Below are 57,148 nucleotides of genomic sequence, written 5' to 3' on the forward strand. Positions count from 1 at the left end.
CATCGGCGATGCCGGTGACCACATAGGTCTTGACGGGCAGACGGTCACGCAACGGAGCCACGCGGGGCCAGAGCATGTCCAGCAGGACAAGGCATTCGGCACCGGCGTCATTGAGGTTCTGGAGCAGCTCCCGTTCCATGTAGAGGGGGTTGACCATCACGGCCACGGCCCCGCATTTGACCACGCCCCAGAAGGCGATCATGGTCTGGGGCAGGTTGGGCAGCATGACGGCCACGCGCTGGCCCGGCCGGATGCCCGCGCGGCGCAGGGCCCCGGCGAAGCGTTCCGCGGCCTCATGCAGGGCCTTGTAGCTCAGGCGGGTGTTCTGGAAGATCAGGGCCGGGCGCTTGGGATAGCGTGCGGCGGCCTCATCCAGCAGGCTGTACAGGGGCTGGTCGAAAACAGTGACGGTACGGGGAACGGACGGTTCGTAATGGGAGAACCAGGGACGGTGCAGCTCGGGGGTCATGCCATTTCCTTGGTGTTGCGCGGGTGAGGGGGAAGCTGGAACGCCGTGGCCACGGCATAGGCCTTGATGCCTTCACAGGCACCGGTAAAGCCCAGCTTTTCTTCCGTGGTGGCCTTGATGTTGACCGAGTCCGTACCCAGGCCCAGCAGGCGGGCCACGTTCTTGCGGATCTCTTCACGATGGGGAGCCAGTTTGGGGGTCTGGGCCACGACGGTCAGATCCACGTGGCAGAGGGTCAGACCGGCATCCCGGAAGCGTTCCAGCACGTCGTCCAGAAGGACAGCAGAGGAAATATTGTCGAAACGGGCGTCGGCATCAGGGAAAAGACGGCCGATGTCGCCCAGGGCCGCGCAGCCCAGCAGGGCATCCATCAGGGCATGGAGCAGGACGTCGCCGTCGGAATGGGCGATGACCTCGGGAGCATTGGGGATGATGATGCCGCCCAGCTTCATGGGGCGGCCGCTGCCGTAGCGGTGGACGTCATAGCCCATGCCCACGCGCGGCACCGGCATGACGGGGGAGCGTTCTTCCAGCAAGGCAAGATCCTCGGGATGGGTGATCTTGATATTGGCGGCTTCGCCCGGCACCACCAGTACGGGGTGCCCGTGGGCTTCCATCAGGGCTGCATCGTCCGTGGCCGCGCGTCCGGCGGCGCTTTCCTGCCGGGCGGCATCGTGGGCGGCCAGGAGGGGAGGCAGGGCAAAGCCCTGGGGGGTCTGCACGGCACGCAGCCGGGCACGGGGCGGCGTGTCCGTCACAAGATCGTCGCAGACGGCCTTTATGGTATCCGTGACGGCAAGGCCCGGGATGACGGCCACGGCACCTGCGGCGAGCGCATCGCACATACGGTGGACGAGGGCCGCGCTCATGAAGGGGCGCGCACTGTCGTGCACCAGCACATGCGTGGCTTCCTTGGGCAGGGCGGCCAGCCCGTGGCGCACGGAGTCCTGCCGTTCCGCCCCGCCGGCCACGGCCAGCCAGGGGATGCCGGGATCCTCGTCGCGGACCAGCTGGGCCAGGCGCTGTTTTTCTTCTTCCAGGCAATCCTGGGGGAAGACAAAAACAAGGCCCGCCACGGCCCCGGAACGGGCCAGAGTGCGGGCTGAATGCCAGTAAAGGGGAACCCCTTTCCAGAGCAGGAACTGTTTGGAGTGGCCGCCTGTAGCGGCGGACAGGCGCTTGCCCTGTCCTGCGGCCAGAACGAGGGCCCAGGGACGGACGGGAATTCGTGTCATGCTGTACTCGCAAAAAAAACAGGCAGGAGTCGAACGATAAGCCGGGTTCTGTTCGCGCCGGGGCGCGCGATCGCCATTCCTCTAGAAGAGCAGTTGCCTGCCCTCTCAAGCAGCCTACCCGGAAGGTATGGCCGGGCCAGCCTCCTTCCCTATTTGGCCTTGCTCCAGACGGGGTATGCCGAGCATGCCGTGTCACCACGGCATCTGGTGGTCTCTTACTCCACCGTTTCACCCTTACCCGGCCGGTACGGGACCGGCCGGGCGGTTTGCTTTCTGTGGCGCTGTCCGAAGGTCGCCCTTCCTGGACGTTATCCAGCGTCCTGCCCTGTGGAGCCCGGACTTTCCTCTCCGGGCCAATGCCCGCAGCGGCGATCTGTCCGGCTCCTGCCTGTTGATTTTTAGTCCACCAGAGTCTTGGGTTTGGCCGGAGCGGCCTGCAGTTCCATATCCGGGAAGTGCTCGTTCCAGAAGATCAGGCGCTGGCAGTTGGGGCAGCTCAGGATCTGCTGGCCGCGCTGCAGTTCGATGAAGGACTGCGGCGGGATGGCGATGTGGCAGCCGGAGCAGATGCCTTCGCGCACACCGACGATGACGGGATGCTCAAGACGCTTGCGGATGAATTCGTACCGCACGAAGACGGGCTGGGGGATGACGCCGGCGGCATGCTGGCGCTTTTCTTCCAGTTCGGCCAGCTTGGCCTGGGCCAGCTGGATCTTTTCTTCCAGGCCGTCGCGGCGCACTTCCAGTTCGGCCTGGAGGGCGCCATGGGTCAGGTCCAGCTCGGCCAGGGCTTCGTTCTGGCGCTGCACCTCTTCCATGAGGGTCATCTTTTCTTCCTCACGGGAGCGGTTGATCTTTTCCATGCTGTCCATTTCGCGCATCATGGCATGGTATTCGCGCGTGTTTTCCACCTGCATGAGCTTGTTCTTGCTCTTCTTGATGCGGGCGGAGTCGTCGTCGATCTCCATGGCGAGGCGCTTCTGCTGTTCCTGCAGGTGGGTCAGCTTTTCCACGATGCGTTCGCGCTGGGCGTTGCTGGCATCGAATTTGGCCTGCAGCTCGTCCAGCTGGCGGGGAGCGGATTCCAGTTCCTGACGCACGGCAAAGATGGCGTCGTCCACTTTCTGCAGCTCGACAAGCTGGCGGATCTGGTCAAGGTAGACAGCGGTGCTCATGAGGTTCCTCCTAAAGAACGCGGGGATGGACAGGCTGGAAAGGGGAGGCCGAAGGCACGAAGATGACTTCGAGCATCGGGCAGGCGTGCTGCAGGTGGATGGCGGCACGCCGCATCATTTCTTCTTCCAGGCTGTGATGGCCCACGTCGAAAAGACAAAGTTGCGTATCCAGCGCCGTATGGTATTTGACGTCGCCGGTGATGAAAATGTCGGCACCCGCGGCGCGGGCCTCCTCCAGCAGGGAGGATCCCGAACCGGTGCAGTAGGCCACCCGCCGGATGCTTTCCGGGCAGGGGCCGCTGACGGTGGCGGTGCTCAGGTCGATGTGCGCGGCCAGCATGCCGGCCAGCTGCTGCAGGTCCACGGGCTCGGCCAGATCGCCGGCCAGGCCGAAGCCGTGCGGCAGATCCCCCGTGCCGGGGCCGGTGGGTTCCAGCACGGCCAGATTGTCCAGATGCAGCTCGCGGGCCAGCCAGGACACCGGGCCGTCGCTGTTGACGTCCAGCGAGGTATGCGCGGCGTAAAGCGGCACATCGTTGGTCAGCAGCAGGCGCAGGACTTCGTGGTAATGGTCGATGCGGTTGGGCAGCGAAGGCTTGAGCGCCAGCGGATGATGGCTGAGGATGCACTGCGCACCGAGCTCGAGCGCGGCCGAGACGGAAGCCGGGCTCGGATCGAGGCAGACAGCCAGACGCGTGGCGTCGGTCCTGTGCGCGGCCACCTGCAGGCCCGAAGCGTCCCAGGACGCGGCACCCTGCAGGGGGGCCATCTGTTCTATGATGCTAATGATCTCTGCTATATGCATATCGATCCCTTACAGTAAAAAAGCACTTCCCTGAAACCAGAAAAGTGCTTTCAAAAGCAAAGGGCGGCAGGCTCGCTGCAAATGATCGACACCTGTGTCTGCGACCACTGGGGCCGTAACCAGCAAAATGGTTCAAAGAATTTAGCTGGCCCTGAGCCCGCTGTCAAGCGGGAAGTCCCCTCCCTTCCTTATATTAAAGGGCGCGCAGGTAGCGCACGGCGTTGGAGAACAGCTGGGTGGCCGGGGGCACGTCGATGGAGCCGCGGGTCCAGGTGGGATAGTTGGTCACATGGTGGAACGCTTCGGGGTGGGGCATGAGGCCCAGCACGCGCCCGCTGGGATCCGTCAGGCCGGCGATGGCCAGGCTGGAACCGTTGGGGTTGAGCGGATATTCCATGGTCGCCTTGCCGGTCTCGGGATCGGCATACTGCAGGGCGATGAGGTTTTCATCGGCCAGGCGCTGCAGAGTGGCGTCGTCACGGGCGATGAGCTTGCCCTCGCCGTGGCGCACGGGCATGGCCATCATGGGCAGATCCTTGGTGAAGACGCAGGGGCTCTTGGGGTTGGGCAGCAGGTGCACCCAGCGGTCTTCGTAACGGGCGGAGTCGTTGTGGCTCAGAGAGACCTGGCGCTCGAAACGGTTGTTGTCCAGGGCGGGCAGCACGCCCAGCTTGACCAGAAGCTGGAAGCCGTTACAGATGCCCAGGATCAGTTTGCCGTCGTTGATGAATTCGGTCAGGGACTGGAGCAGGGGAGTGCCCGTGCTGTCCTTCAGATAGCGCCAGCGCATGCTAGCAGCCTGGGCGGCACCCAGGTCGTCACCATCCAGGAACCCGCCGGGGAACACGAGAAAATGGTAATCGCTCAGGCGGACTTTGGCGGCCACGATGTCGGAAAAGTGCACGACGTCAGCGCGGTCGGCACCCGCGAGACGGGCGGCGTGGGCGGTTTCGAGATGGGAATTGGTGCCATAGCCGGTGATGACGAGAGTATTGACTGTGCCCATGCGGCAGAAGCCTCCTTGCAAGCGGTAGCCACAAAGGGCCACTATAGAAATGGAAAAAGAGACTACCTGCAAAGTTTATAATAGTCAATGCTGGTAAAATGATTCGGATTGGTGTAAAACCTCCCGATTGCGCGAGGGCGGTTCGCCCGGGCGCAGCACATGCGGTCCGGACCACGGTCCGCTGTATGTCATCAAAAGGTAGGAGTTCATGAAAACCAAGTTCATTTTTGTTACGGGCGGTGTGTTGTCTTCCCTGGGCAAGGGCCTTGCCGCGGCTTCGCTGGGCGCCCTGTTGCAGACCCGGGGACTTTCCGTCACCATCCAAAAGCTGGATCCGTATATCAATGTTGACCCCGGCACCATGAATCCCTTCCAGCACGGCGAAGTGTTCGTGACCGATGACGGGGCCGAGACCGACCTGGACCTGGGCCACTACGAGCGTTACCTCAACGTGCCCATGTCGCGCAAGAACAACACCACTTCCGGTGCCATCTACAACCACGTGATCGCCAAGGAACGCCGGGGCGATTACCTGGGCGGCACCGTGCAGGTGATCCCCCACATCACCGACGAGATCAAGCGCACCGTGCTTTCCCTGGCCGAAGGCGACAACGCCCCTGACGTGGCCATCATCGAGATCGGCGGCACCGTGGGCGACATCGAAGGCCTGCCCTTCCTGGAAGCCATCCGCCAGCTCAAGTCCGAGCTGGGCCGCGACAACTGCCTGAACATCCATCTGACGCTGGTGCCCTACCTCAAGGCCGCCGGTGAGCACAAGACCAAGCCCACCCAGCACAGCGTCAAGGAACTGCTTTCCATCGGCATCCAGCCCGACATCATCCTCTGCCGCTGCGAGCACAGCATCCCCGAAGAGATGCGCCGCAAGATCGCCCTGTTCTGCAACGTGGATCAGGATGCCGTGTTCTCCTCCGTGGACGTGGGCAACATCTATGAAGTGCCCCTGCGTTTCTACGAGGAAGGCTTCGATCAGAAAGTGGCCATCATGCTGCGCCTGCCCGCGCGCAACGCCCACCTGGAAGACTGGAAAAAGCTGGTCTACGACTGTGCCAATCCCCAGGGCAGCGTGACCATCGCCATCGTGGGCAAGTATGTGGACCTGAAGGAAGCCTACAAGAGCCTGCATGAAGCCCTGATCCACGGCGGCGTGGCCAACCGCGTTTCCGTGAACCTGCGCTACGTGAATTCCGAGAACGTGGACGACAGCAACGTGGCCGCCACCTTTGCCGGCTGCGACGGCATTCTGGTGCCCGGCGGCTTCGGTTACCGCGGCGTGGAAGGCAAGATCGCCGCCATCCGTTATGCCCGTGAGAACCGCATCCCCTTCTTCGGCATCTGTCTGGGCATGCAGTGCGCGGTCATCGAGTTCGCCCGTCACGTGGCCGGTCTGGAAGACGCCAACTCCGAAGAATTCGATCCCCTGAGCGCCCACAAGGTCATCTACCTGATGACCGAATGGTTCGACTTCCGCACCAAGAACCTGGAAAAGCGCGACGCCGAGAGCGACAAGGGCGGCACCATGCGCCTGGGCGCCTACCCCTGCAAGATCATCCCCGATACCCGTGCCTTTGAAGCGTACGGCAAGGAACTGGTGGAAGAACGCCACCGTCACCGCTACGAGTTCAACAACGCCTTCAAGGATCTGCTGGAAGAAAAGGGCATGGTCTTCAGCGGCACCGCCCCCGACGGCTCCCTGATGGAAATCGTGGAACTGCCCGACCATCCCTGGTTCCTGGGCTGCCAGTTCCATCCCGAGTTCAAGTCCCGTCCCATGGCGGCGCATCCCCTGTTCCGCGAATTCATCAAGGCCGCCAAGAACAATCACAAGAAATAGGGCTTTTGTGCAAGAAAAGCCGTTCAGGACGCTCCGCTGGCGCGGGGCGTCCTTTTTTTATGCAATGACTTGAAATATTCCCTTTTTTGTGCTCCCGGGCCAGCCTCCCTTGCCTATTGGTGCAGCATGTGGCATGGTATTTGAAACGTAGAAAATTTTTACTGACAGGATAGCACCCCATGGCATTGGAACTTCGTCAACAACTCAAATTGTCGCAGCAGCTGGTCATGACCCCCCAGCTGCAGCAGGCCATCAAGCTGTTGCAGCTTTCTCGTGTCGAACTTCTGGAGACCGTCCAGCAGGAATTGCTGGAGAACCCCTTTCTGGAAGAGGCCCCGGCCAATGAGCCCGTGGCTCCGCAGGATCAGGAGGAGCCGCGGCACGAGAAGCCCCAGGACGAAGTCTATGACGAAGACCTTTCCCGCAATGCCGACTGGGAGGAATATCTCGGCGAATTCGCCAGCACGCCGCGCACCTCGCAGGGGCGGGAACTGGAGATCGCGGAAGAGATCTCTCCCCTGGAGGCCCGTTACTCGGCCAAGCCCACGCTGGAAGGCCATCTGCTCTGGCAGCTGCATCTTTCTACCCTGACGGACGAGCAGAAGGAGATCGGCGAGATCATCATCGGCAATCTGGGCTCGTCGGGCTATCTGCGGGCCAGCGTGGAAGAGATCGCCGAGATGGCGTCCACCACGCCGGAGGCCGTGCAGACCGTGCTGGAGCGCGTACAGCTTTTCGACCCGGTGGGCGTGGCGGCCCGGGATGCCCGCGAATGTCTGCTGGTGCAGCTGAAGAGCCTGCGCTACGACCGTGACCCCATCCTGCTGGAACTGGTGCAGTCGCATCTGGAAGATCTGGAAGCCCACCGCTACAAGCCCCTGCTGCGCAAGTTCAAGCTGGATATGGAAGGCCTGCGCGAGTACCTGGACATCATCCAGTCCCTGGAGCCCCTGCCCGGTGCCAGCTTCGACGGCAGCGAGCCCACCTATGTAAGCCCTGACGTCTTCGTGTACAGCGTCGGTGACGAGTTCGTCATCCTGCTCAATGAAGATGGTTTGCCGCATCTGCAGCTCTCCAGCATGTTGCGTGATGGCGTTCCCTCCTGTAATGAAAAAGAGAAGGACTACGTTTCGGAAAAGGTGCGTTCCGCATCCTGGCTCATCCGCAGTCTGTACCAGCGGCAGCGCACGCTGTATAAAGTGGTGGAGAGCATCGTCAAACATCAGCAGCCCTTTTTCCGTGACGGCGTCACCAAGCTCGCGCCGCTCATCCTCAAGGATATCGCCGACGATATCGGGATGCATGAATCCACGGTCAGCCGCATCACCACCAACAAGTATGTGGCGACGCCGCACGGCATCTTCGAACTGAAATTTTTCTTCAACAGCGGGCTTGAACTGGACGATGGAAGTCAGGTAGGCTCAGAGAGCGTCAAGGCTCTGATCAAAAAGTTCATCGCTGGCGAAGATCCCAAATCGCCCCTGAGCGACGAGCGGCTCGGCGAGCTGCTCAAGGAACAGTTGAAGGTCAATATCGCACGGCGCACGGTGGCCAAGTACCGCACGGCGCTGAACATCCCCTCATCCTCAAAGCGCAAGGAACATTTCTGATTCCTGCACCACGGGAGGTTCTATGAACATTGCTTTCACTTTCAAGAACTTCGAGGCCTCCGATCATCTGAAGAAGTATGCCCGTCGCCGCATGGAGAAGATGGGACGCTTTTTTGGCAAGGCTTCCGGACTGGAAGTCGGTGTTGTGCTTACTGTGGACAAGTTCCGGCATCGCTGTGAAGTGACCATCGCCGGCGAGGGGCTGCACCTGAGTGCTTCCGAGCAGTCTTCCGACATGTACGCCGCCATCGACCTTGTGGTGGACAAGGTCGAGGCCCAGATCAAGAAGCACGTCTCGCGCGTCAAGGAACAGCGCCGTCAGGCCCGCAACGCCAGCGTGGATGTCTTCACCTACAACCTGGAAGCCGATCCCGATGAAGAACCCGCCGTGGTGGGCACCGAGCGCTTTGCGCCCAAGCCCCTGCATCTGGACGAAGCCCTGATGCAGCTGGAATCCATCGGCAGTGAGTTCCTGGTCTTCATCAATGCCGAGACCGACCGCGTCAATGTGGTGTACCGCCGTCGCATCGGCGGCTATGCCGTCATCGACCCCGTCCTGTAAAGACTTCGGGGCCCCCGCAAGGGGGCCCCTTCGAGATTGCCATGAGCCAGACACCATCCGAGGGCGCGGCAGCGCCTGTCCAGGTCTGTATAGTCACCGGCCTTTCGGGGGCCGGTAAAAGTACGGCGCTGCGGGTCTTTGAAGACCTGCGCTATTTCACTGTGGACGGGTTGCCTGCCGGGCTGGCCGTCGAGATGGTGGAGATGATGCGGCGCGGATCCATGGAACGCTTCCGGGGCATGGCCCTGGGCATGGACATGCGCCAGCAGGACTTTCTGGAAGAGCTCAATGTGGCCCTTGCCCAGCTTTCCGAGCACGGGGTCCGGCCCATACTGCTTTTTCTGGAAGCCGGAGCGCAGGAGCTCATGCGCCGTTATGCCACCACCCGCCGGCCCCATCCGCTGGAGCGTGAGGGCATGGGCCTTGAGGATGCCCTGCACGAGGAACGCACACGCCTGGCCCCCGTGCGCGAGATGGCGGATCTGGTCATAGATACCAGCCGTTTTTCCATCCATGACCTGCGCCGCGCCATCCAGAAGCGCTGGAGCAGGATGTCGGGCAAGCTGCGGGCCATCCAGGTCAACGTCATCTCGTTCGGCTTCAAGTACGGCGTCCCGCGCGAGGCGGATTTCGTCTTTGACCTGCGCTTTTTGCCCAATCCCTATTTTGTAGAAAAATTGCGTCCCCTCAGCGGCAAGGACAAGGCTGTCCGTGACTATGTCTTTGCCTCCGAGGCCGCGCAGGAATTCGAGAAGAAGCTTTTTGACCTGGTGCGCTTCATGCTGCCGCAGATGGAAGCGGAAGGCCGCTACCGGGTCGCCATCGCCGTGGGCTGTACCGGTGGCCGCCACCGTTCCGTCGCCACGGCCGAGGCCCTGTTCCAGATGCTGCGCCAGGCGGATTATCCGGCCAGTATCGAGCACAGGCACCTTGAACTTGGCTAGGAAAGCTGGCACTCTTGGCCTTACGTGCTGCATTTTGCAGAAATTTCAGTTCCAGCGCGAGGTATGTCATGTCGGAACAGCAATCTTCCACCCAGGTCGGCATCATCGTTGTCGCCCATGCCGACTATGGCTCTGCCATGCTGCGCACGGCGGAGTTCATCCTTGGTACCCTGAGCGACTGCACCTCCATCAGCGTGGACATCGCCCAGGAAGTGCCTGAGACCGTGCGCCGTCTGGATGATGCCGCCCAGCGGCTGGACAAGGGCGCCGGGGTCATCATCCTCACCGACATGTTCGGCGGCACCCCCACCAATCTGGCCCTCTCCCTGCTGGGGAGCCATAATGTGGAAGTCGTCACCGGCGTCAACCTGCCCATGCTGCTCAAGGTCTTCACCTGTCGCGAAAAGCCCCTGGCCGAGCTGGCCAAGCTGGCCGGAGAGGCCGGAACCAAGGGCATCGTCGTGGCCGGCAGCATGCTGCGTTCCCGGAACAAAGAAAAAACAGGCGATTGATCCGTATGCTCTGGTTCAGAGTGGACAACCGTCTGGTGCACGGGCAGGTCATCGAAGGCTGGCTGCCCTATGTGGCCGCCCGGCACCTGATAGTTGCCAATGACGCCATGTCGGCGGACCTTCTGCAGCAGCAGATCGTCTCCTTGGCCGTGCCGGAGCAGGTGGCCATCCACTTCGTACCGGTGGACGCCCTGCTTGAGACCCTGGCCTGCTGTGGCGAGAGCAGCCTCGTCCTCTTTGCCGACTGTCAGGATGCCCGCAGGGCCCTGGAGAGCGGCGTCGACATCCGGGCCCTCAATATCGGCAATCTGCACTACGCACCGGGCAAGATCCAGGTCTTTCCGCATGTGGCCCTTTCCGAACAGGACAGGGAGGACTTGCGGGCCATGCTGCAACAGCAGGTAGAGCTGGATTTCCGCTGTGTGCCTTCCGACAAAATCCGGGATGCTTATGAGCAGCTTCTCTGATGCCCTCTGGCTGGGCGTGCAATACGCTTTTTTTTTGTCCTCGCGGGGGTAGCCCGTTCCTCTTTTGTCTTCAGGCTGGCTGACAGGCCCCTGTTCTGGGCCCTGTTGCTGGGCGGCCTTTCCGGCCAGTGGCAGCCCGCGCTCTCGCTGGGGATCGTGGTGGAGCTGCTCTGGCTCGATGTCATCGCCCTGGGTAGTGTGGTCCCGCCTTTCGGGACCCTGGCCTTCCTGCTGCTTTTCCCCCTGTCCATCATCCCGGGCTGGTCTGAGGCCCATCAGTTCCTGGCTCCCCTGATGTTCGCGGTATTCGCGGCTTACGGCGCCAGCTATGCGGAGCGCTACCAGCGGGTGGCCCTCAATCCGTTGGTGGACCTGGTCACGGCGTGGTTCTCTTCCGGTCGCGGCTGTACGCCGGGGCAGGCCGTGGCGCTGGGGGCCGTGGTGCGCGCTGCCTGGCAGTTCTCGCTCTACATGCTGTGCTATGTGGCCTTGTGGCTGGCCTGTGATCTGCTGGGAGAGGCGATATTCCTTTTTGAAGGGCAGATGGGCTGGCCCGTACTGTTTGCTGCCAGCATGGTGGGCGGCATCCTTTCTTTGCGCACCCGCCGGGCGTATGCCTGCCTTACGGGGATGTTCGTGGCTGTCTGCGGCTTTTTGGCCGTGACCAGACTGGACATGTTCTAGGAGCTGCCGGGCGCTTCCGGGGAACAGATCCTTCATCACCTTGCCATAAAAAAGCTGCGTCCTGCACGGCATTGCCATGCGGACGCAGCTTTTTTCGGTCGCCATCCGTGGTGGCGGACAGTGCAGGAGGGAGACGGTTTTGCCGTCATCCCTGTTGAAAAGCCTGTATCCAGGCCAGCACGGGCAAGAGCAGGGCCAGCAGGGCGGACAGCCATTGAGGCAGGCCCGGCCAGCGCCGTCTGGTACGCAGGGCCTCCCAGAAACCGAGGGTCATGCCGGCCACCAGGCCGCAGATGTGGGCCAGATAGTCCACGTTCCCTTCGCCCATGCCCCACATGGCCAGAATGCCTACGCCGGCCGCCAGCGGCAGGTAGCGCTTGCTTTCATGATGCAGGACCATATACCCGGCCAGGGCCCCGATGGCCGCGAAGACAGCCGTGGAAAAGCCCAGGCTGAGGACGAATTCCCGTCGCAGCGCCACGGTGAGCAGATTGCCGAGCCCGCCGCCCAGCACGGTCAGCAGCAGGGCCCGTCCCGGACCTGTCAGCCGGGCCAGCAGGGGCAGCATGATGCCGCCCAGCAGGACATTGCCGCCCAGGTGGGCGGCGTCGGCATGCAGGGTCAGGGCCGTGAACAGGCGTTGCCATTCTCCGTAGATGCGCAGGCGGACGTTGTCCAGCGCTCCGGCCTGTTCCCAGCCCATTGGGAGGGGCAGCCCGTCGGGCAGCGGCCACCAGCCGCTGCGCAGGCCGTGCCAGAGGACGAGCAGGAGCAGGGGCAGGGCAGCCAGCCAGCAGCGGGCATGGAGCGCGGGCGGCAGGCCGCGGGGCGCCGGAGGGCGCTGCTTTTCCGCATGGAAGTGCTGCAACTCCTGCCGGGCCAGACCTTCCAGCAGGGCAGGTACATAGATGTATTCTTTTTGGCGGAAGCGCCAGAGCTGATGGGGCAGACCGCAGGCGCTGAGCACGAGGATCATTTCCTGGCGCTGGCTGTAGGAGGTGATGCCCTCGGGGCCGGTGAGGGAACGCCAGTGGAACGGCAGGGGGCGCGGGCGGCGCTGGGCGTGCCAGTATCCCGCAAAAGGGGCAGGCAGACGCAGAAGGCGGGGCTTCATAGCAAAAAAGCCCCGATTGCAGTGGCAACCGGGGCTTTGCGGACAAAAAACAAGTTAGTCCTGCTTGGCGCGGGCGGCGGGCTTGGTCACCACACCGGAGCGCAGGCAACGGGTGCACACGGTCAGGGTGCGCACGGTGCCGTCAGCGAACTGATGACGCACGCGCTGCAGGTTGGGGTTGAAGCGGCGCTTGGTCTTGATGTTGGAATGGCTGACAAGATTGCCGACCTGGGGCTTTTTGCCGCAGAAATCGCATTCTTTGCTCATGATGTCCTCCGTATATGCAGAAAACTGTGTGTATCGTTTATGCGGCAAAGCCGGGTAACAGCGGCCGCGCATTGCGCAGGCAATGAGCCATGCATCCAGCATGGCCGCGCAAGCAGTTCCTTTACCCAAGCTTTGCCAAAAAGGCAAGCCTTTTTCCGGGAAAAGCCCAAATTTCTTTGCTGCGGGCTATTTTTCGGGCGTCAGGCATGGGCAGAGCATCTGGCGCCGGGGCAGGGCGGCCCCTTCCGGAGGGCGACATCCTGCCTGTCCGGCTTCCTTATGCGACAGCAGGCGGGCATGGACGCGGCAGCCGATGGCGTAGGGGGGCAGCCACTGCCGCCACTGTGGTGTCGCGGCGTCGATGGCAAGCCGTGCCAGATCCAGGCAGGCGGTGCAGGAAGCACAGGGGGCATCCGGCAGTTCCAGAACGCAGCAGGCATCCGGGGATTGCTCCAGCGTGGCCATGAGGCTGACGGTGCGGTGGCGCAGATCCAGCTCGGCATCCATGACCGTGGCGCAGGCCTCGGCATCATAGCCCAGTTCTTCATAAGCCATCCAGATCACTTCGCCGTTCATGCGCCCGTACAGGGGATGGCTGTTCCGCAGGCGTTTTTTTTCAGCATCGGGCAGCGTGGCGCTGTCCACCAGGGGAAGGGTGTCGTCCATGGTCCTCCAGAGGCAAAAAAAGGGGCCGGCAGGGCCGGCCCCAGGATGATGGCTGAGGCGGGTGTTACTTCAGCAGGCCCTGCAGGGTCTGCTTGCCCTTGCTGATGGTCTGGTCGAATTCCTGCTGCAGGGATTCCATCAGTTCCTTGACGGAAACGATGCTGTTGACACGGGCCACGTTGGCGCCGCAGAAGGCGAAGCCGCGTTCCAGGTTGCCCTTCATGGCGCTGATGAGGGCCTGGGCGATGCAGTAGGGCGTCTTTTCCTGGTCGCAGGTATGCACGCAGTGGAAGACGCACTTGAAGGGTTTTTTGTTGCCCTGGCGGGCGGCCTCGATGAAGTCGTTCTGCAGGGCGCGGCCGGGCATGCCCACCGGGCTCTTGATGATGGTGATGTCTTCCTCGCGGGCAGCAATGTAGCTCTGCTTGAAGCGGTCATCGGCATCACATTCCTTGGTGGCCACGAAGCGGGTCCCCATCTGGACGCCGGAAGCGCCGAGGTCGAGGAATTTTTTGATGTCTTCGCCGGTGTAGATGCCGCCGGCGGCGATGACGGGCACGGCGCGGCCTTTCTGGTCTTCAAGGCGCTTGGCGGCTTCGACCACCTGGGGGACCAGGACTTCCAGGGCGAAGTTCGGGTCGTTGATCTCTTCACGCTTGAAGCCGAGGTGGCCGCCGGCCTTGGGGCCTTCCACCACGAAGGCGTCGGGCAGGTAGTCGAAGCGGGAGAGCCACTTGCGGGCGATCAGGGTCGCCGCGCGGGCGGAAGAGACGATGGGGACCAGCTTGGTCTTGAACTCTTCCTTTTTTTCTTCGCAGGCCTGCAGGAGATGCTTGGGCATCTCCAGGGGCAGACCGGCACCGGAAAAGATGATGTCGGCACGGTTTTCGATGGCCGTGCGCACCATCTGGCTGAACGTGGTCAGCGCCACCATGATGTTGACGCCGATGATGCCCTGGGTCTTTTCCCGGGCCTTGGTCAGCTCCTGGCGCAGGGCGCGCAGGTTGGCTTCGATGGGGTTCTTGGCCACGTCGGGCTCTTTCATCCCGATCATGGCTCCGGCGATGACGCCGATGCCGCCCTGATTGGCAACAGCAGAGGCGAGGCCGGAAAGGGAAATGCCAACACCCATGCCGCCTTGGACGATGGGCATTTTAGCGGTCAGGTCTCCAATGGACAAAGAAGGAAAAGCCATGATGCAACCTCCAACATGGCGCTATAAGGTAAAGCCCTCGAGGGGCGGTATTGAAATCAATTTTCGGAAAGCATTACCAGAAAAACCTTATTTTCACAAGGCCGCTGTCTCTGTCAGGCATGGCAAAGTGCCTGATAGTCGCACCAGCGGCAACCTTCGCCCGGACGGCCGGTGAAATCAGGGCCGTGCTCCATATGCCAGAGCAGCAGGGAGAGGACGTCAAAGCATTGACGGATGCGTTCGCCATTGTCCAGATCCAGCCTGGGCCCGAACAGCCAGTATTCCCGCCCCTTGTCGCGCAGTTCCACCAGGGCGGCGTCGTGCAGATCCTTGAAACCGGCGGCGTGCAGCATGCACAGGTAGGCGGGCAGCTGGATCATGCGCAGCTTCTCGGCCAGCTGGTCGAAAGCCCCGGCGGCCAGCCGGCGGCGTTCCTCAAGAGGGATCCCTGCGTCCCGGACCTGCGCCATGTGGACGAACAGGGCTTCGTCATCCCATAAGGCACCGGCAGGACTGTTGATGGTACCGGTCTTGTAATCCACGATGCAGAGGCCGTCCTCACGCCTGTCCAGTCTGTCCAGGCGTCCCTTGAAGGTATATTCCCGGCCGTTGCAGCTGATGACCTGGGTCAGGGGATATTCCAGTTCCAGGATGGTGGCTTCCGGCTGATTGCAAAGATATTCCTCCAGACGGCGCGGGGCCGCCATGGAGAACATCATCAGGCTGTCGGGCGGCAGCTGGGTCCGCAGGTCGTGTCTTTCCATCTGGCGCTGCAGTTCGGCACGCATGACGGCCATGTCGAAGGTCCCGGCATCCACCAGCTTGCCGCGATACGGACGGTAGAGCTGCTGCAGCACGTCGTGCAGCACGGAGCCCACTTCTGCCGGATCGTCTCTTTCGTTGACCTCCTGGACGGGCCGGAAGCGGCACAGATGTTTCCAGACGAAGGACAGCGGGCAATGCAGATAGGTATCCAGGGCCGTGGGAGAGATGGGCGCGGCCAGAAAGGCTCGCATGGCATCCTGCAAGGCCTGGTTGCGCTTCAGGGACAGCTCGCGGGGCGGCATGGGGGCCACGGCACAGGTGGCCACAGCCAGCGGCGGCGTGCCCGGCTTGAGGATGGCCCCGGTGCGCTGCTCGTGCGCCCAGATGAGCTGCTCCACAAAACGGCTGCGGGCCTTCTTGCTGTCCATGAGTCCGGAACGGCCCTGGCTCTCCTGCCAGTAAAAATGCACCTCGCGGGCGCAGGCACACAGGCGGTAGAGGGTGTGGGAGGCCGCCCGTTCCCGGCGGCGGGCATCAGGCAGGCCGAGGATGCGGCGCAGGCTGTCCGGCAGCAGGGGATCCTGGCCTGGGGTACCGGGCAGGACGTCGTCGGTGGCATCGATGATGAAGATGCGGTCGAACTGGAGCAGACGGCTTTCCAGCATGCCCAGCACCTGCACACCACCCAGCGGATCGGCCTCGAAGGGGATGCGCTGCTGTTGCAGCAGCTGGCGAGCCAGACCGTGCAGAAGGCGGGAGTCCATCTCCTCGCCGGACAGGGCATTGTGCTGCAGTTCCGGCACGCAGTGGCGTACGAGCCGGTACAGGGCCTCGGCATCCAGGGGGAAGCGTTCCCAGACGGCCTGTCCGTGGCGGGTCAGGAAGTCGCTCAGGCGCAGCAGGGCGCCGGCCAGGCCGGACAGCGTGGAAACGGCGCCGAAATCCTCCAGCAGCAGGTGCAGCAGTTCTTCCAGCAGCGCGCGCTCGGGACCGGGGGCAGGGAGGGCACCGTCCGTGGCGTCCTCTCCGGCGGGAGCACCCATGCTTTCTTCGCCTTCGGCCAGGGTGGCCAGCAGATCCTCATGGGCCACCAGGCGCCTGCCGCTGCGGATGCGGCGCTCCAGACGGCGGAGCAGGGGGCGCAGGGACTGCCCCGTGCCGGGCTCTTCCCCGGGCGCGGCGGCCTGGAGCATGCCCAGATAGGGGTGGCGCAGGCAGGCCAGCAGATAGCGCCAGTAGAAAAGCCCGTCCTTGTCCCGTCCTTCATGCAGGCGGAACAGGCTGTCCAGCAGATGGAAGAGGGGCGAACGATCCAGCGGATAGCCCATGGAGATGTTGACTTCCTTGTCCGGCAGATGGTGCAGCACGGGCAGCAGAAGGTCGCCGTGGGTCAGGAGGATGGCCGTGGATGCCTCCGAAGGGGCATCCAGATCCTGTTGCAGGGCCTTGAGTTGGGAGTGGAGGTCATAACCCGCGAAATAGTGCCATTTTTGCGCGTCTTCCACCGGAGAGGGCGCGTCCGCCTCCCAGGGCCGGGCCGTGGCCTGCCAGCGCTGCAGCCACTGGACGTGTTCCTGACAGGCCCAGTGCACAGGCGGCCGCTCTTCCTCATCATGCCGGGCCAGGGCCGGATCCGTGTGCAGGCAGACACGGGCACCGGCCTGCCAGAGACTGCGGAGCAGGATGTCCTCGGTCTCGGTGAGCAGGGAAAAACCGGCCAGCAGCACGGGATGCCCGTCAGCCGGGCGCAGCAGATCGGGGATGTCCTCCGCATGGCGGGCGGCCAGCCAGAAGTCATGGCCCGGCGTGGTCCAGCCCTTTTGGGCCAGCGCCGCCACATAGGCATCGCGGATGCGCCCCAGAGCCCCCAGCAGGGCCGCGGCCGGGGGGCTCACCTCGTCGATGAAGGGCAGGTCGTCCGTGACCATGTTCTGGCCCAGCAGTTCTTCCAGCAGATTGGCCAGACGTATGCCCCAGGGCAGGAAGGCGTCCGGGGACAGTTTGCCGAAGCGTTTTTCCAGCTCGTGGTCTTCGTCGGCCAGATCGAGGACGCAGTCCCGCAACAGGGCCACCCTGTCCAGCAGGCAGGCCGTACGCAGCGGCACGGGGCTGGCATGCATGCGCCACAGGCGCACCATGTCCGGCAGGGAAAGGACCTTGGGCAGCAGGCCGGTGGTCCCGGCAGCGGCATAGATGTCCACAAGATAGCGCCACGGACGATTGTGGGGGACGATGGTGACGGCATCACCCGGCCGTCCGTCGCTCCAGAGGTCGGTGGCCTGTTTCAGGGCAGGTAGGAAGGGCTGCTGCCAGGAAAAGATATGGAAGGGGCTGCTCATGCCTCGTCCTCACAGAAGTAGCGGGGATAGGCCCCAAGATCCGTAAACAGTTCCGAAGCGCTGTCGGGTTCCACCAGGCGGAAAGACTGCCTGTCCAGATAGATGAGCAGGCCGCGGGCCACGGTGGTGCCGCTCTGTTCCAGACAGCGCAGATAGCGCTGCACTTGCCGGACATGCTCGTCCATGACCCTGCCGCTCTTGTAGTCCACCACCAGGGTCCCCCAGGACAGGGGGACGATGAGGTCGGCACGCAAAAGGTCCCGGCGGGAACCGTCGGCGGCCAGCATGGATTGCTCCGGCACACCGCGCCGCTGCCAGAGGCCGAACTGGGGCAGACGCAACAACCAGAGCAGGCAGGATTCCATGTCGGCGGCAACGCTTTCCCTGTCGGGGGCGTCCTGTCCGTCGGCAAGGGGGATGGTGGCGAGCACTTCCCGCACGGCAGCTCTGATGTTGTCCTCGCTGAGGCCGCCCAGAGGCAGCTGCTCCAGACAGGCATGGAGCAGGGTGCCGCGATCCCGTGCGGAAAAGTGCATCCGTTCCAGCTGGTTGCGGTAGATCTTGAGCCGGGGCAACCATTGCATGGGACGCCAGTCTTCTTCCGGGTCATGCGGCACTGCCGTCTGTCCGCCGGAGAGCTGGTCGGGAGTGCTATCGGCTCCTGCGGTTTCTGCTGCCGGGGCCGTATCGTCTTCTCCTTCCTCCGCCACAGCAGGCTGGACCGGATGCAGCACGTCGTCTCCGCCTTCCAGCAGGTAGGGGACATCGAGTCCGGCCTGCTGCCAGAGGACATCCAGGGCGTGGCTGCCGCAGCCCTTGCGCACGGTGGCGGCGCTGGTACGGAAGACGAGGAGCTCTTCCCGTGCCCGGGTAAAGGCCACATAGAACTGGTTGAGCAGTTCCATGGCCTGCCGCAACAGGGCTTCGTAGTAGACCCTGCCGCAATGCGGGCCGTTCTTGCAGACCATGCGCAGGCCGTCTTCCTCCATGAGCACCGGGTCGCTCGCCTTCAGGGTGGCATCGGTCCAGGGCAGGAGGACCACAGGAGCCTCGAGGCCCTTGGATTTGTGGACGGTCATGATGCGAACGGCGTCGATGCCCTCAGGCATGGGGACTTTTTCCTCCTCGCCCTTTTCCTGCCAGTGGGCCAGAAAGTCGGGCAGGGTGGCCAGGCCCTGATCCTCGGCATTCTTGAGCACTTCAAGGAAGCAGCGCAGGAAAACATCGGCATCGGGATAGCGTTCGAAGACCTGCAGGCGGTCATACCATTCCATGACCGTGTCGTAGGGCGTCATGAGCCCGGCCTGATTGTGGAAAGGCGCCAGGACGGAGGCCCAGAAGCCGGGGAAGTTCCGTTGCAGATGCTGCACCAGGGGGATGCTGCCCCTGTCCACGCAACTGTCGTGCAAAGCCTGAAGGTCGGGGACAGGCAGGGGGCCCTGCTGCACCAGACTGCCCGTGACCACGGTCCAGAGGGCCAGCTCGTCTTCCGCGTTGCACAGGAACTGCAGCAGGGCCACGCTCTGGATCACCAGAGGATGGGTGGACAGCAGCAGGCTGTTCTCCGTGACGATGGGGATGTCGGCCGCTGCCAGATCCTCGGCCACCAGTGCGGCCTGGGCATTGCTGCGCACCAGCACCATGATCTCCTGCCAGCGACGGCGCGGGGCCAGTTCCTGCCGGAGCACATGGCGCAGGCGCGCCAATACGGCGGTGTTGAGTTCTTCGCTGCTGTCACCGTCGATGGCTTCCACGCGCACAAGGCCGCCGGGAGGCGAGCTGGGCGAAAAATCCTGGGCCGTCCCGGCATAGCCCGCGGCCACACGTTCGGCATAGCTGTCCAGCAGATCGTCCGGCGTGTCCTGCGGCATCAGGGCGGCAAGGGCCTGCCGGGCTACGGCGGCATCCTCCAGAGGCGAGAACAGGGCATTGTTGTGCGCGATGACCTGACGGCAGCTGCGCCAGTTGGCCGTGAGCGTCTCGTGGCGCACATCCGGGGCCAGAAGGCGCAAGGGAGCTTCGATGCCGTCAAAAAGGGCGGCATCCCCGCCACGCCAGCCGTAGATGGCCTGCTTGACGTCGCCCACCCAGGTCAGGGAACCGCCCCGGGAAAGGGCCTCTTCCACCAGCGGGCTCAGGGCCTGCCACTGTTCGCGGCTGGTGTCCTGGAATTCGTCCAGCAGGAAATACTGCAGGCGGCTGCCCAGACGGCACAGGGCCTCGGAGACGCCAAAGCTGCCGCTGAGCACCAAGGCGGCCATCTCCGGCACCAGGACGGCGGGCAGGGTGCCTTCCTGCTGCTGGTTGGCCCGCATGGCGTGGACCAGCAACGTGGCCAGCTGGACGGCCGGGGCAAAATTGCGGGCCGAACGCAGCAGGGCATGACGGCGGCTGAAATCCGGCAGCCAGGACGTCAGTGCCTCCAGTACCGACAGCAGTTCTTCCGTACGCTTCGTTTTGGCCGTGAGGAATTTGTCGACCTCGGGCTCGGCGATGGACTTGAGCTTGAAGGCCCCTTCGTCCCGCTCCTGAAGGCGCACCAGGGCCTTGCGGCTCGTGGCATGGAGCTTGGTCTTGGCCTGCTCCTCCGCGTCGAGGACAGCCCGGATCAGGCCGCGCGTCCTGTTCCAGAGCTGCTGGTGGCGGCTTTCCAGCTCTTCCGGGCTGGCGATATCCGTGAATTCGTCGCGCAGGATGCCATCCAGCAGGGGGCGGATGATGTCGCCCAGCTTTTCCCCCGCATTGAAGCCCTTGCTCTGCTGCACATGGACGATGGCCCAGTAAAGGTCGCGCAGCAGTTTTTCCATCTTCTCGTTGCCCTGGGAGGCCTGGTTGAGCAGGGTATCGAGATAGGGCGTCACGGCATCCATGCTCACGAAGGCGGGCTGGAAATCCGGGGGCAGATCCAGCTGCAGGGCGGCCGAACGCACGATGGCGTGGAGCAGGCTGTCGATGGTGCGGATGTTGAGGCTGGCCAGATCTCGCAGGATGACGTCCAGCCAGCGGGCGGCCATGTCGGGCGTCAGGGGGATGCCTTTTTCCGGCGTGCCCAGGGCGATGGCCTTGAGGCGGCCGATGACGCGGTCGCGCATCTCGCCGGCGGCGGCATTGGTGAAGGTGATGGCCAGGATCTCGTCCCAGCCCGAGGGGCCGGTGCCCAGCCCGCAGGAGGCGGCAGCGGCCGGTGCCGGGGCCCCGCAGGCCGCCAGCAGACACAAAAAACGCCGGGTCAGGTCATAGGTCTTGCCTGACCCGGCGGATGCCTTGACTTGATACAGACTAGCCATGCGTCTCCTGCTGCGGCAGCATACCGGCCAGCATGCCCTGCCCCGTGGATTCCAGGGCGGCGCGCCAGAGATCGGAATAGATGTTGAGCTTGCGGCGGCGGCGCGTCACCAGCTCCAGCGGCAGATGCACGTAGCGGTCCTGGATCTTGCCCACCACCATGTCGGTGCGCCCGGCCATGGCCGCATGGACGGCGTACTGGCCCAGGAAGCCGCAGTAGACCTTGTCGTTGGCCGTGGCCGGCACGGAGCGGATGATGTAGCTGGGGTCGATGTACTTGAGCGCGTGGGGGATGCCGCGGGCGTCCATATAACGCTTGATCTCGGAGCGCAGCAGGTCGGCCACGTCGCCCAGCAGCAGGTTGCCCGAGGCGTCGGTGACGCCGGAACGGTCCAGCAGATGCTGGCCGGCGCCCTCGGCCGCCACGATGACGGCGTGATGGCGGCTTTTCAGGCGTTCTTCCAGCGCGGGCAGCAGGCCGCCTTCCCCTTCGAGGGTGAAGGGCGCTTCCGGCACCAGGACAAAGTTCACTTCCTTCATGGCCAGCGTGGCCTGGGCGGCGATGAAGCCCGATTCCCGGCCCATGAGCTTGACCAGGCCGATGCCGTTGGGCATGCCCCGGGCCTCGGTGTGGGCGCATTCGATGGCCTCGGTGGCCTTGTAGACGGCGGTCTCGAAGCCGAAGGACTGGGGGATGAAGTTGATGTCGTTGTCGATGGTCTTGGGGATGCCGATGACGGCGATCTTGAGGTTGCGCGCCTGCACTTCGCGGCTGATGCTCAGGGCGGCCTTCATGCTGCCGTCACCACCGATGACGAACAGGATGCTGACGTTGGAGCGTTCCAGGCTGTCCACGATCTCTTCCGCGGACTGGGGACCGCGCGACGAGCCCAGGATGGTGCCGCCGAAGCGGTGGATGTCGGCCACGCGTTCGGGCGTCAGTTCCATGGGCTGATGCCCGCAGGCCGGGATGAAGCCTTCCAGCCCGTAGCGGATGCCCATGATGGAGGGCACATGGTAGGCGTGGTGCGCCTCCATGACGATGGCGCGGATGACGTCATTGAGCCCCGGGCAAAGGCCACCGCAGGTCACGATGGCGCATTTTGCCCGGCTGGGATCGAAGTAAAGTTTTTTCCGGGGGCCGGCAGCCTCGAAATCCAGACATACGGGTTCGGTGAACTCGTCGCAGAGTTCCCTGTCCACCTGTATGGGCAGGCGCACGTCATCCACCCAGGTACGGTAGGGCAGCCTGGACGTGAGTTTGGGGGTGCCGAGAGTACGGATGCTGGTATCGATGGCGCCGGTTTTGGTCATGCTTCACCTCGTGGTGGGATGCTCGGTTCAGGCAGGCTGCGAAAAGCAGTCGCGCATGGCGGCGATGGAAAGGGCCAGGAAGGCATCCAGCGGCAGGCCCGCCTGTTCGCACTGGCGGATGTTGTCGCGGCAGACGCTGGCGGCAAAGGCCTTGTCCTTCATCTTTTTCTTGATGCTCTTGACTTCCATGCCTTCATAGCCCGTGGGCCGCATCAGGGCGGCGGCGCTGATAAGGCCGGTGATGGTCTCGCCGCAGCGCAGGGCGAAGTCGAAACGGGTCTGGGGCGCACAGCCGGTCATCTCGCCGTTGTGGGCGCGGATGGCGGTCAGGGCCTCTTCGGGCAGTTTGCCTTCCAGCAGGCGGGCGCCTTCCAGACCGTGCTTTTCCGGTGTGGCTTCCGTGGCGGGATAGTCCACATCGTGCAGCAGGCCGGTCAGGCCCCACAGTTCTTCATCTTCACCAAATTCACGGGCCAGGGCCCGCATGACGGCCTCGGAAGCAATGGAGTGTTGCAGCAGGCCCGCCTGGACATGGTTCTCCGCCAGCAGGGCCAGCGCTTCGTCTCGTGAGATCATGATGGTATTCTCCTTGCCGTGATTCTAAAACAGGCAGAACTGCATAGCAAGGGAAAGCCCCGCTATCCAGGGAAGGAAGCATGACGGGGAAAAGAGGGCGAGTGATGCCGTTCCGTTGAGGCTCTTCCTTATATTATGGATACTGCCGGACAGCGGCAGGGCAGGGGCTTGATGGACGGAGCAGGAAGGGAAAGGCTTTTGCCGGCCTGTGGCGGGCGCGGGGGCTGCCTGTTGACAGCGGCCCGGATATGCCCGATGTAAAGGGATTCAGATAATCCCCGCAACAAAGATTGGGAACTATGCCAATATACGGTTTGCGCTTTCGCGCTTTGGGACAGACCCTGTACCATACGGGCCCTGCCGATCTGGCCGTGGGCGATCATGTGCTGATCGCGGCCGATCAGGGGCAGGCCCTGGCGCAGGTGGTCTCCGGTCCCTATGATTATGTGGCCGGTGTGGAGCCGGAGAGCCTGACGCCCATCGAGCGCCGGGCCACGGAAGAAGACCTGGCCGAGGGCCGCACCAACGAGAAACTGGCCCGCGAGGCCACGGAGTTCTGCCGCCAGTGCATCCGTGACCGCCGCCTGGACATGAAGCTCGTGGACGTTGAGGTCTTTTTTGACCGCAGCAAGCTCATTTTCTATTTCACGGCGCCGGCCCGCATCGACTTTCGCGAGCTGGTCAAGGATCTGGTGCGCGAATACCGCGCCCGTATCGAACTGCGCCAGATAGGGGTGCGCCACGAGACCCAGATGGTGGGGGCCGTGGGCAACTGCGGCATGGTCTGCTGCTGCCGCCGGTACCTGCGCAAGTTCGCTCCCGTGACCATCCGCATGGCCAAGGAGCAGAACCTGTTCCTCAACCCCGCCAAGATCTCGGGCATCTGCGGCCGTCTGCTCTGCTGCCTTTCCTACGAGCAGGAGAACTACGACCGCTTCCACCACAATTGCCCGCGTCTGGGCAAGAAATACCAGACCACGCAGGGCACTATGAAGGTGCTGCGGGCCAACATGTTCCGCAATTCGCTGTCCGTGCTCAACGAGAACAACGAAGAACAGGAACTGACGCTGGAAGAATGGCAGGCCCTGGATCCGCATCGTCCCGAGCCCCATCCCAACAATGCCCAGCCTAAACAGGCGCAGCAGCCCCAGAAGGCGGCACAGGGGGATGGCCTGCTGGTGGTCTCCGTCACGCCGGAGAACGTGGACGATCCCAACCTGTTCGCCGATGTGCTGCCGCCCGATGCGCCCCTGACCGCCGGGCCGGAAGTCCAGCCGCAGCAGGCCCAGCCGCAGGCCGAGGCCGCCCCCGCAGAGAACAGCAAAAGTCGCCGCCGCCGTCGCCGCAAGTCGCAGCAACGGCAGGACGGTGCCGCCGAATAAACGGAGTCAGACGTGAAGAACTTTTATATCACCACCCCCATTTACTATGTGAATGCCAAGCCCCATCTGGGACATGCCTATACCACCATCGTGGCCGACTCCCTGTCGCGCTTCCACAAGACCCTGGGCGACAACACCATGTTCCTGACCGGTACGGACGAGCACGGTGACAAGATCGTCAAGGCCGCCGAAAAGCAGGGCGTCTCCCCCAAGGAATTCGTGGACGGCATCAGCGGCCTGTTCCAGCAGCTGTGGCCGCATCTGGGCATCGAGAACGACGCCTTCGTGCGTACCACCGACGAAGATCACAAGGCCCGCGTGCAGCGCTTCCTGCAGCAGGTCTATGATGCCGGCGACATCTATTTCGGCGAGTTCGGCGGCCACTACTGCTACGGCTGCGAACGCTTCTATACGGAAAAGGAGCTGGAGAACGGCCTGTGCCCCCAGCATCTGACCAAGCCTGAATTCATCAGCGAGAAGAACTACTTCTTCCGCATGTCCAAGTACCTGCCCTGGCTGCGGGAATACATCGAGAGCCATCCCGACTTCATCCGCCCCGAGCGCTACCGCAACGAAGTGCTGTCCATGCTGGAATCGGGCGCGCTGGAAGATCTGTGCATCTCCCGTCCCAAGTCCCGCCTGACCTGGGGCATCGAACTGCCCTTCGACAAGGATTACGTCTGCTATGTGTGGTTCGACGCCCTGCTGAACTACATCAGCGCCCTGGGCTGGCCCGACGGTGAAAAGTACAAGACCTTCTGGCCCGGCGAACATCTGGTGGCCAAGGACATCCTCAAGCCCCATGCCGTGTTCTGGCCCACCATGCTCAAGGCCGCGGGCCTGCCCGTGTACCAGCACCTGAACGTGCACGGTTACTGGCTGGTGCGCGATACCAAGATGTCCAAATCCCTGGGCAACGTGGTGGAACCGCTGGAGATGCGCCAGAAGTACGGTCTGGACGCCTTCCGCTATTTCCTGCTGCGCGAGATGCATTTCGGTTCCGATGCCTCCTTCAGCGAAGAAGGCATGGTGACCCGCATCAACGCCGACCTGGCCAACGACCTGGGCAACCTGTTCAGCCGCGTGCTGTCCATGACGGCCAAGTATTTTGAGAGCAAGGTGCCCCAGCCCGGCGAATTCAGCGAAGACGACAAGGCCATCGTCGAGCTGTGCGCCACGGCCATGACCAATTACATCCAGCTGTTCGGCAACACCCAGTTCGCCCAGGGCCTGGATTCCCTGTGGGATCTGGTGCGCGCGCTCAACAAATACGTGGATTCGCAGGCGCCGTGGACCCTGTTCAAGCAGGGCGACACCACGCGTCTGGGCACGGTCATGTACGTGCTGCTGTCGGCCATGCGCAAGGTGGCCCTGTGTCTGTGGGCCGTCATGCCCGATGCCTCCCGCACCCTGCTGGAGCAGCTGGGCCAGCAGCCCGGCGAAGGCCCTGTGACCACCTCGCTGGAAGCCGAGGCCGGCAACTTTGACGGTCTGCAGCCCGGCACCGAAGTGGCGGCCAGCTCCAACCTTTTCCCGCGCATCGACGTCAAGGCCCTGCAGCAGGAAGCTCCGGCCGAAAAGGCCCCCAAGGCCAAGAAGGAAAAGAAGCAGGAAGCCCCCAAGGTCGCTCCTGCCGCCGAAGGCCAGAGCGGTGAGATCAGCTTCGACCAGTTCAAGGCCGTGGAGATGCGCGCCGGGACCGTGGTCGTGGCGGAAAAGCATCCCAATGCCGACCGCATCCTGCGTCTGGAGATCGACTTTGACGAAGGCCAGCCGCGCCAGATCCTGTCCGGCCTGGCCGACTACTACAAACCCGAGGAGCTGGTGGGCAAGCAGGTCATCGCCGTGCTCAACCTGGCGCCGCGCAAGATCCGTGGCCTCATGTCCAACGGCATGGTGCTGACCGCGGAAAAGGACGGCAAGCTCTCCGTCCTGACGCCCGCCGCGCCTGTGCCCAACGGCAGCCAGATCGCCTAGGATAAATGATTCTCGACAAGGGCGGGGAGGGCTTTTTGCCGGCGGCAAGGAGGCCTCCCTTCCCCCTACCTCTTCCTTTTTCGGCGCCCCTCAGAGGGAGCGGGGGAGAGCAGCGGGGAGCCTCCGGGCAGAGACAAAAAACTCCCCCGCCCGCAAGGGATGGGGGAGACTGGAACAAGGGGAGTACGACCATCAGGCCGCCTTCCCTTTTTTCATACCTCGCGGCATGATGCGCACGACGGGGATTGCAATGCCCGGCATTTCCGTCTATAGGCTGGCCGCGGGCGCTGCGACCGGGGCGGCAGCCGGGGATGGACTGCTGCCATCCGGGAAGCGCGCCCCCTGTGGGACCGGGGTCCCGGAGAGGACGGCATGCCCCCTGTGCGGGCTCCGGCCGCTGTCCGGGAAGGCTAGTCGTTTTTTTCCTGCGTCGCGGGATCGAACAGGCGGCCCAGTGCCGCCGCGTCCAGCGGGTTGAGGTTGAAGCGCATCCCGGCTTCGTCCAGAAGGGCGGCCAGGGATTTTTCGGGATACAGGGCGCGCTGTTCCGCCAGCCAGGCGGCGGCTCGCCGTACCAGTTCCGAAGCGGGCATGATGGTGGCCATGGAGTTCTCCTTTTTGTGGATCACTCTAGCCGAGTCCGTTTCGGGAAACAACGGGTCTTCGGATCCAAAGGACGGCATATATGGATAATTTGTGGGTTGCGTTCATCCTCAGCATCGTGGAAGGGCTGACGGAATACCTGCCGGTCTCGTCCTCGGGCCATCTGGTGCTGGTGGGCGATCTGCTCAATTTCAGCGGTGAAAAAGCTGCCACCTTCCAGGTGGTCATCCAGCTGGGCGCCATCATGGCGGTGGTCGTCCTCTACTGGGGACGCTTCTGGGGCCTGCTGCGGCCGCAACAGGGCGTGCCCTTTGCCGGTCTGCGCGGCATCTGGATGCTCTTCCTCACCTGCGTGCCCGCCTGTGTGCTGGGCCTGCTGCTGCACTCCCAGATCAAGAGCCTGTTCACGCCGAGCATGGTGCTGATCCCCTTCGTCATCGGCGCCCTGCTGATGATCTTTGTGGAGCGCCGCCAGTTCCATCCCCGTTATGAGACCCTGGACGACATGACGCCCGGCCTGGCCTTCGGCATCGGCTGCTTCCAGTGCCTGGCCCTGTTCCCCGGCTTTTCCCGTTCGGCGGCCACCATCATGGGCGGCATGATCCTGGGGGCCCGCCGTCCGCTGGCGGCCGAATATTCGTTCATCGCCGCCGTGCCCATCATGGTGGCGGCCACGGGCTTTGACCTGCTCAAGAGCCTGCATCTGTTCACCGCGGCGGACATCCCCTTCTTTGCCGTGGGCATGATCGGCTCCTTTATTTCCGCCCTGATCGCGGTCAAGGCCTTCGTGAGGCTGGTGGGTCATATGACCCTGGTGCCCTTTGCCGTGTACCGCCTGCTGCTGGCTCCCTTTATCTGGTATTTCATGGTGCATTAAAAAAAATTGGGAAAATCCCCAAAAAATGCTTGCCAAAGGGGAGCAACTTCTGTAGATACATCCCTGCGTTGAGGGGGACACGAAACGCTATCACGGCAAGGTAGCTCAGTTGGTCAGAGCATGCGGTTCATACCCGCAGTGTCGGGGGTTCAAATCCCTCCCTTGCTACCAGAATATGACAGGAAGCCCGGAAATTTTCCGGGCTTCTTTTGTTATGGACTTTTTTGCCGCGTGTCCCGAGATGCGGGACAGCGCCCGGCGCGTCCTGCCGGTCCTTCATGGAAGGGCAGGGCGACGGGTGAGGGGATGTCCCGGCCGGGATCGCCTGCTGGAGGACGTCCGCATACGGCCATTGTTCGGGGATTGCTGCGGTCCCGGGATGGGAAGTCTCCAGGGCCATTTCGCCAGGAGAAACAGCCACGGCCTAGATCCTTCAGGCCGGGCCTTTTGCGGGAGTTTTTCTCCTTGCCGGGAGAAAATACAGAAAAAGCTTGCCAAAGGAGAGCAAGTTCTGTAGATGCATCTCTGCGTTGTGGAAAATCCACAAAGCCTTATGGCAAGGTAGCTCAGTTGGTCAGAGCATGCGGTTCATACCCGCAGTGTCGGGGGTTCAAATCCCTCCCTTGCTACCAGAAATTCACAAGCGGTTCGGGTCTGTCCCGGACCGCTTTTTTTGTTATGGCTGTATCTGTGAACACTGCGGTGCGAAATGCAGCATCCTCCGCTCTGCGGGAGTTATTCATTTTTTGCACCTCCCGGCATCCGGAGCGTAGGATGTTGCCGGTAAGGATATCCGCATGCGGCTGTTCTGGCCCGGATCGGAAACAGGGATGGGCAGCCCGCACAGGCAAGGCTTATGGGCCCTAGCCGGAAGACAGGGGGGCTCCCTGCAAAGGCCCCTCCATCCCTGAGCATCCCGGGAGGATTTTGAGCCATATCCGGGCAAATCCCGCAAAAAAGAGGCATTCCTTGACGCCGGGCAAGGCGGTAAGGGAAAACGGACGCTTGTCACCAAAATGTCACCAAAGCGCCACAGTTCGACAGATCTTTTGAGGAGGAAACATGAAAAAGATCCTTGCTTTCCTGGTCATGGCCCTGCTGGCCATGCCGCTGGCAGCTTCTGCGTGGACCCCTGACGGCGATGTGACCGTCATCGTGGCTTACAAGGCCGGTTCCGGCACGGATACCGGTGCGCGCCTGCTGGCTTCTCAGGCCGAGAAGTATGTGGGCAAGACCCTGATCATCAACAACCTGCCCGGCGGCGACGGCAAGATCGGCTGGACCGAGCTGGTCAACTCCAAGCCCGACGGCCGCACCATCGGCTTCATCAACCTGCCCACCTTCACCACCCTGGCCGTGCAGCCCGGCTCCACCTTCGCCGTCAGCGACGTGGTGCCCGTCTGCAACCAGCTGAGCGAGACCGGCGTGGTGGTCGTGCGCGCCAACAGCCCCTGGAAGAGCCTCAAGGAACTGGTGGATGCCTGTAAGGCCAAGGGCAACCTGCGCTGCTCCACCAACGGTGTGGAAGCTTCCAACCATACCGCCGCCCAGCTGCTGGCCACTTCCGCCGGCTTCGATTACAAGGCCATCCCCTACGGCGGTACCGCCGACCAGCTGCTGGCCCTGCGCCAGGGCGAAGTGCACTTCTCCTGCGCCAAGGTGGCCGACGTGGCCGCCCTGTGCAGCGGTGACAAGCCCGAACTGCGCATCCTGGGCGTGTTCAACACCGCCCGTCTGCCCGAATACCCCGACGTGCCCACCCTGGGCGAGCTGGGCTATTACAAGGAATGGTACGGTTCCGCCCGTGCGCTGGTGCTGCCCAAGGGCACCCCGCAGGAGATCGTGGACTTCTATGTGGAAGCCTTCCGCAAGACCATGCAGGATCCCGCCTGCATCGAGGCTCACCAGAAGGCCGGCATGAGCCTTGATTTCAAGGACAACAAGCAGCTGGCCGAACTCATCGCCGCGCAGGAGATCTTCTGCCGCGACGTGGTCTCCAAGCTGTACAAGAAGTAATCTCTGTCATGTCCCGGCGGGGAAGGGCGACCTTTCCCGCCGTTTTCCATTCAGGCGGTCCGTATGAAACGATCCGATATCGGCGTGACGGCACTGGTGTATGCCTTCACGCTCTTTTTTCTGTACATGACCCTGGAACTGCCGCCGGACGCGCAGACCTATCCCCTCTGCCTCATCGCCGGCCTGCTGATCCTGAATACCTGCTATCTGGTGCGCTGCCTGTGGCAGCTGCGCCGCCAGGCGGGCATCCACAATGATCTGCCCGATCTGTTCGCGGGCTTCCAGTGGAAGCAGTTCGCCTTCATCTGCCTGGGCTGCGTGGGCTACATGCTGCTCATGCATGTGGCGGGCTTTTATATCGCCAGTATCTGCTATCTTGTGGGCACGCTGGCCTTTTTGCGTGTCCCGCGCTGGCATATCGTGCTGACGGTAGTGGTCATGGCCGCGCTCATCTACGCGGTGTTCACGCTTTTCCTCAAGGTCCCGCTGCCTGTGGGCCTGCTGTTCAAGTAAGGGGATCGTCATGACGGATACTCTGGCTCTCATGGCTGCAGGCTTCATGCATGCCATCTCGCCCATCAATCTGCTGGCCATGCTGGCGTCCACCATCGTGGGCATCACCATCGGCTGCCTGCCCGGCCTTTCCGCCGCCATGGGCGTGGCCCTGCTGCTGCCCGTCACCTTCGGCATGGATCCGGCCACGGGCCTGATCGTGCTGGGCGGCATCTACTGCGGTGCCATCTTCGGCGGCTCCATCAGCGCCATCCTCATCCATACGCCCGGCACGCCCGCTTCGGCGGCCACCGCCATCGAAGGCTATCAGCTCACCCTGCGCGGCAAGGCGGCCAAGGCCCTGTTCACAGCCTGCTTCGCTTCCTTCTGCGGCGGTCTTCTGAGCTGCATTTCGCTGTACTTCTTCTCCCCGCTGCTGGCGCAGCTGGCCATGAAGTTCAAGAGCCCGGAATATTTCTGGCTCTCGCTCTTCGGCCTGACCATCATCGCGGGCGTATCGTCCAAGTCCATCCTCAAGGGCCTCATCTCCGGCGGCATCGGCCTGCTCATCTCCACCATCGGCATGGACCCCATGGAAGGGGTGCCGCGTTTCATGTTCGGGCAGACGACCCTCTATAATGGCGTCAACACCACCTGCGCCCTCATCGGCCTGTTCTCCATGTCGCAGGTGCTCATCCTGGCGGAAAAGCGCATCGTGCAGCGGCCCAAGGCTTCGGCCATGACCGACCGTTTCGGCCTGAGCAAGGCGGAATACAAGCGCATCACGCCCACCATCATCCGGTCGTGGCTCATCGGCAACATCGTGGGCATCCTGCCCGGTGCGGGTGCCTCCATCGCCTGCTTCATGGGCTATAACGAGGCCCGCCGCTTCTCCAAGCACAAGGATGAATTCGGCAAGGGCTCCATCGAAGGCGTGGCGGGTTCCGAGGCGGCCAACAACGCCGTGACCGGCGGCTCGCTCATCCCCACCCTGACCCTGGGCATCCCCGGCGAGTCCGTGACCGCCGTGCTCATGGGCGGCCTCATCATCCACGGCCTGCAGCCCGGACCGGAGCTGTTCACCACCTATGCCGGCATGACCTACACCTTCTTTGCCGGTTTCGTGCTGGTGCAGTTCTTCATGCTGGGCGTGGGCATGCTGGGCTGCAAGGGCTTTGCCCAGATCTCCCGCCTGTCCGATGCCATCCTCATCCCGTCCATCTTCCTGCTGTGCGTGGTCGGTTCCTACGCCATCCATAACAACGTGGTGGAAGTGGCCATCATGCTCATCTTTGGTGTCATCGGCTATCTGGCGCGCAAGTTCGACTTCAATGCCGCCGCCATCGTGCTGGGCCTGATCCTCGGCCCCATCGGCGAACGCGGCCTGCGCCGCTCGCTGCTCATCAGCGACGGGGACCCGTCCATCCTCTTCTCCACGTCCCTGTGCTGGATCCTGATCGCTTTGTGCGTGCTGGGCGTGCTGTCGCCCCTGCTCATGGAGCGCATGGAGCGCCGTATGCGCGAAAGCGCCGAAAGCTAGCGGACGGATGCTTCCCGGCTGTGAAGCCGTGGTGGCGACATGCTGACGATGAAGGCCGGCAGATACCGAAAGGTGTCTGCCGGCCTTTTTTGCAGGGGGGGAAGGCTCAGGCGTTGCGGCTGAGCCCGTACTTGCGGATCTTGGCGTACAGGGCGGAGCGGCTGATCTTGAGGATGGTGAGCGCGCCGCCCTTGCCGTCGATGCGCCAGGCCGTATGCTCCAGGACAGCCGCGATATGGGCTTTTTCCATCTCTTCCAGAGAGGAGAGCCGCGCCGGTATGGCGGGCGGTACGGCAGAAGGCGCTTCCTGCGGTACGGCCGGAGGATCGTCGTCCAGGATGTTCTCGTGGAAGAACAAGGTGCGGCCGCCGCTCAGGATCACGGACTGTTCCACCACGTTGCGCAGTTCCCGGATATTGCCCGGCCAGGGCCATTGTTCCAGCAGCCGGCGGTTCTCGTCGGAAAAATCCTGCACGCAGGGGCGGGCATGACGGTTGGCGAAGTAATGCAGATAATAACGGGCCAGCGGCAGGATGTCCTGCCGTCGTTCCCGGAGGGGCGGGATCTTCAGGTAGATGACGGCGACCCGGTAATAGAGGTCCGCCCGGAACCTGCCCTGGCGCACGGCCTCCTTCATATGGCGGTTGGATGCCGCCACGAGGCGGAAATTGATGTTGATGGGATGCGTCCCGCCCACCCGCAGGAACGACCGCTCCTGCAGGACCCGCAAAAGCTTGGCCTGGACCCGCGGGCTGGCTTCCGTCAGTTCGTCGAGGAAAAGCGTGCCGTTTTCCGCCAGCTCCACCAGACCGATCTTGCTGCTGATGGCGCCGGTGAACGAGCCTTTTTCATGGCCGAAGAATTCGCTCTCGAACAGGTCGTCCTGAAGGCTGGCCATGTTGATGGTGACAAGCCGCCCGCTGCGACCGCTTTTTTCGTGGATGCGGCGGGCCAGCATCTCCTTGCCTACTCCGGATTCCCCGTTGAGCAGGATGGAGGCATCCGTTCCGGCCACGGTATCTATGTCTTCAAGAAAACGCCGCATCTCCGGCGAAGCGCAGACCAGTTCCTGATGGCCTTCCGGCAGGGGGGCATTGCGCAGCACGCTCTGTTCCGTCTCCAGGACCGTGGTGCAGGACCAGGCCAGGATCCTGCCGATGTCCCGCAGAAGATCCTCACTGAGCATGGGGCGGATCTCTTCCCGGAACGACCCCATGTGACACAGGACATAGATGCCGTAGGGGCGGCAGTCCACGGGGATGCCCGCCAGGATGACACGGGCACCGCTGCCGCCGCCCAGATTGTCCAGCAGGAGCGGGGAGCCTTCGGCCACGATGCCTGCGATCTCGTCCAGGGTGGAGGGGATGGAGAGCTCCGGCCCGACGGCGGAGCTGTCCTGGCTTGCCAGCTGGCGCAGAGGTGCCGAAGGATGGGATTGCAAGAAGAGGCAGCTGTGCTCCGCTCCCAGGATCTGGGCGGATTCCGTCAGGAGGATGGGCAGGAAGGATTCGAACGAGGTCCGCAGCCGCTGCGGGGCAAAATGCTCACGATAGGCCGCCAGCAGGGAACGCTCGGAGACGGCCTGGTCCTGGCCTTCCCGCAGGTAGCGGGGAATGAGCGGGAGCAGGGATTCCGGCCAGAAGTGATGCTTCAGGTAAGGGTAGACCGCCCAGGCTTCATGGAGCAGCAGGCGGGCCTTGCCTTCATCTTCCGGCAGCAGCAGCTGGGCCAGCAGCAGGCGGCTCTTGCCTGCTTCCAGCGCGTCATGCAGGGCGTCCAGCAGGGTGATGCTGTGGCGGCAGGCCTCGATGGCCTGGGCCGTCTGTCCCGCCGCGGCCAGCTGCTTGCCGTGCAGGCGCAGGGCCACGCCCCGCAGCAGTCGGTTGGGACCGTTGAGGCAGCGTTGCAGCTCCTGGGGAAAATCATAGCAGGGCAGGGGAGGAAAGCCCCGGTCATGGAGGGCCTCGAGCAGTTCGAGCACCATGCCGTTCAGATAGGTGGGACGCTGGAAACCGCGCTGGGCCGCCTTGTGCAAGACGTTCTGCAACACATGGTAGGCAGCGTCGGCGTGGCCTTCCCGCATGTGGTAGCAGGCCAGATGGTGCACCGTGGTGACCATGCTCGTGATGTCCGTCTGCTCCGTGATGTCGGAAAGAGCGATATCCAGCTGCTCCAGGGCCTTGTCGCTTTTTCCTGTCCGCAGGTACAGGGAGGCCAGCTGGCTGCGGAGGCTGCGGGTCAGGGACATGTCGTTACGGATGGACGACTGGCGCAGGCGGGAGAGCAGCAGGCTGGCCGCCAGATCGAAGTCGCCGCGGTTGGCCGCGGCAAAACTCCAGTGGCGGACATAGAAAAGTTCGAACAGGTGGCGTTCCTGGGCACGCAGCTTGCGGCTGACGCGGGTAAAGATGCTCATGGCCTGATCGTAATCCCCTTCCAGGAAGGCAAGGATGCCCAGGTAGGGGGCCGCGGTCTCGAACAGGTCGGGCTTGCGCAGGGATTCCAGCTGGCGGCGGCCGCGCAGCATGATGGCATGCAGGCGCGGATCGTTGTGCCGCGGGGTGTTGCAGACATTGAGCGTCCCGATCAGCAGGTCGAAGAGCGCCATCTCTTCCCTGTCGGCGATGCGGAAGGCCTGTGCCCTGGCCCGGAAGCAGAGGGCGGGAAGTTTCGGGATGAAGTTGCCCGAACAGGTGATGGTCATATGGAGTTCCCGGCAGAGCCGGAGATAGGGGCGCACGGCATCAGCGGAAGACAGGGGCAGGCGGAGCAGACGTTCCGACAGGCAGAGCAGCAGCCCCTTGATGACCCCGGGCCGCAGGCTGTCGATGCGGCGCAGGCAGAGGGCCAGCAGGGCCTCCAGCGCTTCGAGCTCGCGTTCCTGCCCCAGCAGGGCAAGGATCGGGGGCAGGCCATCCGGCTCCGGCAACCGGCGGAATATCGTCCCGGCGGCAGGGTATGCGTCCAGCAGGTCTTTCAGGGGAACGAAGTCCGGCTGCGGAGACGCAGCAGGACAGAAAGCCGTTGCTGCCGTTTCCGGGGGCAGGCCCCCCAGCTGTATCAGCAGATCGGGCTGCCAGCATTCCCCCAGCAGGGCATGCAGGAAATTCCCGCAGTCGTGATGTCGGTACCAGTCGTTTCTGTACATAGCTCGGGCCCCTCCACCACGCAGGCTACCTGTCCTTTTTTCGGAATACAAGATACAAAAATGTATTTTTTAAGCACAAAAAATCACAAGTTAAGATCTATTGTAAAAAATATTCAGTAAAAACAATAAAATATATTTTGGTACGCTCCTTGCTAATAAAAGGGAAAATTCAGGGGCAGCCCCGTGCTGCACATCCCATGCAAAGGAGCGGTTATGATTCAAAGTATCGATCCCGCAGCCTGTACCGGTTGCGGCAGCTGCACGAAAACCTGCCCGCTTGACGTATTTCGCCTTGAGACAGCACAGGAGCAGATATCCCCGTGCATGGCGGCCTGTCCTGCGGGTGTGGATATTCGCGGCAACCATTATCTGATCCAGCAGGGCAACCTGGACGAAGCCGCGCGCAATTATCTGGCTGTCCAGCCGTTCCCGGCCATCACCGGCCGTGTCTGCTTCCATCCCTGTGAATCCGCATGCGCCCGTGCCCGTGTGGACAGCGCTGTCAATATCAATGCCGTGGAGCATGTGCTCGGCGACTGGGCCGCGCAGATGCCGCTGGAAAAGCCCGTGCGCCGTCACATCAGCAAGGTGGCCGTGGTGGGTTCCGGTCCGGCCGGTCTTTCCTGCGCCTGGTTCCTGCCCTCATGGGTTATCCTGTCACGGTCTTCGAAGCCCGTCCGTTCCCCGGCGGCATGCTGCGTTACGGCATCCCCGCCTACCGTCTGCCCGATGACGTGGTGGCCACCCAGGTCCGCCGTCTTGAAGAGATCGGCGTGCGTTTCTGCTGCAATACTCGTGTGGGCAAGGGCGCGGACGTCAGCCTGGCCGAACTGAAGCGCCGCGGCTACAAGGCCATCATGCTGGCCCCCGGTACCTCCGCCAGCCGCCGTCTGGAACTGGAAGGCAGCGATCTGCCCGGCGTGCACTGGGGGCTGGATTTCCTGAGCGCCTGCCGCAGCGATGAAAAGCCTGTCATCAGCAGTGACGTGGTGGTCGTGGGCGGCGGTGACGTGGCCGTGGACGCGGCCATCACGGCCCGTCGTCTCGGTGCCGCCCGAGTCCACATGGCCTGCCTGGAAAGCCGGGAAGAGATGCCCGCCTATCCCCACAACCAGAAGGATGCCGAAGACGAAGGGATCGAGTTCCATTGCGGCTTCGGGCCGGCCCGCCTGCTGCAGGAAGATGGCCGTCTGGTGGGCCTGGAACTGCATGCCTGCACCAGCCTCAAGGACGAGGAAGGCCGCTTCGCCCCCCGTTTCGACACTTCGTCCACCCTGCGCCTGGCCGCGTCGCACGTTATCTTCGCCATCGGCCAGGTCTCGGAACTGGACGGTTTCGCCGGTGATGTGAACGTGGAACGCGGCCGCATCGTGGTGGAGGACATCACCCTGGCCACCAGCCAGTGGGGCGTGTTCGCCGCCGGTGACGCGGCCACGGGCCCGGCCTCTGTGGTGGCGGCCATCGCCGGTGGCCGTGAGTGCGCCATCTCCATCGACCGCATGCTCAAAGGGGCCGACATCCAGGGCGAGCGCGGCCGCAAACGTCCCCAGGTTCCCGAGGACCGCCTGCCCGGCCAGGGCATCGGCCAGGAGCCCCGCCATGAGCGCGGCCGTGTGCCCGCCGATCCGCAGGATCCCATGGCGGAGAACGTGCGCCCCCTCGATATGGAAGCCTGCTTTGCCGAAGCCCTGCGCTGCATGACCTGCGGCAGCCGTTCGCGTATCGCCTACAATGACGACTGTATGACCTGTTTCACCTGTGAGCTGCGTTGTCCTTCCGGGGCCATCTTCGTGCATCCGTTCAAGGAACGGTTTGCCCGGACCCTTGATCAGGTTGACGTCGTAAAGAGCTAACTGCCGGAGGACATCATGAAAGAACCCAGAGGATACGAATACACGACGGACCTGCTCGTGGTCGGGTGTGGTTTCAGTGGCATGTGGGCGGCCATGCGCGCCAAGGATTTTCTTGACGACGTGCTGGTGGTGGACAAGGGCCCCCGTGACTGGGGCGGCCTTGGCGGCCTTTCGGGCGGCGACATGATCGTCAAGCAGCCCGACATGAACCTTGATGACCTGCTGGACGATCTGGTCTATTACTACGATGGCCTGGCCGACCAGAAGCTGCTGGGGCAGATCCTGACCCAGTCCTATGACCGCTTCATGGATTTTGAGAACTGGGGCCACAAGTTCGTCCGCAACGACAAGGGCGAGCTGTGCTTCATCCCCCAGCGTGCGCTGGATTACATGCGCTTCTATTACTACCATCCCTACGGCATGGGCGGCATCGACAAGGCCCGCCTGCTCAAGCGGGAGTGCGAAAAGCGCGGCGTGCGCCGTCTGGGCCGTGTGGTCATCACCGACGTCATCACCGACGGCGAGCGCGTCACCGGTGCCGTGGGCTTCCACGCCCAGAGCGGCAAGCCCGTCTACATCCGGGCCCGTGCCGTGCTGCTGGCCACCAATACCGGCGGCTGGAAGCCTTCCTACCATCAGAACACCCCTGCCAGCGAAGGCGTGAGCATCGCCTGGAACGCCGGCTGCGCCATGCGCAACTTCGAGTTCTGGAAGGTCTGGAACGTGCCGGTGGATTTTGCCTGGGAGGGACAGACCGGTCTGTTGCCCAAGGGGGCCCGCTTCCTCAACAACAAGGGCGAAGACTTCATGCTCAAGTATTCCCCCAAGTTCGGCGCCAAGGCCGACCCGCATTACAATACGCGCGGCATGATCTGCGAAGTGCGCGCCGGTAACGGCCCCATCCTTTTCGACTGCAGCAAGATGTCGGCCGAAGACGTGGAGACCATGCGCCCGCGTGCGGGATGGATGGGCCTTAACGACAAGAAGCTGCGGGCCATGGGCATGGACTTTTTCGCCCAGAAGCTGGAGTGGATGCCGCAGGTGCGCCATACCTACGGCGGCATCGTGGCCGATCTGGACGGCGCCACGGCCATCAAGGGCCTGTACGCCGCCGGTCTGGCCCGCAACCCCGACCCCGGTGTCTACATGGGCGGCTGGGCCACCTGCATCACGGCCACCACGGGTTATTCCGCCGGTGAGGCCGCGGCCCGTTTCGTGGAAGGCCATGACGCCGTCCCCTTCGACAAGGCCTATGCCGCTGACCGCCTGAACGGCATCCTGCGTTATCTGGGACGTGACGGCATCGCGCCCAAGGACGTCATCGCCGACATGCGCGAAGTCATGAGCGCGCCCGACGTGGCCCTGATGAAGACGGGGCGCGGCCTGAGCCGTGGCCTTGATCGTGTGGCCGAAGTGCGGGAAGAGTTCCTGCCCGAGCTGGGGGCCCGCGATGCCCACGAGCTGGCCAAGCTCTTTGAAGCGACCTCCACCGTGCTGCTGACGGATCTGTGCCTGACCGCGGCCCTGGCCCGCAAGGAATCCCGTGCCGGTCATTACCGCGAGGATTACCCCCAGCGTGACAATACCAACTGGCTCAAGTGGATCGAACAGCGGCAGGTGGACGGACGGCATGAGCTGCACACCGTGCCCGTGCCCCTGGATGACTATCCCGTGAAGCCGTACCGCTATTACATGGACAACTTCACCTGGCCCGAACCTCCGCGTGCGGACTAGGCCGACGGCCCGGTGACTGGCCGGTGCCATCCCTTGCGGCATGAGCCGTGAGCGGTTCCTTCTGTGAGCCGGGGGCGTCTTCTCCCTGCCTCCGGCTCATTCCGTCCGCAACTTCATCCCCGCGCAGGGCCCCGTGCCCGCGCGATTTACAGGAAACGATATGTCAGCAACGACCCCGGAGAAGAAAGCTCCCCTGTCTCTTGCCTATTATGTCCACAGCCTCGTCTGTCTGTGCATCATGTTCGGCTTCGGCCTGCTGGACCCTGTGGAACCCCTGACCCCGCTGGGGATGCGCCTGGTGGGCGTGTTCCTGGGGGTGCTGTACGGCTGGGTGTTCATCGAGATCGTCTGGCCCAGCCTGGCCGGTCTGCTGGCCATGATGCTGGTGGGCGGCATGAAGCCCGTGACCCTGCTGAACAACAGTTTCGGCCACCCCATCGTGCAGATGATGTTCTTCATCTTCGTCTTCTGCGCCACCATCAACCACTACGGTCTGTCGCGCTTCATCTCCCTCTGGTTCATCACGCGCAAATTCGTGGCGGGCAGGCCGTGGCTGTTCAGCTTCACCTTCCTGGCTTCCATCTTCATCCTGGGGGCGCTGACCAGTGCCTCTCCGGCGGCGCTCATCGGCTGGAGCATCCTGTACGGCGTGTGCGAGGTCTGCGGCTACAAGAAGGGCGACAGCTATCCGACCATGATGGTCTTCGGCATCGTCTTCGCCGCCCAGATCGGCCAGTCCATGATCCCCTTCAAGCAGGTGGCCCTGACCGTGTTCAGTGCTTATGAGACCATGTCCGGCATGGGCATCGACTATGCCAAGTACATGCTCATCGCCTGCCTCATCTGCCTGCTGTGCGCCCTGTTCTTCATCGTGCTCGGCAAGTACATCTTCCGTCCCGACATGAGCAAGCTGCTCAATCTGGAAGCGGACAAGCTGGATACCGACGGCAGTCTGAACCTGACCGGCGTGCAGAAGACCGTGCTCCTTTTCCTCTTCCTGCTGGTGCTGCTGCTCCTGGCCCCCAACTTCCTGCCTGCGGACTTCTTCCTGACCCGCTTCCTCAAGGCCATCGGCAATACGGGTATCGTCATCCTGCTGGTGACCGTCATGGCGGCCATCAAGGTGGAAGGCAAGCCCCTGCTGAATTTCAAGGTCATGGTGGACTCCGGCGTCACCTGGGGCATCGTGCTGCTGCTGGCCTTCGTGCAGCCCCTGACCATCGCCATGGCGGCCCCGGGCAGCGGCATCACGGACTTTCTCATGCAGCTGCTGACGCCTTTCTTCGGCGAGAGCTCTTCCATCACGTTTGCCCTGTTCATCGGCTTCGCCGCCGTGGCCCTGACCCAGGTCATGAACAACGGCGCCGTGGGCGTGGTGCTCATGCCTGTCATCCACAGCTTCTGCCAGGCCTCCGGTATGGCGCCGGAGCTGCCGCTCATCATGGTGGTCATGGGCGTCCACTTCGCTTTCCTGACGCCTGCCGCCAGTGCCAGTGCGGCCCTGCTGCACGGCAACGAATGGTGCAATACCAAGGCCATCTGGAAGTCCTCGCCCCTCGCCATCCTGGGCGCTTACGCGGCCACGGCCATCGTGACCCTGCTGCTGGGCAGCCTGCTGTATTCCTAGGCATTCCCCCAGGCGGCACGACCCGGATGCGTGCCTCCACCGGAGCGGCCCTGCTGGAGGGCCGCTCCCGCAAAGGGGACGATCGGCAGCCGGTCATCACCGTAATCCAGCCATCAAAAAAGCTCCGCCCGCGCACAAGACGCAGGCGGAGCTTTTTTGATGGAGAAAACAGGGACACAGGGCAGGAGCAAGGTCTCGTTCCAGGTCTTGAAGGAACCTGCCGCAAAGCGGGCTCAGGCCCGGCCCAGGGCGAGGATCTCGTCCCTGCTGCGGGGCAGGACCTCGGGCAGGGCGGCGATGAGGCGGCTCACAGGTGTGGACGGATCGGGCCGGCAATGGGCGGCCAGCAGGCGGGCCAGACGTGCGGCGGCCAGGGCGGCCGTGGCGGTGGGCAGACCGGCGCACAGCAGGCCGGTGACGAGGCCGGTCACGATGTCCCCGGTACCGCCGATGCACTCCATGGCCGGGACCGAGGGACTGTCCACCACGGCGTGGAGGCGGCCTTCGTGGATGATATGGTCGGCCTTGCCCTTGATGATCAGATTGGCCGGGCAGTTGCCGTGCTCCTGTGCCCGGGCCAGCAGCACGGGGATGTTCTGTTCCTCGGCCAGCAGGAAGCCGCGCGTATAGAAGGGGTGGGGCGCTTTTTCATCCGCCAGGAAGGCCAGTTCGCCCACGTCCGGGGTGAAAAGTTCGTAGGCATCGGCATAGCCGCTCATCTTGGCCACATACATGAAGCCCGCATCGGCCACCATCAGGGGCGCGTTCTCCAGTTCCCGGACAGCCAGCAGCAGGCGGTTGTGCCAGTCCACGTCGGGAAAAAGGTAATGGAAGGTCAGGCCGCGCGGGGCCAGGGCGGGCAGGGCTTTTTCCAGCCAGGCATAGAGCCGGCGGCTGCCGGAACCGGAGCCGGTATCCCCGGCCAGCAGCAGGGCAGGGGGCGTGCAGCCAAGGGCCGCGCAGGTCTGCAGGGCCGTGGCTGCCAGGGCCGCGGTGCCCCGTTCCACGGGCACGGTACGGCCGTCAGGCAGGTGCAGGCCCGCTTCCGAAAGGCTGGCGCTACGCGGGGCGGGGCCTTCCGGCACCAGCAGAGAAAAATCAGGGTCGGGGATGGTTCCGGCTATGATCCACATGCGAGCTGTCTCCGTATCTCCTCAAAGGCTTTTTGCAGGCTGTAGCAGCACAGGGTCTGCCCCATGCTCAGCGGTTCGGGGGCCGTATCCAGCGTTTTGCCGCACAGGCAGTGGGCCAGCCAGGGCACGTCCGGGCAGCCGCCGCCGGAGATGTTGACGATGCGCCGGTCGCGGCAGTCCACCGTGATCTTCATGTTGGCCGCGCGTACCATGAGCCAGTGTTCCAGACGGCTGGTCTGGAACAGGGACACGGGCTCCAGCAGCACGTCATGGGCGCTGACCACCTGTTCCGGCTCCAGATCGGCCGTTTTCAGGCTGGCCAGCACTGCGGCCTGGCGGATGAGCGGGAAGACCACCACCATGTCGCAGCCGGTACGCATCTGCGGGGGCGGGCCCTTGACGTCTACGTCAAAGCCCTGCTGCCGCAGCAGGCGTTCGGCCCGGATGACGTCGCCCGTATGGGAAAAAGCCAGCAGGCCCCGGTCGGAAAGGGCGCGGGGGCCTGCATCGGGAGCGGACTCTTTTTTGAACAGGCCGCCCAGACGGCGACCGAGAGAGGAAAAAAGGGAATGCTTCGAGGTCATGCGTTTCCTGAAAAGGGGCGGCCGGAGCCGCCCTTGCATGGATTTTTTTAGGCCTGACGGCTGATCTCCAGCCGCCAGATGCCGTTCTCTTCACTTTCCGTCACATCGAAGCCGCTGTTGCGGGCCGCGCGGGTCACGTTCTCGAGGCTGGCCTCATTGTCCACCAGGACGGAGAAAGGACCTTCGGGCTGCTTCTTGGCAGCGGTCAGGAACATCAGGACAGGCTGGGGGCAGGAGAGCCCGCAAGTATCGATAAGGGTCGCCATTACGCACCTCGCTTGCAATTGAAGAAACCGATGAGCAGGCAGACGGCCAGGCCGCCCAGGGCGCCCAGCATGCCGTTGGGACCGATCCCCGCCGTGCTGGAGGCCATGCCGAAGTTATGGGCGCAGGCCGCGCCCACGATGAGACCGACCACGAACACGGCCGCGTCGTTGTCGCCTTCACCGGCCATGAAGAGCTGGCGGCCGGGGCAGCCGCCGGCCAGGGCAAAGGCCAGACCGGCCGTCACCATGCCCAGGAAGTTCCACAGGCCGTCGGTATGGGCCACGGGCTGGCCTTCAAAACCGGGATGGAAGCCGCCGATGGCCAGATTGGCCACCAGCGCGGCGGCCAGCATGGCCAGGAAACCCAGGGCCAGATGCCACTGGTTGAACAACAGGACGTCACGCACGGCGCCCATGGTGCAGAAGCGGCTGCGCTGGGCCAGGAAGCCCACCAGCAGACCGGCACCGAGCGAGAGCAGGAAGGGGGCGTGCATGGAGCCGGGGCCCTTGAGGGAGTAGAAGAGGACGCCGTTCTGGGCCTGTCCTTCCATGGGCGGGTTGAACAGATAGACGGCGACCAGGGCGAGCATGATGCCGGGCAGGATCAGGCCGGATGCCTTGCTCTGGCTCTGGCTGCGGCCCAGGGAGAAGCCCATGCGGAAGAAGACCGTGCCCAGACCGATGCCGACCACCAGGCCGGCCAGGCCGAACAGGGCGTTGGCGTCGCCGCCGGCCAGACGCATGATGACGCGCCAGGGGCAGCCCAGGAAGACCAGGGCGCCGATGGCTGCGATGACGCCCAGCAGGAAGCGGACGGCCGGAGCGGAGCCGCCGCGGGCGCGGTATTCGCCAAAGCAGAGGGCAGCGGCCAGAGAGCCCAGCACCATGCCCATGATCTCGGGACGCAGGTACTGGACGATGGGCGCGCGGTGCAGGCCCACGGCCCCTGCGATGTCGCGGTTGAAGCAGACCACGCAGATGCCCATGTTGCCGGGGTTGCCGGAGAACTGCAAAAAGACGGCGATCAGGCCCAGGATAAGGCCCGTGACCACGATGCCCGTGGTGGACGAGAAGAAATTGAAGCTGTTTTTCATGCGACCCCCCAAAAGACGGGATGCGGCAAAAGTTGAAAAAATGCGCGCAGATCCGTGACGGACCTAGGGGATGGGGGACCGTGATATGGCGAAGGTCAAGGAACCAGGACATGCCGTCGGCGCGACCACCCCGCTGCGCTCCACACCGTGAAGCCGGTGGTGTTGCGTCAGGTATGGTGCATGGGCATGGACGTGCTCCTTGGATCAGACGGGTCGTGATGGATAAGGGCAGCCTAGGAAAAGAACAGGGACGGGTCAAGTTCTTTCGGGAAAAAAGGGGACAGGCGGCTGGACCGGGAGCAGGGCGGGCATGAAAAAAGGGGCATCCGGCGGATGCCCCTGCAGGTCAGTTCTTGGCGGTCAGCAGGACTTCATCCCGTCCGTCCCGTTCTTCCAGCAGGACGTCCACCTGCTCCTGCGGGCGGGTGTCCACGCTGCGGCCGATGTAGTCGGCCTGGATGGGCAGTTCGCGGTGGCCGCGGTCCACGAGCACCAGCAGCTCCACCTTGCGGGGACGGCCGTAATCCAGCAGGGCCTCCAGGGCGGCACGGATGGTGCGTCCGCTGAACAGCACGTCATCTATAAGGATGATCTCCGCGTTGTCCACCGGGGCGGTGATGCGCGACTGGCCGATGTGGGGCTTGCCTTCCAGGCTGGTCCAGTCGTCACGGTACAGGTTGATGTCCAGCGTGCCCAGGGGCAGGGGGCGCTGCAGCTTCTGCTGCATCAGGGCGCCCAGGCGGCGGGCCAGGTCGGCGCCGCGGCGTTCGATGCCCACCAGCATGACGCGCTCGCACTGCCCGTGCCGTTCCAGCACTTCGCAGGCAAGACGTTCCAGAATACGGGTCATTTCCTCTTTGTCCAGCAGCAATGTCGTGGGCATAATTCCTCCAGAAGTGATGTCTTTCCATACGCCTTTTTGGCAGCGGAGAAAAGCCCCGCGAGCGATTGACAATCTTTGGGGCTGACCTTACATGTTACGGGCAACACTGGAGGTAGTGCCATGCTTACGTTGACCGATGCCGCCCAGAAGGAACTGGAAGGTTTTTTTGCCGACAGGGAAAAAGCGACCGTTCGCATCTACCTTGCCCCCGGCGGCTGCTCCGGCCCGCGCCTTGCTCTGGCGCTGGACGAAGCCGGTGAGAACGATACCTGGATCGAACAGGGCGGTTTTGCCTTCTGCATCAACAATGAACTTTTGCAGCAGGTGAAAAGCGTCAGTATCGATGCCAACTACCTTGGCTTTCTGGTGACCCCCGAAGTGCCCCTGCCGTCGTCGGGCGGCAGCGCCTGCGGCGGTTGCTGCGGTGCCTGCGGCAGCCACCAGTAGCCTTTGACGGGAAGGCGCAGCATGTTCCTTCCCGCGTCATCCCTGCTCTGACGATACCTGTCACCTCCTGCGTCAACAGTTGCCGCACCGGCAACGGGCGCTGCCCTGAACGGCGCCTCTTCCCCTGCGGGATACGGGAAGTCCGGGACGCGGCATCGTCAAGGAGAAGGAATGATCACTTTGTCTGAAAATGCCCGCAAAGAGCTGGAAGCCTATTTTGCGGACAAGGAACGCCAGACCATCCGTGTGTATCTCGCTCCCGGCGGCTGCTCCGGCCCCCGGCTCGTCCTGGCTCTGGACGAACCCGGAGACGAGGACGCCAGGTTCGAACAGGACGGCTTTGCGTTCTGCATCAACAAGGAATTGCTGCAACAGGTGAAGAGCGTCAGCATAGACTTGAGCTATCTGGGCTTCACCGTGACCCCCGAAGTGCCCCTGCCTTCGTCGGGCGGCAGTTCCTGCGGCGGTTGCTGCGGCAGCTGCGGCAGTCATCAGTAGTCCCTGTCCGGTGGGGCCGGCTGTCCCGGCCCGGCCGGTTTTGTCATAACAGAAGGTCCCGTCTTCTGTTTCCATCAACTGCCGTTACCGGCGGAGAGGGCCTGTTGCCCCAGGGCATCGGTCCCGGTTCCTGACGGGCAGGACGCTCCGCAGATACGGCCCAGAGAGGAATAGGAATGATCACTCTGTCTGAAAACGCTCGTAAAGAGCTGGAAGCCTACTTCGCGGACAAGGAACGCCAGTCCATCCGCGTGTTTCTTGCCCCCGGCGGCTGAAGCGGCCCGCGTCTCGCCCTGGCTCTGGATGAGCCTAACGCACAGGACAGCACCGAGGAAGTTGACGGTTTCACCTTCTGCATGGCCACCGACCTGGTGGCGCAGATCAAGGGCGTCAAGATTGATATGACCTACATGGGATTCACCGTGGATCCCGAGGTGCCGCTGGCCTCTTCCGGCAGCAGCTGCGGCAGTTGCGGCAGCAGCTGCGGCAGTCACTAGGCGGATCGTGATCCGTCGGCTGTCCGTGCGGGGAAATGTTCCCACACCGCCCGGGATGTGCATGCACGCATCCCCCCGGGTCGCTTGAAGCATGGCCCCCGACAGCTACAGATAAGAGATCCCGCAAGGCGGCCTTCGGGCCGCCTTTTTTGAACCCTTTCCCAGGATTCGGCGTCGTTGGTGGCGTCGTTTTTGCTTTTCCGGCGGACAGTATGGCAGATATCCTTTCCCTGCTCTCAGGGCCGGCCGAGGCCCGACACTGGCAGCGCAGCGGCATGGCGTCCTGTTGCCGTCTTGCCTGCGCCGCGCTGGCCCAGGGACGCAGCAGCGTCATCCTGGTGCGCGACCGTGAGGAATACACGGCGGCGCGCGCACTGCTGACCCTTTTTTCTCCTTCGCTTTCCCTGGCTGACATGGCCCCTGATGTCCCTGCCTGGAAACTGCCCTTTGCCGCGCTCCCTGCCGGCCTTTTGCTGCGCCGTGACCGGGATTCGTGGGCAGGACGGCTGGCGGCCCTGTACGGCCTTGCCCAGGGCGGGCCCCGCTGCCTCATCCTGAGCACGGAAGCGCTGCTGCTGCGCCATGTGCCCCGCGATTTTTTTGCCGAGCATACGCTCGATCTGACGCGGGGCAGCGACTATCCGCCGGAGCTGATCCTCGATCAGGCCGTGGAGTGGGGCTACGAACGTGTCCCCCTGGTGACCCGGCCGGGGCAGATGGCCCGGCGCGGCGACATCTTCGACATCTTCCCGTCCGGCTATCCGCGTCCTGTACGCATGGAGTTTTTTGGCGATACGCTGGAAGAGCTGCGCCTGTTCGATGCCGAGAGCCAGCGCTCCCTGCAGGGGCTGGACGAGCTGACCCTGCTGCCGGCCCTGCCTTTCGTGCTGGATGCGCAGGGCCTGGCCGCGGCCCGCAAGCGCATGGATGCCCTGTTCGCCGGGGCGCGCATCAGCGAGAACGACTGCTACACCTTCAAGAAGACCCTGGATGCCGGCGGTCTGGGCCTGCTGCCGGGCGTGGTGCACGAAAATGCCAGCACCATCGCGGACTGGCTGCCCGAGGAGCCGCTCTGGTTCCTGCCCGGACAGGCGGACTGCGATGCGGCCCTGCACGGGACGGCCATGCAGTTGCGCGACCAGCTGGAAGAAGATGATGCGCCCCTGCCGCAGCCGTCCGCCCTGTGCCTGTACGGCAGCCTGCAGGATCTGCCCTGGGGAAAGGCCCGCCGTTTTTATCTGGAGCCCCTGGTCATGGGCGTGGACGCCGTGGGGGACGACGTACAGGAACGTCCGCTCCATGCCTTTACGGATCTTTTCCCCGTCCCCGGCGCGGCCGACCGTCCGTGGCAGCATCTGTCTGCCGGTCTGAAGGAATGGCAGAACCGGCGCCGTCAGGTGGTGCTGAGCTTCTCCTCGCAGCGCAGCCGGGCCAAGTTCCTCAAACTGGCCGAGCAGGAAGGCATCACGCCTGCCTTGCGTTATGCGCCGGAACAGCGCGGACTGTTCGCCCTGGTCTCCCCCTGGCGTTCGGGTGCGGAGCTGGTCTGGGACGATGTGCTCGTGCTGGGCGAGGACATCCTCTATCCGCGTGCGGAAAAGAAGGCCCGCGCCTCCTCGCGTGCGTTCAAGGGACTGGACAGCTTCGATGACCTCAAGGCCGGGGACCTGCTCGTCCACCGGGATTACGGCATCGGCCGTTTTGCCGGTCTGCACCATCTGGTGCAGGGAGGACAGGGCAATGACTTCCTTCTGGTGGAATACTCCGGGCAGGACAGGCTCTATGTGCCGGTGGACCGCCTGGGGCTCATCCAGCGCTTCAAAGGTGGCGAGGGTGAGGAACCGGCCCTTGACCGTCTGGGCGGCGCCAGCTGGAGTTCCGGCAAGGAGAAGGTCCGCAAGGCCATCGAAAAGATTGCGGCCGACCTGGTGGAGATGTACGCCTACCGCAAGGTGGCCAAGGGCTTCCGCTACGACCCGCCGGGCGAGCTGTACCACGAGTTCGAGGCGACCTTCGGCTTTGAGGAGACCCCGGATCAGGCCCGGGCCATCGAGGACGTTTTGGCCGACATGGACAAGTCCGAGCCCATGGACCGTCTGGTCTGTGGTGACGTGGGCTTCGGCAAGACCGAAGTGGCCCTGCGCGCCGCCTTCCGCGCGGCCAGCGAGGGGCGTCAGGTGGCCCTGCTGTGTCCCACTACGGTGCTGGCCGAGCAGCATTACCAGACCTTCCGGGCCCGTCTGGCCGGTTTCCCGGTCACGGTGGGTCTGCTGAGCCGTTTCGTGCCCCGTGCCCGGCAAAAGGAAGTCCTCAAGGCCGCGGCCGAGGGGCAGATCGACATCCTGCTGGGCACGCACCGCCTGCTGTCGTCGGACGTGTCCCTGCCCAACCTCTCCTTGCTCATCCTGGACGAGGAACAGCGCTTCGGTGTGCGGCACAAGGAAAAGCTCAAGGCCCTGAAAAAGAACGTGGACGTGCTGACTCTGACGGCCACGCCCATCCCGCGCACCCTGCAACTTTCCATGTCCGGCATCCGCGATCTTTCGGTCATCGAGACCGCGCCGCAGGACCGCAAGCCTGTGGCCACGGCCGTGCTGCGGCGTGACGATGCCACCCTGCGCACGGTCCTGGAACGCGAGCTGGCGCGGGAAGGGCAGGTGTTCTGGGTCTACAACCGTGTCCAGGGGCTGGAGCGCGTGGCCGAATATGTGCGCAAGCTGGTACCCACCGCCCGGGTGGGCATGGCGCACGGCCAGATGTCGGAAAGCGAGCTGGAAAGCAACATGCACAAATTCTGGCACGGCGAGCTGGATGTGCTGGTCTGTACGGCCATCGTCGAGTCGGGCCTGGACTTTCCCCGCGCCAATACCCTGGTGGTGGACCAGGCCCAGCTCTTCGGCCTTGGCCAGCTCTATCAGCTGCGGGGCCGGGTGGGCCGCAGTGACCGTCAGGCCTACGCCTTCTTCGTGGTGCCCGATACGGAGCATCTGAGCGAAGTGGCCGAGGAGCGGTTGCGCATCATCATGGACATGGACTATCTGGGTGCCGGTTTCCAGGTGGCCATGGAAGACCTGCGCCTGCGCGGTGCGGGCAACATCCTGGGCGAGGTGCAGTCCGGCCATATGGGCCGGGTGGGGCTCGACCTGTATCTGGAGATGCTGGAAGAGGCCGTGGCCCGCCTCAAGGGCACGCCCGTCACCCAGGACGTGGAGACGGAGCTCAACCTCGGTCTGCCTGCCCATATCCCCCAGTCCTACATCGAGGATGGCCGGGAACGCCTGCGCTGCTACAAGGCGCTCACGTCGGCCACCAGCGGCGCGGCCCGCGAGGAAGTGGCCCTTTCCATGCGCGACCGTTTCGGCAGCTTCCCGCAGGAACTGGTCAACTTCATCGCCGTGCTCGATTTCAAGCAGTTCCTGAGCCATTTGCAGGTCCAGCGTGCGGACATCTATCTGGATCATGTCCGTCTGGTGTGGGGCGACGGCCAGACCGCCGTGCAGCCGGAGCGCATCCTGCAACTGGTGGCTTCCATGAAGGGCGCCCGGATGCTGCCGCCGGCGTCGCTCATGCTGCCCCTGCCTGCGGACAAGGATTTTGCCCAGGGACTGCAGGGGCTGCGGCAGGCCCTGGAAAACATCCGCACGCCGGAAGCTCCGGGCGGCACGGCCTAGGCCGCGGCGATTGCCAAAGAGGGAAATATTGGCTATTTTCGGCTGCTACTACAGCCTATGCGCATAATGGGAGAATTTGCCTTGAAAAAATATGCCCTTCTGATCCTGATGGCATGGCTCTGCCTGGCCTGCACGGCCCAGGCTGCCCAGCTCAACAAAATTGCCGCGGTGGTCAACGGCCAGGTCATCACCATGTTCGACCTGCAAAAGGCCGCGCTGCCTGAACTGGGGCGTGCCCGTCTCAATCCCAATGACCCCAAGCAGGCCGACAAGGTCAATGTGGTCTTCCGCAAGGTGATGGATTCCATGATCATGGACATCCTGCTGGAACAGGAGGCCAAGCGCCTGAGCATCACGGTCTCCGACAGCGAGATCGATCAGGAACTGACCAAGATGATGAAGATGCGCCGCCTGAACCGCGCCCAGTTCGAAGCCGAGCTGAAGAAGCAGGGCATGAGCGTGGATGAGCTGCGCAAGAGCATGAAGACCAATATGCTGCGTCAGCGTGTCATGGGGGCCGAAGTGGGCCGCCGCGTTGTGGTGACCGATGACGAGATCCGTGCCTACTATGAAAAGCACAAGGACACCATGTATGACCGCAACGGTCTGCATATGGGCCTGATCGTCTACAATCCCAATGTCAATGCCAGGAGCATCGCGGCGCAGATCGCTTCCGGAGCCCTTTCGTTCGAAGAGGCCGCCCGCAAGTATTCCATCGCCCCCAATCGCGAAAAGGGCGGCGACATGGGCCCGGTGGAGTGGGGTCGCCTCAATCCCGAGTGGGAGACCCGCCTGAACAAGATGAAGCCCGGCGATGTGACCGACATCTTCACCGTGCAGGGCCACAAGGCCCAGGTGCATCTGTTCCGTCCCGGACAGAGCGGTCCCGGCCGTCCCATGACCTTTGAGGAAGCCCGGCCCGTCATCGACAATATCCTGCGCCAGCCCAAGGCCATGGAGCGTTTTGACGAATACTCCCAGCAGCTGCGCAGCAAGGCCGTCATCGATATCCGTCTGTAAGATACAGCCTTCCGGCCGGAACCAGACGGGGAGACCCGGCCGGCAGATACCCGCTTTCCCCGTATCGAGGTTTGCATGACTTTTGAAGAACTGGGTGCGGCGCTGTGCGCGGAGCGCGAACGCCGTGGCCTGAGCCTTGATGATGTGGCCGCCCACCTGAAGATCAGCACGCGGCTCATCCAGGCCCTGGAGAGCGGGGATCTTTCCGCCTTGCCCCATCCTGCCTATACCAAGGGCTTTTTGCGGGCCTATGCCTCGTACATGGCCCTGGATCCCGAAGCCGTGGCGGAAGTGGCGCACGCCCTGCAGCCCGCGGCGGCCACGGAATGCACCGTCATGGGGGGCGACGAGGACCTGCGCAGCAATCCCGCCATCTTGCGTCACGGCGCCCGTCAGGGCATCGCGGGCTGGCTGCGTGTCTTCATCCTGCTCATCCTGGTGGTGGCGCTGGCCGGTGGCGGCTGGATGTTGTGGCAGCGGGGCGTATTCAAGGACCTGACCGGCAGCAAGGAACAGAGCCTGCCGACTGCAGAGCCTGCAGCCGTGGCTCCTGCCCCTGAGCCGGTGGCTCCGGCACCGGCTGCCACGACGCCTGCGGCGCCTGCTCCGGCCGGAGCCCAGACTGCCCCGGCTCCCCAGGGAAATGGCGGTGCGGCAGCTCCTGCCGGCGGTGTGGCGCCTGTGCCCGGTACCGCACAGCCTGAACGCAGTGCCGCGCCCGCGTACACGGGCATGATGGATACCCGGCCTGCGGAGCTGACCTGGGGCCAGACGGCCAATGCCGCCACGGTCCAGGATACGGCCGCCCAGGATCCGTCCCTGCCTGCTGGCATGCACCGTGTGGTGGTGACCGGTATCGGCGAATGCTGGATGCGGGCCACCGTGGACGGGGAAGTGCGCCAGTTCTCGGTGCGCAAGGGCGACATCATCACTCTGGAATTTGCCAAGGCCCTGGAGGTAAAACTGGGCAACGCCGGTGGGGTCCAGGTCTCGTATGACGGGACGGAACTGCCGGCTCCCGGTCAGGCCGGTCAGGTGAAGACCCTGGTCTTCCCGCCTGCCGCCAACTGATGGAATGGACCGACCAGGCCCTCGTGCTGCGCATGGGGGCTTTTCGTGAGTCGGATCTCTGGCTCAAGCTGTTGTGCCGTGAACATGGCCTGCTGACGCTGTTCGCCTTTGGCGGCAGCCGCAGCAGGCGACGCTTTTGCGGCTGTCTGGATGTGCTGAACAGCCTGCAGTGCCGTGTCCGTTCCTCAAAGGACGGGCGTTTCCTCAATCTTGAGGAGGCGGCCTTGCTGCAGGGGCCGCGCCTGCTGCGGCGCAACTGGCAGCGCATGGGGCTGGCGGCCAACTGTCTGCGCTTTGTGGAAGCCATGGGCGTAGGGGAGGACGCCGCGACGGAAGCCTTCCTGCTGGTGGAGGATCTGCGCGCGGTACTGGAGGCGGAAAAGGCCCCGCCTGTGCTCCTGCCCCTGTATTTCCGCCTGCGTCTGGCCGGGGCCCTGGGCTTTGCCCCCAACCTGGGGCAGTGCGGCCGGTGCGGCCGGACCATCAGCGAGGACGCGCTCTTCGTGGTCGATGAAGGCCAGCTGCGCTGTTCCTCCTGTCGCAGCAGCCGCTTCGAACTGGAGCGTTATGGCGTGGAGATCCCCGCACAGGGGCTTGACCTTCTGCGCCATGTACAGCAAAGTTTCCCGTCCGGGTGGCCGGACGGCGAGCTGCCGCCCCCGGTGCGGCGGGCCTGTGCCCGGGCCATCGATGGTTTTGTCCAGTACCATTTGGGGCTGGCCTGGGAAGGGAACTATTTTCGTCGGGTTTGAGTCTGCCCGTCCCGTCTGCGGGACAAAAGACGAACGAAGGGGACGCGTCGGACTGGCGGCGCCGTAGCTGACGCGAGCGTCGCGTCGTGCCGAAATGTGTTAAAAAAGGACTGCACATGTATTTTCAGGATGTCATCCTTACCCTGCAACGCTACTGGGCGGAGCAGGGCTGTGTCGTGGAACAGCCTTCAGGCGTGGAATGCGGGGCGGGGACGTTCAACCCCAACACCTTCCTGCGCGTGCTGGGCCCCGAACCCTGGAGCGTGGCCTATGTGGAACCCAGCCGTCGTCCCACTGACGGCCGCTACGGGGAAAACCCCAACCGCCTGCAGCGCTACTTCCAGTTCCAGGTCATCATGAAGCCTTCTCCTGCCAATGTGCAGGAACTGTACCTGGAAAGCCTGAACGCCCTGGGCATCAATCCCGCCCAGCACGATATCCGCTTTGTGGAAGACGACTGGGAATCGCCCACCCTGGGCGCCTGGGGCCTGGGCTGGGAAGTGTGGCTCAACGGCATGGAAGTGAGCCAGTTCACCTACTTCCAGCAGGTGGGCGGCATCGACCTGCATCCCATCAGCGTGGAGCTGACCTATGGTCTGGAACGTCTGACCATGTATCTGCAGGGCGTGGAATCCGTCTACGACCTGAAGTGGAACAAGAACGTGACCTACGGCCACATCTACCACCAGAACGAAGTGGAGCAGTCCAAGCACAATTTCGAGGCCAGCAACCCCGAGATGCTGCTGCGTCATTTCAATGATTTTGAAGGCCAGTGCAAGGCCATGCTGGAGCAGAACCTGCCCTGGCCCGCCTATGACTACTGCCTCAAATGTTCCCACACCTTCAACCTGCTGGATGCGCGCGGCGCCATCTCCATCACGGAACGCGCCGGCTATATCGGCCGTGTGCGCGCTCTGGCTGCAGGCGTGGCCAAACTGTATGTGGCCCAGCGTGAAGAGCTGGGGTATCCGATGCTCAACACCGAGGCGAGGTAAGGCATGGCGACCTTTGTGCTTGAAATTGGCAGCGAAGAACTGCCTGCCCGTTTTTTGGCCGGCGAAGAAGCCGAACTGGCCGCCCGTTTTACGGCGGCCCTGCAGGAAGCCAGTGTGGAACACGGCGCCCTGCGTACTATGAGCACGCCGCGTCGTGCCATCGTCATCATCGAGGACGTGAACCCCGTGCAGCAGGAGCGCGAGGAAGAAGTGGCCGGCCCGCCGGTGCGTGTGGCCTTTGCCGCTGACGGCAAGCCCACCAAGGCCCTGGAAGGCTTTGCCCGCACCAACGGCGTGAGCGTGGACGACGTGTACCGCATCACCACCGAAAAGGGCGAATACGTGGCCGTGCGCAAACGCATCGGCGGCGCTGCCGTTGCCGATCTGCTGGCCGAGATCTGCCCCGCCGTCATCACCTCCCTGCCGTTCGGCAAGCGCATGCGCTGGGGCAGCAATACCCTGGCCTATGCCCGTCCGCTGCGCTGGATCGTGGCCCTGCTGGATGACGCCGTGGTGCCCTTCACCGTGGGCCCCGTGGCTTCCGGTCGCGAGACCATGGGCCACCGCATCCACGGTCATGGCCCCTTCAGCGTGGCCCATGCCAATGAGCTGCTGGCCGTGCTGGCTGACAAGGGCGGCCTGACGCCCGATGCCGCCGACCGCCGCAAGGTCATCGTGGAAGGCGGTGACGCCCAGGCTGCCGCCATCGGCGGCAAGGTGCTGTGGCGTGAGGGCCTGCTGGACGAGGTGCAGGGCCTGACCGAACATCCCGTGCCCCTGCTGGCCGACTTCGATCCTTCCTATCTGGAAGTGCCCCGCGAAGTGCTGCTCACCAGCATGGAAAGTCATCAGAAGAGCTTTGGTATCGAGGCTGCCGACGGTACCCTGATGCCGCACTTCCTGACCGTGCTCAACATCTCCCCCGAGGACATGAGCCTGGTCAAGCACGGCTGGGAACGCGTGCTGCGTGCCCGCCTGGAAGATGCCCGTTTCTTCTGGCATGCCGACCTGCGTGACAATTTCGACTACTGGCTGGAAAAGCTGGATCACGTCATCTTCATCGGCCGTCTGGGCACCATGGGCGAAAAGACCCGCCGTCTGGAAGCCCTGTGCCGCTGGCTGGCCGAGAACGTGGCCCAGGGCAAGGTCAGCGCCGAGGACGCCGCCCGTGCCGGCCGCCTGTCCAAGGCCGACCTGGTGACCGGCATGGTGGGCGAGTTCGATACCCTGCAGGGCATCATGGGCGGCATCTACGCCGAACGCAAGGGCGAAACCCCGGTGGTGGCCCAGGCCCTGCGCGAACAGTATCTGCCCGCCGGCCCCGACAGCCCCGTGCCTGCCAGCCTGTGCGGCGCGCTGCTGTCCATGGCCGACAAGGCCGATACCCTGGTGGGCTGCTTCGGCCTGGGCATGATCCCCACCGGTGCCGCCGACCCCAATGCCCTGCGCCGTTGCGCTCTGGGCATCATCCGTATCGCTCTGGAGTTCGACCTGCACTTCGACATCCGTCAGCTGTTCGCCCGTGCTCACGAACTCTATGGTGACCGCCAGTGGAAGCTGGCTCCGCAGGAAGCCCTGGACAAGCTGCTGGACTTCTTTGCGGGCCGTGTGCGCAATTACTGGCAGAACCGTGGCGAAGACAGCCTGCTGGTGGATGCCGCTCTGGGCGCCGGTGTGGCTGATGTCTGCCAGTGCGGGGCCCGTCTGGCCGCCCTTGCCCAGTTCAGCAAGGAAGCCGGTTATGCCGAGGCCGTGCAGACCTTCAAGCGTGTGGCCAACATCGTCCGCAAGCAGGGCGCGGCTGAACAGCTTGCCGCTGCCTGGCAGGCTGACCTGCTGCAGGAAGATGCCGAAAAGGCCCTGGCCGCCACGCTGGACGATCTGCTGCCGCGTCTGGACAGCCTGTGGGAGGCCGGTGACCATACCGCCGCCCTCAAAACGCTGCTGGAAGTCCGTCCTGTGGTGGATGCCTTCTTCGACGGCGTCATGGTCATGTGCGATGATGCGGCGCTGCGCGCCAACCGCCTGGCCATGCTCAATGCCCTGGGCACCCGGTTTGCTCGGCTGGCGGATTTTGCCGCCCTGCAGATCTAAAATGTGGCAAGGGGCACTGCCCCTTGCATGAAAATGCGCCAATATGGCCGCAGAGCTTGACAGATATGCCATGCTCTGCTAAGAATCCGTCTTCACACGAAGGCACTATACCTGCATTGCAGGCCAAAATATCGGAGGAATACCGTGGCTAACCATAAGTCTGCCATCAAGCGTCATAAGCAGAGCCTGAAACACGCCGCCCGCAACCGCGCTGCCCGTACCCGCGTGAAGAACGCCGTCAAGGCTGTGCGCGCCGCCATCACCGGCAACGACAAGGAACAGGCCAGCAGCGCTCTGACTGTTGCCGCTTCCGTGCTGGCCAAGGCCGCCGGCAAGGGCGCCATGCACTGGAAGAAGGCTGCCCGCAAGCTGTCCCGCCTGTCTCGCGCCGTCAACGCTATCGACGCTCAGTAGTGCGGCTGCACCGGTCACCGTCGTTTTTGCTTGACGGAGACGGCCGGGTAACGTAATATTTCAAACATGCGCTCGTAGCTCAGCTGGATAGAGCAACAGGCTACGAACCTGTAGGCCAGGAGTTCGAATCTCTTCGGGCGCACCATCACAAAAATAAGCGGTTGGCTGTTATGGCTGGCCGCTTTTTTTGTATTTTCAATGCCTTGTTTCAGGGCCCCGGGATGCCACGGGCCGGTATCTTTCGGGGTTCTGCCCGTACTGCCGCATCATTCCCGGTACGGACATCTTTCCCGCATGGCTCCGGTGTGTCCTCTTCCATGACATGGAGCGCAGGCCCCTTGGGTATCCTGTTTTGTGTGCCGCTTCCGGTGCCGGATGCCGGGAAAGGAGAGATGGCCGATCTCCAAAAGCTGGAGGCGTGCCGGGATGTCCGCAGGCAGCCGGAAAGGGGAGCCCTGCGCATGAAACGACACCAAGAGACGCCATCGACGGATCCTTCCGCCCCTGATCAGAAAGGGGCGGCTCCCTCCACATCTCCTGTGCTGCCGTCGCATCGGCAGCGCGTACGTGAAACGGTCAGCGAGCTGCGGCTGCTGTTCGACCTTTCCCAGGTCATCGACCATTCCCGCGACATCAGCCACAGCCTGGAGGCGACGCTCTCTCTGATGGCGCAGCACCTGCACATGATGCGGGGCATGATCACCCTCGTGTCTCCCCATACCGGCGAGATCCGCATCGAGGTGGCCCACGGTCTGAATCCCGCCGAGCAGCGGCGGGGCCATTATGCGCTGGGTGAGGGCGTCACGGGGCGCGTCATCCAGAGCGGCCAGCCCATGGTCGTTTCCAATGTTTCGGCCAGCCCCATCTTTTTGAACCGTACCCGTTCCCGTGACCTGCAAAAGGATACCATCGCCTTCATCTGTGTGCCCATCAAGTTCGAGGACGAGGTCCTGGGCGCCCTTTCCGTGGACCGTGTCTTTGCGGATGCCGTGACGCTGGAAGAAGACGAGCGCATCCTGACCATCATCGCGTCCATGATCGCCCATGCGGCCAGGGCGCGGCAGAACGTCATGGACGAGCGCGTTGCGGCCATCGAAGAGAACATGCGCCTGCGCAATGCGCTGTCCGCGCCGCTGCGTCCGCACGGTTTTGTCGGCAATTCCGATGCCATGCGCCTTGTCTATGAGCAGATCTCGCAGGTGGCGCCTTCCACGACGACGGTGCTGCTGTACGGCGAGAGCGGCACAGGCAAGGAGCTGGCCGCCCATGCCATCCATTCCGCCGGCAAGCGGAGCAAGGGGCCGTTCATCTCGCTGAACTGTGCGGCCTTGCCGGAAAACCTCATCGAAAGCGAACTGTTCGGCCATGAGAAGGGAGCTTTTACCGGTGCTTCGGGCATACGCAAGGGACGCTTCGAGCTGGCGGATGGCGGGACGCTCTTTCTTGATGAAGTGGGGGAACTTTCCCTGCTGACGCAGGCCAAGCTGCTGCGTGTCCTGCAGGAGCGCTGTTTCGAGCGTCTGGGCGGTACGGAGAGCCTGTCCGTGGACGTGCGCATCATCACGGCCACCAACAGGGATCTGGCCCGCATGGTGGAGGAGGGCACGTTCCGCCGCGACCTCTATTACCGTCTGAATG

The 57,148-nt window shown here is 63.5% G+C and carries 47 protein-coding genes, 3 tRNA genes, 1 other RNA gene and 1 pseudogene (2 of these 52 running past the window's edge); 31 read left to right on the top strand and 21 right to left on the bottom strand.

Annotated features, from left to right (window positions below):
* From Q4I12_RS09300 to Q4I12_RS09325, 6 genes are all read right to left on the bottom strand, one after another.
* Positions 1-469: the 5' end (the start) of a long-chain-fatty-acid--CoA ligase gene (locus tag Q4I12_RS09300; RefSeq protein ID WP_302261400.1), read on the bottom strand. The gene continues 1,271 nt to the left of window position 1, outside the view; only the first 469 of its 1,740 coding nucleotides appear in the window; its start codon is at positions 467-469; its stop codon lies off the left edge, out of view.
* Positions 466-1,704, bottom strand: a complete 1,239-nt coding sequence (gene ispD / locus Q4I12_RS09305) for a 2-C-methyl-D-erythritol 4-phosphate cytidylyltransferase (RefSeq protein WP_302261401.1) — start codon at positions 1,702-1,704, stop codon at positions 466-468. Before ispD ends, Q4I12_RS09300 begins: the two co-directional genes overlap by 4 nt.
* A gap of 21 nt (positions 1,705-1,725) precedes the next feature.
* Positions 1,726-2,089, bottom strand: an RNA gene (rnpB, locus tag Q4I12_RS09310) — RNase P RNA component class A.
* Between the two features lie 13 nt (positions 2,090-2,102).
* Positions 2,103-2,879 carry a zinc ribbon domain-containing protein gene (locus Q4I12_RS09315; protein WP_168935761.1) on the bottom strand — a complete coding sequence of 259 codons (777 nt, stop codon included), beginning with the start codon at positions 2,877-2,879 and terminating at the stop codon, positions 2,103-2,105.
* A 10-nt stretch (positions 2,880-2,889) separates the two neighbouring features.
* On the bottom strand, positions 2,890-3,684 hold the full coding sequence (locus Q4I12_RS09320; RefSeq protein ID WP_302261402.1) for a Nif3-like dinuclear metal center hexameric protein: 795 nt from the start codon (positions 3,682-3,684) through the stop codon (positions 2,890-2,892).
* Positions 3,685-3,877: 193 nt separating this feature from the next.
* On the bottom strand, positions 3,878-4,690 hold the full coding sequence (locus tag Q4I12_RS09325; protein WP_006004563.1) for a phosphoribosylformylglycinamidine synthase subunit PurQ: 813 nt from the start codon (positions 4,688-4,690) through the stop codon (positions 3,878-3,880).
* Between the two features lie 208 nt (positions 4,691-4,898).
* Between Q4I12_RS09325 and pyrG the strand changes: the two genes are divergently transcribed.
* From pyrG to Q4I12_RS09360, 7 genes are all read left to right on the top strand, one after another.
* On the top strand, positions 4,899-6,542 hold the full coding sequence (gene pyrG, locus Q4I12_RS09330) for a CTP synthase (RefSeq protein ID WP_006004567.1): 1,644 nt from the start codon (positions 4,899-4,901) through the stop codon (positions 6,540-6,542).
* Positions 6,543-6,721: 179 nt separating this feature from the next.
* Positions 6,722-8,152 carry an RNA polymerase factor sigma-54 gene (gene rpoN / locus Q4I12_RS09335; RefSeq protein WP_204625251.1) on the top strand — a complete coding sequence of 477 codons (1,431 nt, stop codon included), beginning with the start codon at positions 6,722-6,724 and terminating at the stop codon, positions 8,150-8,152.
* Between the two features lie 22 nt (positions 8,153-8,174).
* On the top strand, positions 8,175-8,714 hold the full coding sequence (gene hpf / locus Q4I12_RS09340; RefSeq protein ID WP_204625252.1) for a ribosome hibernation-promoting factor, HPF/YfiA family: 540 nt from the start codon (positions 8,175-8,177) through the stop codon (positions 8,712-8,714).
* Positions 8,715-8,755: 41 nt separating this feature from the next.
* Positions 8,756-9,658 (top strand): RNase adapter RapZ, encoded by a 903-nt coding sequence (rapZ, locus tag Q4I12_RS09345; RefSeq protein ID WP_302261403.1) that lies wholly within the window; start codon positions 8,756-8,758, stop codon positions 9,656-9,658.
* A gap of 68 nt (positions 9,659-9,726) precedes the next feature.
* On the top strand, positions 9,727-10,170 hold the full coding sequence (locus tag Q4I12_RS09350) for a PTS sugar transporter subunit IIA (protein ID WP_006004575.1): 444 nt from the start codon (positions 9,727-9,729) through the stop codon (positions 10,168-10,170).
* Positions 10,171-10,175: 5 nt separating this feature from the next.
* Entirely contained in the window at positions 10,176-10,637 is a 462-nt protein-coding gene (locus tag Q4I12_RS09355; protein ID WP_204625254.1) for a PTS sugar transporter subunit IIB, read from the top strand.
* A 105-nt stretch (positions 10,638-10,742) separates the two neighbouring features.
* Positions 10,743-11,321 (top strand): hypothetical protein, encoded by a 579-nt coding sequence (locus tag Q4I12_RS09360; RefSeq protein ID WP_302261404.1) that lies wholly within the window; start codon positions 10,743-10,745, stop codon positions 11,319-11,321.
* 145 nt (positions 11,322-11,466) lie between these two features.
* On the opposite strand, the gene Q4I12_RS09365 is transcribed toward Q4I12_RS09360, so the two are convergent.
* The 8 genes from Q4I12_RS09365 to Q4I12_RS09400 form a co-directional block, all read right to left on the bottom strand.
* Complete coding sequence (locus Q4I12_RS09365) at positions 11,467-12,435, bottom strand: rhomboid family intramembrane serine protease (RefSeq protein WP_302261405.1); 969 nt, start codon at positions 12,433-12,435, stop codon at positions 11,467-11,469.
* A gap of 54 nt (positions 12,436-12,489) precedes the next feature.
* Entirely contained in the window at positions 12,490-12,702 is a 213-nt protein-coding gene (gene rpmB / locus Q4I12_RS09370; protein ID WP_040369119.1) for a 50S ribosomal protein L28, read from the bottom strand.
* Positions 12,703-12,888: 186 nt separating this feature from the next.
* Positions 12,889-13,368, bottom strand: coding sequence for a hypothetical protein (locus Q4I12_RS09375; RefSeq protein ID WP_302261406.1), 480 nt, complete (start codon positions 13,366-13,368; stop codon positions 12,889-12,891).
* A 64-nt stretch (positions 13,369-13,432) separates the two neighbouring features.
* Positions 13,433-14,563: an NAD(P)H-dependent flavin oxidoreductase gene (locus tag Q4I12_RS09380; protein ID WP_204625258.1), complete on the bottom strand. Its 1,131-nt coding sequence runs from the start codon at positions 14,561-14,563 to the stop codon at positions 13,433-13,435.
* 113 nt (positions 14,564-14,676) lie between these two features.
* Positions 14,677-17,667, bottom strand: coding sequence for a PD-(D/E)XK nuclease family protein (locus Q4I12_RS09385; protein WP_302261407.1), 2,991 nt, complete (start codon positions 17,665-17,667; stop codon positions 14,677-14,679).
* Entirely contained in the window at positions 17,664-20,954 is a 3,291-nt protein-coding gene (locus tag Q4I12_RS09390) for a UvrD-helicase domain-containing protein (protein WP_302261408.1), read from the bottom strand. Before Q4I12_RS09390 ends, Q4I12_RS09385 begins: the two co-directional genes overlap by 4 nt.
* A complete protein-coding gene (locus Q4I12_RS09395) occupies positions 20,947-22,266 on the bottom strand; it encodes an ATP-dependent 6-phosphofructokinase (protein WP_302261409.1) in 1,320 nt (439 codons plus the stop codon). The genes Q4I12_RS09390 and Q4I12_RS09395 overlap by 8 nt, the downstream gene beginning before the upstream one ends.
* 27 nt (positions 22,267-22,293) lie before the next feature.
* Entirely contained in the window at positions 22,294-22,842 is a 549-nt protein-coding gene (locus tag Q4I12_RS09400) for an HDIG domain-containing metalloprotein (protein WP_168935747.1), read from the bottom strand.
* Positions 22,843-23,141: 299 nt separating this feature from the next.
* On the opposite strand from Q4I12_RS09400, the gene Q4I12_RS09405 reads away from it, so the two are divergent.
* A complete protein-coding gene (locus Q4I12_RS09405) occupies positions 23,142-24,224 on the top strand; it encodes a PSP1 domain-containing protein (RefSeq protein WP_168935746.1) in 1,083 nt (360 codons plus the stop codon).
* Between the two features lie 12 nt (positions 24,225-24,236).
* Positions 24,237-26,201, top strand: coding sequence for a methionine--tRNA ligase (gene metG, locus Q4I12_RS09410; RefSeq protein ID WP_302261410.1), 1,965 nt, complete (start codon positions 24,237-24,239; stop codon positions 26,199-26,201).
* 410 nt (positions 26,202-26,611) lie between these two features.
* Here metG and Q4I12_RS09415 read toward each other — a convergent pair whose 3' ends face one another.
* Entirely contained in the window at positions 26,612-26,806 is a 195-nt protein-coding gene (locus Q4I12_RS09415; protein ID WP_168935744.1) for a hypothetical protein, read from the bottom strand.
* Positions 26,807-26,886: 80 nt separating this feature from the next.
* Here Q4I12_RS09415 and Q4I12_RS09420 point away from each other — a divergent pair, with 80 nt between their 5' ends.
* From Q4I12_RS09420 to Q4I12_RS09445, 6 genes are all read left to right on the top strand, one after another.
* On the top strand, positions 26,887-27,681 hold the full coding sequence (locus Q4I12_RS09420) for an undecaprenyl-diphosphate phosphatase (RefSeq protein WP_006004607.1): 795 nt from the start codon (positions 26,887-26,889) through the stop codon (positions 27,679-27,681).
* Positions 27,682-27,775: 94 nt separating this feature from the next.
* Positions 27,776-27,852: transfer RNA gene (locus tag Q4I12_RS09425), tRNA-Met, on the top strand.
* 384 nt (positions 27,853-28,236) lie between these two features.
* Positions 28,237-28,313: transfer RNA gene (locus Q4I12_RS09430), tRNA-Met, on the top strand.
* A 430-nt stretch (positions 28,314-28,743) separates the two neighbouring features.
* Positions 28,744-29,697, top strand: coding sequence for a Bug family tripartite tricarboxylate transporter substrate binding protein (locus Q4I12_RS09435; protein WP_278338372.1), 954 nt, complete (start codon positions 28,744-28,746; stop codon positions 29,695-29,697).
* Positions 29,698-29,760: 63 nt separating this feature from the next.
* The gene (locus tag Q4I12_RS09440; RefSeq protein WP_168935008.1) at positions 29,761-30,210 is read left to right on the top strand and encodes a tripartite tricarboxylate transporter TctB family protein; all 450 of its coding nucleotides are present in this window, start codon (positions 29,761-29,763) and stop codon (positions 30,208-30,210) included.
* Positions 30,211-30,220: 10 nt separating this feature from the next.
* Positions 30,221-31,729, top strand: a complete 1,509-nt coding sequence (locus Q4I12_RS09445; RefSeq protein WP_204625264.1) for a tripartite tricarboxylate transporter permease — start codon at positions 30,221-30,223, stop codon at positions 31,727-31,729.
* Between the two features lie 106 nt (positions 31,730-31,835).
* Here the strand turns inward: Q4I12_RS09445 and Q4I12_RS09450 are convergent, their stop codons facing one another.
* Positions 31,836-34,877: a sigma-54 interaction domain-containing protein gene (locus Q4I12_RS09450; RefSeq protein ID WP_302261411.1), complete on the bottom strand. Its 3,042-nt coding sequence runs from the start codon at positions 34,875-34,877 to the stop codon at positions 31,836-31,838.
* Positions 34,878-35,090: 213 nt separating this feature from the next.
* On the opposite strand from Q4I12_RS09450, the pseudogene Q4I12_RS09455 reads away from it, so the two are divergent.
* From Q4I12_RS09455 to Q4I12_RS09470, 4 genes and pseudogenes are all read left to right on the top strand, one after another.
* A pseudogene (locus tag Q4I12_RS09455) lies at positions 35,091-35,369 on the top strand (4Fe-4S dicluster domain-containing protein); the annotation flags it as partial.
* Positions 35,370-35,521: 152 nt separating this feature from the next.
* Complete coding sequence (locus Q4I12_RS09460) at positions 35,522-36,730, top strand: FAD-dependent oxidoreductase (RefSeq protein ID WP_302261412.1); 1,209 nt, start codon at positions 35,522-35,524, stop codon at positions 36,728-36,730.
* A gap of 15 nt (positions 36,731-36,745) precedes the next feature.
* The gene (locus Q4I12_RS09465) at positions 36,746-38,464 is read left to right on the top strand and encodes an FAD-dependent oxidoreductase (RefSeq protein WP_302261413.1); all 1,719 of its coding nucleotides are present in this window, start codon (positions 36,746-36,748) and stop codon (positions 38,462-38,464) included.
* Positions 38,465-38,624: 160 nt separating this feature from the next.
* Positions 38,625-40,091 carry an SLC13 family permease gene (locus Q4I12_RS09470; RefSeq protein WP_240937647.1) on the top strand — a complete coding sequence of 489 codons (1,467 nt, stop codon included), beginning with the start codon at positions 38,625-38,627 and terminating at the stop codon, positions 40,089-40,091.
* Between the two features lie 233 nt (positions 40,092-40,324).
* Here Q4I12_RS09470 and Q4I12_RS09475 read toward each other — a convergent pair whose 3' ends face one another.
* The 5 genes from Q4I12_RS09475 to pyrR form a co-directional block, all read right to left on the bottom strand.
* Positions 40,325-41,224, bottom strand: coding sequence for an NAD(P)H-hydrate dehydratase (locus tag Q4I12_RS09475; RefSeq protein WP_302261414.1), 900 nt, complete (start codon positions 41,222-41,224; stop codon positions 40,325-40,327).
* Positions 41,212-41,808: a putative Se/S carrier protein gene (locus Q4I12_RS09480; protein ID WP_168935003.1), complete on the bottom strand. Its 597-nt coding sequence runs from the start codon at positions 41,806-41,808 to the stop codon at positions 41,212-41,214. The genes Q4I12_RS09475 and Q4I12_RS09480 overlap by 13 nt, the downstream gene beginning before the upstream one ends.
* 47 nt (positions 41,809-41,855) lie before the next feature.
* On the bottom strand, positions 41,856-42,074 hold the full coding sequence (locus Q4I12_RS09485) for a sulfurtransferase TusA family protein (protein WP_302261415.1): 219 nt from the start codon (positions 42,072-42,074) through the stop codon (positions 41,856-41,858).
* Complete coding sequence (gene yedE, locus Q4I12_RS09490; protein WP_168935001.1) at positions 42,074-43,168, bottom strand: YedE family putative selenium transporter; 1,095 nt, start codon at positions 43,166-43,168, stop codon at positions 42,074-42,076. Before yedE ends, Q4I12_RS09485 begins: the two co-directional genes overlap by 1 nt.
* A gap of 346 nt (positions 43,169-43,514) precedes the next feature.
* Entirely contained in the window at positions 43,515-44,051 is a 537-nt protein-coding gene (gene pyrR, locus Q4I12_RS09495; protein WP_168935000.1) for a bifunctional pyr operon transcriptional regulator/uracil phosphoribosyltransferase PyrR, read from the bottom strand.
* A gap of 120 nt (positions 44,052-44,171) precedes the next feature.
* On the opposite strand from pyrR, the gene Q4I12_RS09500 reads away from it, so the two are divergent.
* The 12 genes from Q4I12_RS09500 to Q4I12_RS09555 all read left to right on the top strand — a co-directional run.
* Positions 44,172-44,498 (top strand): IscA/HesB family protein, encoded by a 327-nt coding sequence (locus tag Q4I12_RS09500; protein WP_302261419.1) that lies wholly within the window; start codon positions 44,172-44,174, stop codon positions 44,496-44,498.
* A 171-nt stretch (positions 44,499-44,669) separates the two neighbouring features.
* Positions 44,670-44,996 (top strand): IscA/HesB family protein, encoded by a 327-nt coding sequence (locus tag Q4I12_RS09505; RefSeq protein ID WP_168934998.1) that lies wholly within the window; start codon positions 44,670-44,672, stop codon positions 44,994-44,996.
* Positions 44,997-45,172: 176 nt separating this feature from the next.
* Complete coding sequence (locus Q4I12_RS09510) at positions 45,173-45,493, top strand: IscA/HesB family protein (RefSeq protein ID WP_081446798.1); 321 nt, start codon at positions 45,173-45,175, stop codon at positions 45,491-45,493.
* Between the two features lie 212 nt (positions 45,494-45,705).
* The gene (gene mfd / locus Q4I12_RS09515; RefSeq protein WP_302261420.1) at positions 45,706-49,164 is read left to right on the top strand and encodes a transcription-repair coupling factor; all 3,459 of its coding nucleotides are present in this window, start codon (positions 45,706-45,708) and stop codon (positions 49,162-49,164) included.
* Between the two features lie 81 nt (positions 49,165-49,245).
* A complete protein-coding gene (locus Q4I12_RS09520) occupies positions 49,246-50,184 on the top strand; it encodes a SurA N-terminal domain-containing protein (protein ID WP_302261421.1) in 939 nt (312 codons plus the stop codon).
* A gap of 75 nt (positions 50,185-50,259) precedes the next feature.
* Positions 50,260-51,255 carry a helix-turn-helix domain-containing protein gene (locus Q4I12_RS09525; protein ID WP_302261422.1) on the top strand — a complete coding sequence of 332 codons (996 nt, stop codon included), beginning with the start codon at positions 50,260-50,262 and terminating at the stop codon, positions 51,253-51,255.
* Positions 51,255-52,007, top strand: coding sequence for a DNA repair protein RecO (gene recO, locus Q4I12_RS09530; protein WP_168934995.1), 753 nt, complete (start codon positions 51,255-51,257; stop codon positions 52,005-52,007). The genes Q4I12_RS09525 and recO overlap by 1 nt, the downstream gene beginning before the upstream one ends.
* 116 nt (positions 52,008-52,123) lie before the next feature.
* Positions 52,124-53,002 (top strand): glycine--tRNA ligase subunit alpha, encoded by an 879-nt coding sequence (glyQ, locus tag Q4I12_RS09535; RefSeq protein WP_006004641.1) that lies wholly within the window; start codon positions 52,124-52,126, stop codon positions 53,000-53,002.
* A gap of 3 nt (positions 53,003-53,005) precedes the next feature.
* Complete coding sequence (glyS, locus tag Q4I12_RS09540) at positions 53,006-55,096, top strand: glycine--tRNA ligase subunit beta (protein WP_302261423.1); 2,091 nt, start codon at positions 53,006-53,008, stop codon at positions 55,094-55,096.
* Between the two features lie 144 nt (positions 55,097-55,240).
* Positions 55,241-55,510 carry a 30S ribosomal protein S20 gene (rpsT, locus tag Q4I12_RS09545; protein WP_006004646.1) on the top strand — a complete coding sequence of 90 codons (270 nt, stop codon included), beginning with the start codon at positions 55,241-55,243 and terminating at the stop codon, positions 55,508-55,510.
* 68 nt (positions 55,511-55,578) lie between these two features.
* Positions 55,579-55,655: transfer RNA gene (locus tag Q4I12_RS09550), tRNA-Arg, on the top strand.
* A 316-nt stretch (positions 55,656-55,971) separates the two neighbouring features.
* On the top strand, positions 55,972-57,148 hold the 5' portion of the coding sequence (locus Q4I12_RS09555) for a sigma-54 interaction domain-containing protein (protein WP_302261424.1). 491 nt of this gene lie beyond the right edge of the window; only the first 1,177 of its 1,668 coding nucleotides appear in the window; its start codon is at positions 55,972-55,974; its stop codon lies beyond the right edge, outside the window.

This window comes from Desulfovibrio piger (assembly GCF_951793255.1).
Taxonomy (GTDB): domain Bacteria; phylum Desulfobacterota; class Desulfovibrionia; order Desulfovibrionales; family Desulfovibrionaceae; genus Desulfovibrio.

What these genes read in the sequence shown, in the direction of transcription:
- Q4I12_RS09380 (WP_204625258.1), bottom strand. Translation starts at nt 14,563, where the DNA reads ATGGCTTTTCCTTCTTTGTCCATTGGAGACCTGACCGCTAAAATGCCC.
- Q4I12_RS09505 (WP_168934998.1), top strand. Translation starts at nt 44,670, where the DNA reads ATGATCACTTTGTCTGAAAATGCCCGCAAAGAGCTGGAAGCCTATTTT.
- Q4I12_RS09355 (WP_204625254.1), top strand. Translation starts at nt 10,176, where the DNA reads ATGCTCTGGTTCAGAGTGGACAACCGTCTGGTGCACGGGCAGGTCATC.
- pyrR (WP_168935000.1), bottom strand. Translation starts at nt 44,051, where the DNA reads ATGCCCACGACATTGCTGCTGGACAAAGAGGAAATGACCCGTATTCTG.
- Q4I12_RS09405 (WP_168935746.1), top strand. Translation starts at nt 23,142, where the DNA reads ATGCCAATATACGGTTTGCGCTTTCGCGCTTTGGGACAGACCCTGTAC.
- Q4I12_RS09450 (WP_302261411.1), bottom strand. Translation starts at nt 34,877, where the DNA reads ATGTACAGAAACGACTGGTACCGACATCACGACTGCGGGAATTTCCTG.
- glyQ (WP_006004641.1), top strand. Translation starts at nt 52,124, where the DNA reads ATGTATTTTCAGGATGTCATCCTTACCCTGCAACGCTACTGGGCGGAG.
- ispD (WP_302261401.1), bottom strand. Translation starts at nt 1,704, where the DNA reads ATGACACGAATTCCCGTCCGTCCCTGGGCCCTCGTTCTGGCCGCAGGA.
- Q4I12_RS09365 (WP_302261405.1), bottom strand. Translation starts at nt 12,435, where the DNA reads ATGAAGCCCCGCCTTCTGCGTCTGCCTGCCCCTTTTGCGGGATACTGG.
- rapZ (WP_302261403.1), top strand. Translation starts at nt 8,756, where the DNA reads ATGAGCCAGACACCATCCGAGGGCGCGGCAGCGCCTGTCCAGGTCTGT.
- Q4I12_RS09525 (WP_302261422.1), top strand. Translation starts at nt 50,260, where the DNA reads ATGACTTTTGAAGAACTGGGTGCGGCGCTGTGCGCGGAGCGCGAACGC.
- Q4I12_RS09475 (WP_302261414.1), bottom strand. Translation starts at nt 41,224, where the DNA reads ATGTGGATCATAGCCGGAACCATCCCCGACCCTGATTTTTCTCTGCTG.
- Q4I12_RS09395 (WP_302261409.1), bottom strand. Translation starts at nt 22,266, where the DNA reads ATGACCAAAACCGGCGCCATCGATACCAGCATCCGTACTCTCGGCACC.
- Q4I12_RS09415 (WP_168935744.1), bottom strand. Translation starts at nt 26,806, where the DNA reads ATGGCCACCATCATGCCCGCTTCGGAACTGGTACGGCGAGCCGCCGCC.
- Q4I12_RS09440 (WP_168935008.1), top strand. Translation starts at nt 29,761, where the DNA reads ATGAAACGATCCGATATCGGCGTGACGGCACTGGTGTATGCCTTCACG.
- yedE (WP_168935001.1), bottom strand. Translation starts at nt 43,168, where the DNA reads ATGAAAAACAGCTTCAATTTCTTCTCGTCCACCACGGGCATCGTGGTC.
- Q4I12_RS09325 (WP_006004563.1), bottom strand. Translation starts at nt 4,690, where the DNA reads ATGGGCACAGTCAATACTCTCGTCATCACCGGCTATGGCACCAATTCC.
- glyS (WP_302261423.1), top strand. Translation starts at nt 53,006, where the DNA reads ATGGCGACCTTTGTGCTTGAAATTGGCAGCGAAGAACTGCCTGCCCGT.
- Q4I12_RS09375 (WP_302261406.1), bottom strand. Translation starts at nt 13,368, where the DNA reads ATGGACGACACCCTTCCCCTGGTGGACAGCGCCACGCTGCCCGATGCT.
- rpoN (WP_204625251.1), top strand. Translation starts at nt 6,722, where the DNA reads ATGGCATTGGAACTTCGTCAACAACTCAAATTGTCGCAGCAGCTGGTC.
- Q4I12_RS09460 (WP_302261412.1), top strand. Translation starts at nt 35,522, where the DNA reads ATGGGTTATCCTGTCACGGTCTTCGAAGCCCGTCCGTTCCCCGGCGGC.
- pyrG (WP_006004567.1), top strand. Translation starts at nt 4,899, where the DNA reads ATGAAAACCAAGTTCATTTTTGTTACGGGCGGTGTGTTGTCTTCCCTG.
- Q4I12_RS09445 (WP_204625264.1), top strand. Translation starts at nt 30,221, where the DNA reads ATGACGGATACTCTGGCTCTCATGGCTGCAGGCTTCATGCATGCCATC.
- Q4I12_RS09320 (WP_302261402.1), bottom strand. Translation starts at nt 3,684, where the DNA reads ATGCATATAGCAGAGATCATTAGCATCATAGAACAGATGGCCCCCCTG.
- Q4I12_RS09420 (WP_006004607.1), top strand. Translation starts at nt 26,887, where the DNA reads ATGGATAATTTGTGGGTTGCGTTCATCCTCAGCATCGTGGAAGGGCTG.
- Q4I12_RS09350 (WP_006004575.1), top strand. Translation starts at nt 9,727, where the DNA reads ATGTCGGAACAGCAATCTTCCACCCAGGTCGGCATCATCGTTGTCGCC.
- Q4I12_RS09465 (WP_302261413.1), top strand. Translation starts at nt 36,746, where the DNA reads ATGAAAGAACCCAGAGGATACGAATACACGACGGACCTGCTCGTGGTC.
- Q4I12_RS09480 (WP_168935003.1), bottom strand. Translation starts at nt 41,808, where the DNA reads ATGACCTCGAAGCATTCCCTTTTTTCCTCTCTCGGTCGCCGTCTGGGC.
- Q4I12_RS09390 (WP_302261408.1), bottom strand. Translation starts at nt 20,954, where the DNA reads ATGGCTAGTCTGTATCAAGTCAAGGCATCCGCCGGGTCAGGCAAGACC.
- Q4I12_RS09400 (WP_168935747.1), bottom strand. Translation starts at nt 22,842, where the DNA reads ATGATCTCACGAGACGAAGCGCTGGCCCTGCTGGCGGAGAACCATGTC.
- Q4I12_RS09470 (WP_240937647.1), top strand. Translation starts at nt 38,625, where the DNA reads ATGTCAGCAACGACCCCGGAGAAGAAAGCTCCCCTGTCTCTTGCCTAT.
- hpf (WP_204625252.1), top strand. Translation starts at nt 8,175, where the DNA reads ATGAACATTGCTTTCACTTTCAAGAACTTCGAGGCCTCCGATCATCTG.
- recO (WP_168934995.1), top strand. Translation starts at nt 51,255, where the DNA reads ATGGAATGGACCGACCAGGCCCTCGTGCTGCGCATGGGGGCTTTTCGT.
- Q4I12_RS09385 (WP_302261407.1), bottom strand. Translation starts at nt 17,667, where the DNA reads ATGAGCAGCCCCTTCCATATCTTTTCCTGGCAGCAGCCCTTCCTACCT.
- rpmB (WP_040369119.1), bottom strand. Translation starts at nt 12,702, where the DNA reads ATGAGCAAAGAATGCGATTTCTGCGGCAAAAAGCCCCAGGTCGGCAAT.
- mfd (WP_302261420.1), top strand. Translation starts at nt 45,706, where the DNA reads ATGGCAGATATCCTTTCCCTGCTCTCAGGGCCGGCCGAGGCCCGACAC.
- Q4I12_RS09485 (WP_302261415.1), bottom strand. Translation starts at nt 42,074, where the DNA reads ATGGCGACCCTTATCGATACTTGCGGGCTCTCCTGCCCCCAGCCTGTC.
- Q4I12_RS09500 (WP_302261419.1), top strand. Translation starts at nt 44,172, where the DNA reads ATGCTTACGTTGACCGATGCCGCCCAGAAGGAACTGGAAGGTTTTTTT.
- Q4I12_RS09435 (WP_278338372.1), top strand. Translation starts at nt 28,744, where the DNA reads ATGAAAAAGATCCTTGCTTTCCTGGTCATGGCCCTGCTGGCCATGCCG.
- Q4I12_RS09315 (WP_168935761.1), bottom strand. Translation starts at nt 2,879, where the DNA reads ATGAGCACCGCTGTCTACCTTGACCAGATCCGCCAGCTTGTCGAGCTG.